At 67.8% G+C, this 42,060-nt stretch carries 40 protein-coding genes, 2 tRNA genes and 1 rRNA gene; 17 read left to right on the forward strand and 26 right to left on the reverse strand.

All coding sequences use genetic code 11. The features are described 5' to 3' along the window. Positions 1-29: 29 nt before the first annotated feature. Together ABIC35_RS20520 and ABIC35_RS20525 are read right to left on the reverse strand one after the other, a co-directional pair. On the reverse strand, positions 30-1,286 hold the full coding sequence (locus ABIC35_RS20520; RefSeq protein WP_183049456.1) for a DNA-packaging protein: 1,257 nt from the start codon (positions 1,284-1,286) through the stop codon (positions 30-32). Between the two features lie 50 nt (positions 1,287-1,336). Then, on the reverse strand, positions 1,337-1,828 hold the full coding sequence (locus tag ABIC35_RS20525; protein ID WP_121071883.1) for a hypothetical protein: 492 nt from the start codon (positions 1,826-1,828) through the stop codon (positions 1,337-1,339). 390 nt (positions 1,829-2,218) lie between these two features. On the opposite strand from ABIC35_RS20525, the gene ABIC35_RS20530 reads away from it, so the two are divergent. The 3 genes from ABIC35_RS20530 to ABIC35_RS20540 all read left to right on the forward strand — a co-directional run bounded on the left by ABIC35_RS20530 (position 2,219) and on the right by ABIC35_RS20540 (position 4,904). Continuing rightward, positions 2,219-3,034, forward strand: a complete 816-nt coding sequence (locus tag ABIC35_RS20530; RefSeq protein WP_354278582.1) for a PEPxxWA-CTERM sorting domain-containing protein — start codon at positions 2,219-2,221, stop codon at positions 3,032-3,034. A gap of 128 nt (positions 3,035-3,162) precedes the next feature. Further along, positions 3,163-3,975, forward strand: coding sequence for a PEPxxWA-CTERM sorting domain-containing protein (locus ABIC35_RS20535; protein WP_121071884.1), 813 nt, complete (start codon positions 3,163-3,165; stop codon positions 3,973-3,975). A gap of 128 nt (positions 3,976-4,103) precedes the next feature. Then, positions 4,104-4,904, forward strand: coding sequence for a PEPxxWA-CTERM sorting domain-containing protein (locus ABIC35_RS20540; RefSeq protein ID WP_147425802.1), 801 nt, complete (start codon positions 4,104-4,106; stop codon positions 4,902-4,904). 27 nt (positions 4,905-4,931) lie between these two features. Here the strand turns inward: ABIC35_RS20540 and dapF are convergent, their stop codons facing one another. Continuing rightward, positions 4,932-5,879, reverse strand: a complete 948-nt coding sequence (gene dapF, locus ABIC35_RS20545) for a diaminopimelate epimerase (RefSeq protein ID WP_183049242.1) — start codon at positions 5,877-5,879, stop codon at positions 4,932-4,934. Between the two features lie 9 nt (positions 5,880-5,888). Continuing rightward, positions 5,889-6,563, reverse strand: coding sequence for a glutathione S-transferase family protein (locus tag ABIC35_RS20550; protein ID WP_121071887.1), 675 nt, complete (start codon positions 6,561-6,563; stop codon positions 5,889-5,891). Positions 6,564-6,663: 100 nt separating this feature from the next. Between ABIC35_RS20550 and ABIC35_RS20555 the strand changes: the two genes are divergently transcribed. Beyond that, complete coding sequence (locus ABIC35_RS20555; RefSeq protein ID WP_121071888.1) at positions 6,664-9,159, forward strand: DUF2339 domain-containing protein; 2,496 nt, start codon at positions 6,664-6,666, stop codon at positions 9,157-9,159. On the opposite strand, the gene ABIC35_RS20560 is transcribed toward ABIC35_RS20555, so the two are convergent. Beyond that, entirely contained in the window at positions 9,152-9,595 is a 444-nt protein-coding gene (locus tag ABIC35_RS20560; protein ID WP_121071889.1) for a DUF6456 domain-containing protein, read from the reverse strand. The genes ABIC35_RS20555 and ABIC35_RS20560 overlap by 8 nt on opposite strands. Before the next feature lie 90 nt (positions 9,596-9,685). On the opposite strand from ABIC35_RS20560, the gene ABIC35_RS20565 reads away from it, so the two are divergent. The 4 genes from ABIC35_RS20565 (at position 9,686) to epsC (ending at position 13,067) form a co-directional block, all read left to right on the forward strand. Then, positions 9,686-10,249 carry a helix-turn-helix domain-containing protein gene (locus ABIC35_RS20565; RefSeq protein ID WP_121071891.1) on the forward strand — a complete coding sequence of 188 codons (564 nt, stop codon included), beginning with the start codon at positions 9,686-9,688 and terminating at the stop codon, positions 10,247-10,249. Between the two features lie 69 nt (positions 10,250-10,318). Next, entirely contained in the window at positions 10,319-10,687 is a 369-nt protein-coding gene (locus ABIC35_RS20570) for a hypothetical protein (protein WP_121071893.1), read from the forward strand. Between the two features lie 126 nt (positions 10,688-10,813). Further along, positions 10,814-12,112 carry a dicarboxylate/amino acid:cation symporter gene (locus ABIC35_RS20575; protein ID WP_121071895.1) on the forward strand — a complete coding sequence of 433 codons (1,299 nt, stop codon included), beginning with the start codon at positions 10,814-10,816 and terminating at the stop codon, positions 12,110-12,112. Continuing rightward, entirely contained in the window at positions 12,096-13,067 is a 972-nt protein-coding gene (epsC, locus tag ABIC35_RS20580) for a serine O-acetyltransferase EpsC (RefSeq protein WP_121071897.1), read from the forward strand. The genes ABIC35_RS20575 and epsC overlap by 17 nt, the downstream gene beginning before the upstream one ends. 481 nt (positions 13,068-13,548) lie before the next feature. Here epsC and ABIC35_RS20585 read toward each other — a convergent pair. The 7 genes from ABIC35_RS20585 to ABIC35_RS20615 form a co-directional block, all read right to left on the reverse strand. Beyond that, positions 13,549-13,624: transfer RNA gene (locus ABIC35_RS20585), tRNA-Val, on the reverse strand. A gap of 61 nt (positions 13,625-13,685) precedes the next feature. Beyond that, complete coding sequence (locus tag ABIC35_RS20590) at positions 13,686-14,636, reverse strand: hypothetical protein (RefSeq protein ID WP_121071899.1); 951 nt, start codon at positions 14,634-14,636, stop codon at positions 13,686-13,688. A gap of 139 nt (positions 14,637-14,775) precedes the next feature. Continuing rightward, positions 14,776-15,651 carry a hypothetical protein gene (locus tag ABIC35_RS20595; protein WP_121071901.1) on the reverse strand — a complete coding sequence of 292 codons (876 nt, stop codon included), beginning with the start codon at positions 15,649-15,651 and terminating at the stop codon, positions 14,776-14,778. Between the two features lie 12 nt (positions 15,652-15,663). Then, a complete protein-coding gene (locus ABIC35_RS20600) occupies positions 15,664-17,139 on the reverse strand; it encodes an NAD(P)(+) transhydrogenase (Re/Si-specific) subunit beta (protein WP_121071903.1) in 1,476 nt (491 codons plus the stop codon). A gap of 2 nt (positions 17,140-17,141) precedes the next feature. Further along, positions 17,142-17,435: a proton-translocating transhydrogenase family protein gene (locus tag ABIC35_RS20605; protein ID WP_121071905.1), complete on the reverse strand. Its 294-nt coding sequence runs from the start codon at positions 17,433-17,435 to the stop codon at positions 17,142-17,144. A 161-nt stretch (positions 17,436-17,596) separates the two neighbouring features. After that, a complete protein-coding gene (locus tag ABIC35_RS20610) occupies positions 17,597-18,718 on the reverse strand; it encodes an NAD(P) transhydrogenase subunit alpha (protein ID WP_121071907.1) in 1,122 nt (373 codons plus the stop codon). 1 nt (position 18,719) lies between these two features. Next, positions 18,720-18,857, reverse strand: coding sequence for an aa3-type cytochrome c oxidase subunit IV (locus tag ABIC35_RS20615; RefSeq protein WP_093297881.1), 138 nt, complete (start codon positions 18,855-18,857; stop codon positions 18,720-18,722). A 160-nt stretch (positions 18,858-19,017) separates the two neighbouring features. On the opposite strand from ABIC35_RS20615, the gene ABIC35_RS20620 reads away from it, so the two are divergent. Then, a complete protein-coding gene (locus ABIC35_RS20620; RefSeq protein WP_121071909.1) occupies positions 19,018-20,445 on the forward strand; it encodes a sigma-54-dependent transcriptional regulator in 1,428 nt (475 codons plus the stop codon). Here the strand turns inward: ABIC35_RS20620 and folP are convergent. The 8 genes from folP to glmM all read right to left on the reverse strand — a co-directional run bounded on the left by folP (position 20,430) and on the right by glmM (position 27,363). After that, positions 20,430-21,527, reverse strand: a complete 1,098-nt coding sequence (gene folP, locus ABIC35_RS20625) for a dihydropteroate synthase (RefSeq protein WP_121071911.1) — start codon at positions 21,525-21,527, stop codon at positions 20,430-20,432. The two genes, ABIC35_RS20620 and folP, sit on opposite strands and share 16 nt — an antisense overlap. A gap of 97 nt (positions 21,528-21,624) precedes the next feature. After that, on the reverse strand, positions 21,625-22,755 hold the full coding sequence (locus ABIC35_RS20630) for a site-specific DNA-methyltransferase (protein ID WP_121071913.1): 1,131 nt from the start codon (positions 22,753-22,755) through the stop codon (positions 21,625-21,627). A 251-nt stretch (positions 22,756-23,006) separates the two neighbouring features. Continuing rightward, complete coding sequence (locus tag ABIC35_RS20635; protein WP_121071915.1) at positions 23,007-23,576, reverse strand: hypothetical protein; 570 nt, start codon at positions 23,574-23,576, stop codon at positions 23,007-23,009. An 80-nt stretch (positions 23,577-23,656) separates the two neighbouring features. Beyond that, positions 23,657-24,283, reverse strand: a complete 627-nt coding sequence (locus tag ABIC35_RS20640; protein WP_121071917.1) for a ribonuclease HII — start codon at positions 24,281-24,283, stop codon at positions 23,657-23,659. Next, a complete protein-coding gene (thiD, locus tag ABIC35_RS20645; RefSeq protein WP_121071919.1) occupies positions 24,276-25,436 on the reverse strand; it encodes a bifunctional hydroxymethylpyrimidine kinase/phosphomethylpyrimidine kinase in 1,161 nt (386 codons plus the stop codon). Before thiD ends, ABIC35_RS20640 begins: the two co-directional genes overlap by 8 nt. 4 nt (positions 25,437-25,440) lie before the next feature. Then, entirely contained in the window at positions 25,441-25,665 is a 225-nt protein-coding gene (locus ABIC35_RS20650; RefSeq protein ID WP_121071921.1) for a DUF1272 domain-containing protein, read from the reverse strand. Between the two features lie 43 nt (positions 25,666-25,708). Next, positions 25,709-25,993 (reverse strand): hypothetical protein, encoded by a 285-nt coding sequence (locus ABIC35_RS20655; RefSeq protein ID WP_121071923.1) that lies wholly within the window; start codon positions 25,991-25,993, stop codon positions 25,709-25,711. Between the two features lie 29 nt (positions 25,994-26,022). Further along, positions 26,023-27,363 (reverse strand): phosphoglucosamine mutase, encoded by a 1,341-nt coding sequence (glmM, locus tag ABIC35_RS20660; RefSeq protein WP_121071925.1) that lies wholly within the window; start codon positions 27,361-27,363, stop codon positions 26,023-26,025. A 71-nt stretch (positions 27,364-27,434) separates the two neighbouring features. On the opposite strand from glmM, the gene ABIC35_RS20665 reads away from it, so the two are divergent. Beyond that, positions 27,435-28,700 (forward strand): dicarboxylate/amino acid:cation symporter, encoded by a 1,266-nt coding sequence (locus ABIC35_RS20665; protein ID WP_121071927.1) that lies wholly within the window; start codon positions 27,435-27,437, stop codon positions 28,698-28,700. Between the two features lie 34 nt (positions 28,701-28,734). On the opposite strand, the gene gorA is transcribed toward ABIC35_RS20665, so the two are convergent. From gorA to pgi, 3 genes are all read right to left on the reverse strand, one after another. After that, complete coding sequence (gene gorA, locus ABIC35_RS20670) at positions 28,735-30,081, reverse strand: glutathione-disulfide reductase (protein ID WP_121071929.1); 1,347 nt, start codon at positions 30,079-30,081, stop codon at positions 28,735-28,737. A gap of 99 nt (positions 30,082-30,180) precedes the next feature. Next, positions 30,181-30,483, reverse strand: a complete 303-nt coding sequence (locus ABIC35_RS20675; RefSeq protein WP_121071931.1) for an alkylphosphonate utilization protein — start codon at positions 30,481-30,483, stop codon at positions 30,181-30,183. Further along, positions 30,480-31,976: a glucose-6-phosphate isomerase gene (gene pgi, locus ABIC35_RS20680; protein ID WP_121078915.1), complete on the reverse strand. Its 1,497-nt coding sequence runs from the start codon at positions 31,974-31,976 to the stop codon at positions 30,480-30,482. The genes ABIC35_RS20675 and pgi overlap by 4 nt, the downstream gene beginning before the upstream one ends. Positions 31,977-32,080: 104 nt before the next feature. Here pgi and lepB point away from each other — a divergent pair, with 104 nt between their 5' ends. From lepB to era, 3 genes are all read left to right on the forward strand, one after another. Further along, positions 32,081-32,944, forward strand: a complete 864-nt coding sequence (gene lepB, locus ABIC35_RS20685) for a signal peptidase I (protein WP_121071933.1) — start codon at positions 32,081-32,083, stop codon at positions 32,942-32,944. Then, complete coding sequence (gene rnc / locus ABIC35_RS20690) at positions 32,917-33,615, forward strand: ribonuclease III (protein ID WP_436286793.1); 699 nt, start codon at positions 32,917-32,919, stop codon at positions 33,613-33,615. The genes lepB and rnc overlap by 28 nt, the downstream gene beginning before the upstream one ends. Positions 33,616-33,777: 162 nt before the next feature. Then, on the forward strand, positions 33,778-34,686 hold the full coding sequence (gene era / locus ABIC35_RS20695; RefSeq protein ID WP_121071935.1) for a GTPase Era: 909 nt from the start codon (positions 33,778-33,780) through the stop codon (positions 34,684-34,686). Positions 34,687-34,732: 46 nt separating this feature from the next. On the opposite strand, the gene ABIC35_RS20700 is transcribed toward era, so the two are convergent. Then, positions 34,733-35,023, reverse strand: coding sequence for a UvrB/UvrC motif-containing protein (locus ABIC35_RS20700; protein ID WP_121071937.1), 291 nt, complete (start codon positions 35,021-35,023; stop codon positions 34,733-34,735). Between the two features lie 408 nt (positions 35,024-35,431). Between ABIC35_RS20700 and ABIC35_RS20705 the strand changes: the two genes are divergently transcribed. The 4 genes from ABIC35_RS20705 to ABIC35_RS20720 all read left to right on the forward strand — a co-directional run bounded on the left by ABIC35_RS20705 (position 35,432) and on the right by ABIC35_RS20720 (position 41,636). Then, complete coding sequence (locus ABIC35_RS20705; RefSeq protein ID WP_121071939.1) at positions 35,432-36,817, forward strand: efflux transporter outer membrane subunit; 1,386 nt, start codon at positions 35,432-35,434, stop codon at positions 36,815-36,817. Positions 36,818-36,978: 161 nt separating this feature from the next. After that, positions 36,979-37,779, forward strand: a complete 801-nt coding sequence (locus tag ABIC35_RS20710) for an acetoacetate decarboxylase family protein (protein WP_121071941.1) — start codon at positions 36,979-36,981, stop codon at positions 37,777-37,779. Positions 37,780-37,816: 37 nt separating this feature from the next. Continuing rightward, positions 37,817-39,538: a ubiquinone-dependent pyruvate dehydrogenase gene (poxB, locus tag ABIC35_RS20715; RefSeq protein WP_121071943.1), complete on the forward strand. Its 1,722-nt coding sequence runs from the start codon at positions 37,817-37,819 to the stop codon at positions 39,536-39,538. 364 nt (positions 39,539-39,902) lie between these two features. Then, positions 39,903-41,636, forward strand: coding sequence for an MFS transporter (locus tag ABIC35_RS20720; protein WP_121071945.1), 1,734 nt, complete (start codon positions 39,903-39,905; stop codon positions 41,634-41,636). Between the two features lie 178 nt (positions 41,637-41,814). On the opposite strand, the gene ABIC35_RS20725 is transcribed toward ABIC35_RS20720, so the two are convergent. After that, positions 41,815-41,891: transfer RNA gene (locus ABIC35_RS20725), tRNA-Met, on the reverse strand. 88 nt (positions 41,892-41,979) lie between these two features. Then, positions 41,980-42,060, reverse strand: a 5S ribosomal RNA gene (gene rrf / locus ABIC35_RS21735); the annotation flags it as partial.

Consider the following 42,060-nt stretch of genomic DNA (forward strand, 5'->3'; position numbering starts at 1 on the left):
CCAAGGAGGAGGGGCTTAGGGACGCGCCCTTACACCACCCGCACCGCCGCCTTGCCGCGCCGGCCGAGCATCAGCTCGGTCAGCGCCCAGACCAGCGCGTCGGCGCGGTCGGGCGAGCGGCCCGGCCCCTGGTAGCCGCCGGCCACCTGCAGCCCGGCAAGCTCGTCCTCCAGCGCGGGAAACACGCCCGCGTGCCACACCACGCCCTTTTCGTAGAGCAGCGCCACCGGCTCGGCGCGTGGCACCTTTCCCTTGCTCGCATGGACCAGCCGCAACGGCAGCCGGTGATCGGCGGCCTTCAGCACGCTCTCCACCATCGCGCCGCCCTGGTTTTTCTCGGCCACGACGCATTCGGCCTCCAAGCGCGCTACGCAGTCCGCCACCGCCGCCGCCCAGCCTTCGGGACTGAGCCCCGCGACGCTGGCATCGGCGAGCACATAGCCGCACCGGTCCTCGCCCAATCCGACCGCGACGATCCCGCACGCATCGCCCTCGGTGCCCGCCGGCGGATCGACCCCGACCACCACCCGCACCAGCGGCACGTCAACCGCGCGGCGCTGCCGCTCGATCAGCGCGCGGGGCCAAAGCGCGCCCGCGACATCGTCGATCATCTCGCCGTCCAGCTCCTGCCGCCCGAGCCGCGTACCGGCATATTCGGCGAACATCGCCTCGACGAAGCTGCGCGGCAGATGGATGTTGTCGCGGGTCCGCCCCCGCGTTTCGTGCAAGGCCGGGCGCGGAATCGCCATCACCCGGCGCATCAGCTTCACCGGGCGCGGCGTCGTCGTCACCACCACCCGCGGCGTGTCGCCGCGGCGCATCCCCATCATCAGATTGTCCCAGGTCGCATCAGCGGTCCCGGCCGACCATTTGGCCAGCTCATCCGCCCAGGCGAAATCATGCTCCGGCCCGCGCAGTTTTTCCGGCGCCTCGGCCGAATAGACCAGCGCGCGGGCGCCCGACGCGAACACCAGCTCGCCCGCCGTCGCCCGCCAGTCGAGCGTCTCCCCCTCCAGCGCCAGCGCGAGCAGCCCGGACGGCCCCTCCACCATCACCCGCCGCGCGTCTTCCAGCGTCGCGCCGACCAGGGCGATGCGCGCGCCGGGCACCTCGCGCGCCATCTGGCTGACCCATTCGGCGCCCGCCCGCGTCTTGCCGAAGCCGCGCCCGGCGCGGATCAGCCACACCCGCCATGCGCCGTCGGGCCAGAACTGGCCTTCATGCGCCCAGCGCTCCCACCATTCGTTGAACACGCGGATTTCGCTGTCGGACATGCGCTCCAGCATCCGATCGCGTTCCTTGCGCGGCAGCAGCGCGAGCCTCTCCAGCGGATCCCTCACTTCCCCTTCTCTGCCTTGAGCCGCTTTTCCAGGGCATCCAGCCGCTTGGACAGCGCCGCCTGCGCCTCTTCGCGGCTGATGCGATGGACCGGCCCGCCGAGGCGCTTGCGCCGGCCCTCCACCGTGGGCCGATGGTTGCGCAGCAGATTGAGCGCCAGCTCGGCGTCGAGCGGTTCCTCCGGAACGTCGCCGGTACCGAATTCGACGTCGTTCACGCCGGCGCCCGCGCGGCGGAGCAGCCGTTCCTCCAGCCGATCATACCCCATCAGCAGTGCGTCGCGCCACAGCGCGGCGAATTCCGGATCGCGCCGACGCAGCGCATACACCCCCGCATTGGACATCCCGGCCTCTGCGCAGGCGAGCCCCACATTGCAGGTCACCGCCAGCATATCGAGGAAGGTCTGCCGTTTCTCGCGCGTCCAGCCGCGATCCGATACGCTTCGGATCTGCCGCCGCCGCTGGTTCCCCGAAGCGATCGTCAGTGCCATCCGCCCTCTCCCGAAAACACAAACGGGCCGAAAGCACCCCGTGCCCGGCCCGTCCCTTCGAGCCGCGCCCGGCGACTCGCACTTCTTCATCGTTCCTGTTTTGTGCCATATCAGCGTGACGATGTCAAGAGTATTTATCCCATTTGGTTATGCCAAAAACGTGGGAGGTTTTGGTGCGGTGGAGACATCCGGCGCGGGTCAGTCTTTCGCATGCTCGATTGGCGTTGCTTTGAAACGAGACAATCAGAACCGTGCGACGAGGGGGTCAAATCGCTCCTCAAGAAAGTTGATATACCTGCAGTAACCAGCGGATATTAAAACGTTAACCATGTTGCCAACCCGCGATTACCCACTAACGTCCCGATCTTCAAAATCGAACAGGTGGGAACCATGGTACGAACTGCGCTGATTGCTGCCGCGCTGCTGCTCGGCACCGCCGCCGAGGCAAAGCCCTACAAGATCACGATGACGGCGGGCCTTTACACCAGCTTCCTTCCCGGTGGCTCGAAACTCGACACCATGACGTTCCAGGCGATCGTCAACGATCCCCAGGTCATCACGACATTCACGCCGGGCGGCGATCCGATCTTCGGTTTCGATATCTTCAAGTCGACGACGAGGATCGCCACCTACTTCGACACCAAGGTGGATGGTGCCTCGGCGACCAAGTCGTTCATGGATCTGACGCTTTCGTGGGACACCGGGAAGACGTACGAGACAGGCGGGCTGAGCATTCACAAGACTCTGAAGGTGGGTCTGAATAACGCGTCGATTCCCGCGATGACCCAAATTGCGACGCCGCCGATCGACGCGCTGTGCCAAACGGCATATCAGCCCGCCGGGAACTGCGCTTCCAAGGAGGTGACATCGACCCTTATGATCGCCCCCTATTCGGAGCTCATCGGCATCGACACCTATCTCGGTAAGGATGACGCTGCGAAGGATGTGCTGAATTTCTCGCTGGGTAACGACAGCAACATCAACCCGTGCTGCGTATATTCCGAGATTGGCTGGCAGGTCACCGCACCGGCAGGCTACGATGGACCGGACCCGGTGCTTCAAGGCATCGGCGTGATCGACTTCAACGTCAGCAACTTCACCATCTCCCCGGTGCCCGAACCGGCGAGCTGGGCGATCCTGATCACCGGCTTCGGCATGGTCGGCGCGGCGATGCGCCGGAAGACGCGGGTTCTCGCGCGCGCCTGAACGAACGCGGCTGGCGGCGCCGATGCGCGCATCCAGCCGCCTCCAGGCAACACAGGCATTTCCACCGGCGCAGCGGGCACGGCGTCGGTCGGAACGATCGACTGCCCGAAATCGAACAGGTGGGAGCCATGATACGAACTGCGCTGATTGCTGCCGCGCTGCTGCTCGGCACCGCCGCCGAGGCAACGCCCTACAAGATCACCATGACCGGCCTATACTATACCAGCTATCTGCCCGGGACAGCAAAGGGCGGCACCATGTCGTTCCAGGCGATCGTCAACGACCCGAAGGTCATCACGAGGATCTTCCCCTTCGAGGGGCCTGATGGCCCCTTGGAAGAATTCAATTCCGAAACCAGAATCGCCACCATGTTCGACACGAAGGTAGACGGCGTCACCGCATCGAAGTCGTTCATGGACTTGAGCCTGTCGTGGCTCACCCTTCCCAACTACGACCAAGGCTATTTCGGCATCCACAAGGTGCTTCGGGTCGATTTCAATAGCCTCTCGATCCCGTCGATGGCGGAGATCGCCAGGCCACAGATCGAGGAGCAATGCCAGACCGCCTACCAGCCTTATGGCGCCTGCACGCTGCAAGGTATTTCGTCTGAGATGATATCCTACTATTCGGATGCGATCGGCATCGACACCAACATCAGCGTGGACGACAAGCGCAAGGACATCCTGGACTTCTCGATCGGCAAGGATGCCAACATCAATACCTGCTGCACCTTCGCACGGATCGATTGGACGGCAGTCCCGCCGGCGGGTTATGACGGCGAGGCCCCCTCGCCCGGCAGCCCCGGTACGATCGACTTCAGCCTCGCGAGCTTCACCATCTCCCCGGTCCCCGAACCGGCGAGCTGGGCGATCCTGATCACCGGGTTCGGCATGGTCGGCGCGGTGACGCGCCGCAAGAAGCGGGCGCTCGCGCACGCCTGAATGGAAGCGGCTGGCGGCGCCGATGCGCGTATCCAGCCTCCTCCAGGCAATACAAGCATCTCCACCGGCGCAGCGGGCACTGCGCCGGTCGGAACGATCGATTGCCCGAAATCGAACAGGTGGGAACCATGATACGAACTGCGCTGATTGCTGCCGCGCTGCTGCTCGGCACGAATGCGGAAGCGACGCCGTACAAGATTACGATGAACGCCTATTACGACACCCTCTACACGCCGGGGACGCCGAAAAGCGGCACCATGTCTTTCCAGGCGATCATCAACGACCCGCAGGTCGTCACCACCACCTCCACGGGGCAATGGGGTCTCGATATCGTCTCCTCCAAGACGCGCTTCGCCGCGATGTTCGACACGAAAGTCGACGGGGTCACCGCTGCGAAGTCCTTCATGGACCTGACCCTGGGCTGGGCCACGATCCCCAGCCTCGAGTTCGGATATCCCAGCGTCGAGGAGGTCCTGCAGGTACGCTACAACGCCCTGTCGCTGCCATCGACAGTGCAGATCGCCAAGCCCACGATCACGGATCTCTGCAACACCGGATATCAACCCTATGGCGCTTGCACGCTCGGGCCGATCACGTCGACGACGCGGACGGATATCGGAGGGGCGCTGTTCCTCGATACCTATGGGCCGCTGGACAGCAGCAAGAACAACATCCTCGATTTCTCGCTCGGCAACGACGGAAGCTATCTCGGCTACAACGAAGACGAGGTGAATTGGCAGGCGACGCCGCCGGCGGGCTATACGGGCGACGATCCCTGGCCCGAGCACAGGATCGTGTACCAGTTCACCCTGGGCAGCTTCACCATCTCCCCGGTACCCGAACCGGCGAGCTGGGCGATCCTGATCACCGGGTTCGGCATGGTCGGCGCGGTGACGCGCCGCAAGAAGCGGGCGCTCGCGCACGCCTGAACGGGTTGGGCTGGGCGCTTCCCGCGCTCAGCCCGCCAGCGCGACGACCATCGCCTCCCAGGCCGCGCGCTCCGCGTCGCGATCGCGCAGCGTCTCCACCGCGCCGAGCGTGCCGGCGTCGAAATCCACCTCCACCGCCTGCTCCGATTCGAACGTTGCGTTGCCGCTGAGCATCACCCGCGTGTCCGGCTCAGCCTGGCCGCGGACCATGCCGCCGCGATTGAACACTTCGATCGGCGTGCCGAAGGGGACGCGGCCGGTGAGCGCGGCGCTGAGTACCGAGGCGGCCATTGCGCTGCCGCAGCTGTCGGTCAGCCCCACGCCGCGCTCGAAGGTGCGGACGAACAGGCGGGTCGGGCCACGGACCTCGACGAACGACACGTTGGCGCGCGCGGGCAATAGTGCCGGGCGGCTCTCGCACCATTCCCCGAGTGCCACAAGTTCGGCTTCGTCGACCTGCTCGACAAAGGTCACCAGATGCGGGTTGGGCATCGCCACCGCGGTGAAGGCACGGGCGTTGGGCAGGCCGGCGATCGGCGCGTCCAGCACCTGCTCGGGCGCGCCGACCAGCCCGACATCGGCGGCGCGGGTCGAGTTCGGCCCCACCAGCGTGCGGATCGTCGCGACGCCCGGGGCGATCTCGGGATCACGCGCGACGCTGGCCGAGCTGGTCTTGAGCTTCACCTGCGCCGCGTCCAGCCCCAACAGGTCGAAGCCCAGCCGCGCGGTGCAGCGCAGGCCGTTGAGGCAGGTCTCGGCCTCGGAGCCGTCCGAATTCCACATCCGCATGCCGAAGGTGTGGGTGTCGTCGCCCGGCACCAGCGCGAGCAGGCCGTCGCCGCCCACCGGCCCGGCGCGATCGGCGAGCAGGCGCGCGAGCATCGCCCACTCGGCTTCGGACAGCGTCATCGCGCGGGCGTCGATCAGCGGGAAGTCGTTGCCCGAGCCGTGGCACTTGGTGAATTCGATACGCATGCCGCCCATTTAGGCGGCGGCGGGCGCCTTGGCTACTGCGCCGCCCATCGCCTCTACCTGCGCCTTGTCGCGGGCGAGGATCGCGGCGAAGCTCGGCCGGGCGTGGATCGCGTCGACATAGGCCGCAGTGCGCGGATAGCGCGCCGCGTCGACGCACACCCCGACGCAGCCCAGCGTCGCGAGCGGGCTGGCGACCGCGATATCGGCCAGGGTCAGCCGATCCTCGACGAGAAAGCCGCTGTCGGGGATGGCCGTCTCCAGATAGGCGAAGATCGGCGGCAGAAGCTCGTTCTCGGCTTGGTCGGCGGCGGCGTGGTCGCACGGCAACTGCATCACCCGGGGCTTCACGAACCGATTGCCGAAGATCGCCGAGCCCGCCGCCATCATGATCGTGTCGGCCAGTTCGTCGAACCAGATCGTCCGGGCGCGCGTCTCGGGTGCCGGCGGGATCAGGTTGGGCTCGGGATATCTCGCCTCGAGATAGGTAACGATCGCGGTCGAATCGGAAATGGTGAAGTCGCCGTCGCGGAAACCCGGCATCTTGCCGAAGGGGCTGATCGCGCGAAACTCGGGGTCCGGGCTGCCCGGCCCGGCGAATTTCAGCTGTAACTCCAAGCCCTTCTCCGCCCCGAACACCATGCATTTGCGGACGTACGGGGACAAGGTCGAACCATAGACGATCATCGGCGTTCCTCTCCTATATGGCCGGCAGCATAGCCGATTTTGCGCCGAGTCGCGCGGCCTGTGCGCGACATCGCCGCGCGAACGTGCGAAGTCGGGCGCGATGACCGGTTATGCCTTCCTGCTGCTCGCCGTCGCCGCCGCGACCGCCTTCGCCGTGCTCAAGCGGCGGATCGACCGGCTGGAGCGCGACCTGCAGACGCTGGAGGTGCGGCTCGCGCGGCTGGACGGCCGCGCGCAGGCGCCGGCGCCACGGCCGGTAGCGAGCCTGCGAACCGCGGTCGAGCCCGAAGCAACAACCGCCCGCGAGGTGGAAGCCGAAGCGCCGCTGGTGTGGGAAGACGCGCCGATCGAGGCGCCCCCCGCACCGCCGAGTCCTGCCTTCACACTGCCCCGCCTGAGCTTCGAGACGCTGGTCGGCGGACGGCTGCCGATCTGGATCGGCGGCGTCGCGCTGGTGCTCGCCGGGTTCTTCCTGGTGCGCTATTCGATCGAGCAGGGCCTGCTCGGCCCCGCCGCGCGCACCGGCATCGCCGCCCTGTTCGGCCTCGCCCTGGTCGCGGCAAGCGAAGCGGTGCGCCGCCTGCCCGCCACCCGCGACGACGCGCAGCTGGGCCAGGTATTCGCCGGCGCGGGCATCGCGAGCCTGTACGGCACGCTCTACATGGCTGCCGCGCTCTACCATCTGATCGCCCCGCTCACCGCGTTCGGCGCGGTCGTGCTGGTGACGCTGGGCGCGATGGGGCTGTCGCTGCGCCACGGCCCGCCGACTGCGATCATGGCGCTGGCCGGCGGCTTCCTCGCGCCACTGGTGGCCGGGTTCAACGCCGCGGGCATCGCCCCGCTGCTCGTCTATCTCGGGCTGTTCGTCGCCGCCTTGTTCGGGCTGGCGGTGCATCGCCGCTGGGGCTGGCTGGCGCTCGCGGCGAGCGTCGCGGGGCTGGGCTGGACCCAGTTCCTGATCGCGGTGCTCGACGGGCGCGTCAACCTCTCCGCCATCGGCCTCTACACCATGCTGCTGGCAGGTGGGGCGAGCGCCGCGCTGCCGGCCGCGGGCCTGCGCAACCGCTGGCTGCGGCTGGCGCCGTTGCTGGTCGGATTGCTGCAGCTGGTGGCGATCGCGCCGGGGCTCGATTTTGGGCCGCTTGCCTGGAGTTTTTACCTCGTCCTCGCCGCCGCGACGCTGGTGCTTGCCTGGCGCGACGCCGTCTATCTCCCCGGCGCGCTCGCCGCGATGGCGCTGCTGCTGGCACTCGAGGCCCTGGGGCTCACCGCCGTCCACCACGGCAGCACGCCGACTGGCGCGCTCATTGCGGCGCTGCTGTTCACCAGCGCCGGCCATGCGCTGGCGGCACGCGGGCGGCAATGGATCGCGCTCGCGCTGCTCGGCGCCGCTGGCCCCGTGCTCGTCGCGCATGTGCTGACCCTGGCGCTGCTGCCCCCGCTCGGCTGGGGCCTGCTCGAACTCGGCGCGGCGCTCGCCTGCGCCCGGCCCGCCTGGATGCTGCGCAGCGACGCCGACGATCCCGCGCTCATCGCCGCGACGCTGGCATCTGCGCTGCTGCTGACCGTGGCGCTGGCCCAGCCGCTGCCGCATGGCTGGCTGTCGGTCCCGCTCGCGCTGGTGCTGGGGGGGCTGGCCGTCTGGGCACGGCAGGTGCGCGCGCCCACCCTGTTCGCGCTACCGATCCTGTGGCTGCTCGCCGCGCTGGTCGCCGCGGGGCCGCCGTTACTCGACGTTGCCTCGGCAATCTTCGTGGCGCTGATCGGTGATCGCCTGCCTTACAAGGAGCTGCCGGTCTTCGCCGATCTGCTGCGCGTCCTCGGGCTGCCGATTGCCGTCGCGTTGGCCTTCCTCTTCGTCGACCCGCGGGCCTTCGGACGCGCCCGGCGTGGCGCCGCGATCCTCGCAGGCACGAGCGCCGTGCTGCTGCTCTACACGCTCGCCAAGCAGCCTCTGGCGATCGCCACGCCCGAGCGCTTCCTGGCCTGGGGCTTTGTCGAGCGTGCGCTGTTCACCCAGGCGGCACTCGCTGCCGGCTGGGCGCTGTTCCGCGCCGGTCGACTGCACGGGCTGGTCAAGACGCTGCTGCTGCTCGGCCTCGCCCGGCTGGTCTGGTTCGACCTGCTCCTGCTCAACCCCGCCTTCGTCGCGCAGCAAGCCGGGCCGCTGCTCGCCGCCCACTTTGCCCTCGCCGCCTTCTGGTGCTGGACGCTGCCGCGCCTGCGCATCCCGGCCGCGCTGCTCAGCATCGCCGCCGCACTCGCCGCGGTGCGATGGGCGGCGCAGGGCACGCTGCTCACCGGACCGATCAGCAGCCTGGAAAATGGCGGCTATTCGGCGGCACTGCTGCTCCTCGCACTCGCCTGGCTGTGGCGCGGCATCGCGGCCGGGCGGCACGACCTGCGGCTGGCCGGGCTCGGCCTGCTGACCCTCACCACCTGCAAGGTGTTCCTGATCGATGCCGCCGCGCTGGACGGGCTGCTGCGCATCCTCTCCTTCCTGGGACTCGGCGTGGCGCTGATCGCGATCGGCTGGGCCTATAGCCGCTTTCTCGCCCGCCCCACCCCCGCGCCGGAGGCACCGCCGCTTACCTGAGCCGATAGTGATCCGCGACGCGGTCGAGGGCGAGGCACAGCACCAGCTTGCCCGCGCGGCTCGGCCAGCCGAGCCCCTTTTCGGCGGCGCTCAGCCCCTCGCCCGCGCAGACCACGCGCCACAGAATGTCGGAGAGCCCGCCGCCCACCGCTGCGATCGCCGAATCGAAGCGGCGCTTGGCGGCGATCTGCGCCAGCGTCGGGTCGAGCGGCTCGGGCGCCGCGCGCCGCCCGCCCTCGCGCGGCGCGGGATCCCACCGCATCGTCACGCTTGGCCCCAGCGAGGCCGTCTCGTAATCGCCGCGCAGTCGCTCCCCCGCCTCATATTGCCGCGCATCGACATGGCCGCGAGCGCGCAGCCAGTCGAGCGGCGACTCGCCCAGATTCACCGTCACGCTGCGGCCCTTGCCCGTTGACCGCTCCACCAGCTCGCGCATGCCGTGATCTCCTTTTGTTCCTAAGCGCCCCTCTTGCCATCGCGGCGCATCTGTAGGAAAGAGGAAAACCGATTTGGTTAGGAGCAGGCCATGATCACCGCGATACGCGAAGTCCGCCGGGCCAAGGGACTGACCCTCGACGACGTCGCCCGCCGCTGCCAGCCGCCCACCACCGCGCAGACGATCGGCCGACTGGAAACCGGCACCCGCACCGTTTCGGTCGCCTGGCTCAACCGGATCGCCGCTGCGCTGGAGGTGGATGCCGCCGATCTGGTCCAGCTTCCCGATCGCCCCGATGTGCCGGTGGCCGCGATACTGGAGGCGGACGGCGCCCATGCCCCGCGCCGCCCCGCAACGCTGGTACCGCCCCGCCCCGAGGCCGGCACCATTGCCATCGCCGTCGAGGCAAGCATCGGCGACTATCGCAGCGGCGACGCGATCTGGTGCGAGCGGCTCGCCCCCGCCGAGTTCGGGCGTGCGCTCAACCGCGACGTGCTGGTGCCGCGCCCCGCCGGCCGCTTCCTGTTCGGGCGGCTGATCGGGCGCGACGGAACCCGGCTGCAGCTGCTCCCCCCCGGCGCGGGCGGCCGCCAGCAGGTGGTGACGGACCCCGCTTGGATCGCCGTCGCGGTGCGCCTGGTACGCACGCTATAGGCATTGTTACGCCCTTGCTCGCTGCACCTGTTGGGCGCAACATGCTGCGCAACAGGAGGGAAGAAGACCATGAAGAAACTGGCTCTCATTGCATCCGCAGCGTTCCTCGCCGCGGCCGGCCCTGCGCTGGCCGACGACTGGGATTTCATGCTCACCAACGCCACCGGCAAGCTGATCACCAAGATCGAAGTCGCCGCCGCCGGCAGCGGCAGCTGGGTCGACAACAAGGTCGATGCCGAGCTCAACAAGGACGGCAAGGTCAAGCCGGGCGGCAAGACCACGGTGCATTTCGAAAAGGCGGCAACCGCCTGCAAGTTCGACGTGCGCGCCACCTTCGAGGACAAGACCAATGCGGTCTGGTCGAACATCAACCTGTGCGACAACAGCTATGTCATCGTCGCCTTCACCGGCGACAAGCCGACGTTCAAGGCGAACTGATCGGCGCGCCGGGCGGCCCGTTGCGGTCGCCCGGCCCCCAAGCCCGCCGCGCCGGGCTGATAGCAAATCTTTGTTCTCCTACTTGGTGAGTAGGATATCGTGGCACTCCGAAAGGAGCCGCCACGCATGGCCAACGCCGTCCCCGCCCGTATCCGCCCCAATTTCGCCCTTCAGGTGCTGCTCGGCATGGCCGCCGGCCTGGCGCTGGGCTTCGCCGTCCGCGCGACCGGGCAGGCCGGGCTCGGCGAGGCGCTCCACACCACCGGGCAGATCTTCGTCCAGCTGCTCAAGGCGCTGGTGCCGCTTTTGGTGTTCACCGCGATCATCGCCTCGATCGCGGCGCTGCGCGACCTCGACAATGCCGCGCGGCTGGTCGCCCGCACCTTGTTCTGGTTCGCCGCCACCGCGCTGATAGCGGTGCTGATCGGCATCGCGCTGGGCCTGCTGCTCCAGCCGGGCCTGCATGCCGGTGTCGCAGCGAGCGCGGCCAAGGCGCCGTCGAGCACCGGTTCGTGGCTCGACTTCCTGAAAGGTGTCGTCCCCGCCAATTTCCTCGGCCTCACCGCCGCCACCACATTAAAGGACGGCACGGCCACCACCGGTCTGTCGTTCAACGTGCTCCAGATCATCGTCGCGGCGATCGCGATCGGTGCGGCGGCGGTGCGCGTTGGCGAGGCGGGCAGCGCCTTCCTCCAGTTCAACGCCTCGGCGCTCGCCATCTTCCGCCGGCTGCTGCGCTGGGTGATCGCGCTGACGCCGATCGGCACCGCCGCGCTGATCGGCGACGCAGTGGTGCGCTATGGCTGGGACGCGCTGTCGGCGCTCGGCGCCTTCGCGGCGGCAGTCTATATCGGCCTCGCGCTGGTGCTGCTGGTCGTCTACCCGGCGCTGCTCGTTGCCAACGGCCTGAACCCGCTGCGCTTCTTCGCCACCGCCTGGCCGGCGATCCAGCTCGGCTTCGTCTCGCGCTCCTCGGTCGGCACGCTGCCGGTGACCGAGGAGGTGGTCGAGCGGCTGGGCGTACCCTCGGCCTATGCCGCCTTCGCGGTGCCGCTGGGCGCGACCACCAAGATGGACGGCTGCGCGGCAATCTACCCCGCCGTCTCGGCGATATTCGTCGCGCAATTCTTCGGCGTGCCGCTGCACCTGGCCGACTATGGCCTGATCGCCTTCGTCGCGGTGGTCGGCTCGGCGGCGACGGCGGGACTTACCGGCGCGACGGTGATGCTCACCCTCACTTTGTCGACGCTCGGCCTGCCGCTGGAGGGCGCGGGGCTGCTGCTGGCGATCGATCCGATCCTCGACATGGGCCGCACCGCGGTGAACGTCGCTGGCCAGGCGCTGGTGCCGACGATCGTCGCCCGCCAGAGCGGCCTGCTCGCCCCGGACGCGCTCGGCACCCCGGCCCATGCCGCCACGGCCTGACGCGATGGTGTCCGGACACGCCTTCGCGGGCGAAATCGCCGATGCGGTATCGGCGCTCAACACCGTCCGCTCGGCCTGGCGCGAGCGCCGCGCCGAGCATCGCGGCCTCCCCCGCTTCCCCGCGCCGGCCGAGCTCGCCCGCTTCGTCGAGCATGTCGCCGCGGCGCTGTTCCCCACCCGGCTCGGCGGCTTTCGCGGCGGCATCGCACGCGAGGATGATTTCGTCGCCGAGCAACTGTCCCATGCCTTCGCGATCCTTCGCGAACAGCTCGCCGCCGAGTTCGACTATTGGCAGCGCCACAGCGCCACCCCGTTCGACAGCGACCAGCCCGACCTGCTCGTCCGCCTGTTCGCTGCCGCGCTGCCCGAGATCCGCACCCTGCTCGACGCCGATGTCGACGCGGCGTTCGTCGGCGATCCCGCCGCGCGCAGCGTCGACGAGATCCTGATCAGCTATCCCGGCGCGCTGGCGATCCTCCATTATCGCATCGCCCACCAGCTGCACGGGCTGGGCGCGGTGATCGTCGCGCGGATCCTCTCCGAGCTCGCCAATGCCCGCACCGGCATCGACATCCACCCGGCGGCGATGATCGGGCCGAGCTTCTTCATCGACCATGGCACCGGCGTGGTGATCGGCGAGACGACGATCATCGGGCGCAACGTGCGGCTGTACCAGCATGTCACGCTCGGCGCGCGCAGCCCGCTGGGGCTGGCCCCGGCGGGCCCGCGCAGCCGCTATGCCCGCCACCCGATCCTCGAGGACGACGTGATCATCTATGCGGGTGCGACGATCCTCGGCCGGGTGACGATCGGCCGCGGCAGCACGATCGGCGGCAATGTCTGGCTGCTCGACGATGTGCCGCCCCACAGCGTGCTGGTGCAGCCCGCTGCGGTGCCGCTGTACGGCGATGCGCAGAGCAACCTGACGGCGCGGCTGGCGGAGCATCGGGACTAGGTGGGGATGCAGGCTCAACCGTTCTCGTTACTCGCTGTAAGCGGCCGGGACTGGTGAGAAGCAGATATGCGAGGGCCGCTTCGTTAAATGCAATCACCGAAAGCACAGGACACAAACAATCCTACGAACGTCAGCAGCCACAGCATCCCCACCACGTACACACTCACAACCGCGGCTCTCGCGAGTGGCCACCAAGGTGCAAAAGTAAAGAGGATCGCGCCGAACAGAGTTGGCAGACCTGCGACAACGAAGACGACGAACCCAGAAGGCCTCCATGGCACGCCATAGACGGAGCAGACGTATAAAACCATGACGACAACAGGCACAGCGAGGGCTAGCGCCGAGCGTGATGCGACGTTCATCGAACGAAGGCGAGCGGTCCTCATCGAACTAGCCTACAAGGCCGATGCGCGGATGCAATACGAACGCCCGCTATTGGCCGAAAGCCGCCACCCTGCTTCCTGATTCAGCCGAAGGAAAATGGTGGGCGGTGACGGGCTCGAACCGCCGACCCTCTCGGTGTAAACGAGATGCTCTACCAACTGAGCTAACCGCCCGCGCGCGCCAATGGCGTCTGCGTTAGACGCCGATGCCAAAGCTGCGCGCGAAGGGCAAGCCTCAAACGAGCGAAAGTCCCGCCCGCTTCACCGCCGCGATATAGCGCTCCATGCCGCGCCGGGCCAATTCGCTCAGCGCAATGTACGCCCGGCGGCGGTCGGTGGTGTCGGCCTTGCGGTCGAACAGACCGGCTTCGTTGAGCGTGCCGATCCAGCGCAGCGCGGTCGTCGGCGGCACCGCCGCGGCGATGCACAGGCTGGAGACCGAGATCTGGCGATGCTCGAGTTCCGCCGCATAAAGATCGAGCAGCATGTCCCAGGCGGGATCGGCGAACAGATCGCCCTCGAAATAGTCCGCCCGCATCCGCCGCGCCCGGATCACCCGCCGGATTTCCGCGGCGTCGGTCTCGACGGTCTCGCTGCCGCCGTCCATGCGGAACGCCATGGACTCGTTGCGAACAGTCGCGCTGCGCTCGGGCAACTCGCTGCGGGTGAGGCGCGACAGCGAGTCGGCGATGCGTGCCACTTCCTCGTGGAAACGCCGCATGCGCATCGTCTCCTGGTCGCGCATGCCGTCGTGCAGCCGCGCTATCGGCTCCCTGCGAAGCGACAGAATCGCCCCAAGCCGATCGACATCGCTCGGGGCACATTGCACCATCGCCGAGTGCGGCAGCAGGCCGATCGCGGCGTCGATCTGCTCGGGTGTCACCGTGGCGAGCAGCGGAATGCCGCGTGCCTCCGCCATCGCGCCAAGGCGGATCAGCAGCGGCTCGAGCAGATCCGGCGGCACGCCTTCAGCCTCGAGCAACAACAGCTGTACGCCGTCGAACAGCGTCTCGGCATGCAATGCGCTCGCGGCGTCCAGAGGCTGGCGGGCCCGAAGACCGGCCGCCGCGACGATCCGCTCCGCCGCCGCCGCGCCCCCCGGCGACCCCGCGACGATCTGCGCGACATCGGCCGCGATGTCGTAGGAAATGCTTTCGAGCCCCCCGGCCCCAATTGCCTCGTACATGTCCGCCCCCATGGTTCGACATCTGTTCCCCAACAAATGCCGTATGGCTCCGAAATGGCGGAGTCTGTTCTACTCCAAATCGGAGCGATTTGGCAGACCGTTTAGATGGCCTCTCCAAAGTGGAGCAAAGAAGTTGGAACTAACCGCGTTTGCGGCGCAAATCCTCGACCTGCCCCTCCTGCAATCCAAGCATGGTCCGTGCGGCACTGGCGAGAGTCGCGGTCATCAGAACAAAGCCCAGGGCAGTGAGCGCGAGGATGCCCGACACCAGCACGACTTGCGACGCGGCCGGCAGGTTCTTGGCCGCGAGCACGATCATTAGCAACGTTTCCATCAATGCCTGCGCGTTGGCGCCGGTCTGCACCAGCGTGGCGAGGATCGGCAGGAAGAAGAAGGCGAGCAGCGCCAGCCCCGCTGCCGCGATCAGCATTGCCAGCACGGCGAACGCGCCGAAGATCGACCAGAAATGCCCGCGCGATTGCGCCCAGGCCTCATCGACCGTGATCGTCTCGTAGAGATAGGTGAGCGGCAGCGCGATCGAGAGGCGCACCTGGACGAAGATCAGCCCGGCCAGCTCCACCAGCAGCAGCGCGACACCCAGCCAGCCGGTCGCGGCCCCAGGCACCAGCCAGGCGAGCAGCCCGAGCAGGAAGCCGTTGGCGAGCGTCAGCAGGAAGGTCGCAACCAAGGTGGCGATCGTCAGCAGCACCAGCAGCGCGAACACCCGCAGCTCGTTGGCGCCCAGCCGCAGATAGCAGGCCCCGCGCTTGTACGGGTGCAGCGTCGCGCGCGTCGCCGCGGTGATCAGCACCGCGACAAGCGCCAGCGCCAACCCTTGGCTGAGCAGCGCCGCGCCAAGGCCCCCCGCGACAGTATCCGGATCGGCAGGTGCGATCAGGATCCGCAGCAGCCCGATCGCGAAGATGCCGACCAGGTAGAGGATCGCCCAGACGAGCACCGCCAGCGAATGCTGCCGCAACAGGCGGAACGCACCGCCCAGGATCGATCCGACCACCCCATCCCCCGCTCAGTCCAGCGACTTGACGATTTCTTCCACCATCTTCTTAGCATCGGCGAGCAGCATCATCGTGTTGTCGCGGTAGAAAAGCTCGTTGTCGACGCCGGCATAACCGACGCCGCCCATGCTACGCTTGATGAACAGCACGGTCTTGGCCTTCTCCACGTCGAGCACCGGCATGCCGTAGATCGGCGAGGACTTGTCGGTCTTGGCAGCGGGGTTGGTCACGTCGTTGGCGCCGATGACGAAGGCGACGTCGGTCTGGGCGAATTCGGAGTTGATGTCCTCCAGCTCGAACACCTCGTCATAGGGGACGTTCGCCTCGGCGAGCAGCACGTTCATGTGCCCCGGCATGCGGCCCGCGACCGGGTGGATCGCATATTTCACCCGCACGCCGTGCGCCTTGAGCTTGTCGGCCATCTCGCGCAGCACATGCTGGGCCTGCGCCACCGCCATGCCATAGCCGGGGACGATGATCACCTGCTCGGCCTGGGACATGAGGAACGCAGCATCCTCGGCGCTGCCGCGCTTCCACGGCCGGTCGACCGCCGCCGCCCCGCTGGCCCCGCCTCCGGCATCGCCGCCGAAGCCGCCCGCGATCACGCTGAGGAAGCTGCGATTCATCGCCCGGCACATGATGTAGCTGAGGATCGCGCCCGAGCTGCCGACCAGCGCGCCGGTGATGATCATCGCGGAGTTGTGCAGCGTGAAGCCCATCGCCGCCGCCGCCCAGCCCGAATAGCTGTTGAGCATCGACACCACCACCGGCATGTCCGCCCCGCCGATGGGGATGATCAGCAGGAAGCCGATGGCGAAGCTGAGCCCGGTGACCGTCCAGAAGATCCAGGGGCTCTGGTCCTGGGTGAAATAGGCGATCAGGCCCAGGATCGCGACGAGCACGCCCAGGTTGAGCACATGGCGGCCCGGCAGCAGGATCGGCTTGCCGCCCATATTGCCGTTGAGCTTGAGGAAGGCGATCACCGATCCGGAGAAGGTGATCGCGCCGATCGCGACGCCCAGCCCCATTTCGATGCGGCTCTGGAGGAAGATCACGCCGTCATTGGCAATGCCGAACGCGCCGGGATTGAGGAAGGCCGCGCCCGCGACCAGCACCGCGGCCAAGCCGACCAGCGAGTGGAAGGCGGCGACGAGCTGGGGCATCGCGGTCATTGCGATCCGCCGCGCGGTGACGATGCCGATCGCGGCACCAATGCCGATCGCGGCGAGCAGTTCGACCAGCGTCAGCGTGTCGAGCACCGGGGTGCCGTAATTCTCGCAGATCGCGCCCGTGGGACACGGCGGTGCGATGCGGGGGACATGGGTGACGAGCGTGGTCACCACCGCGATCGTCATGCCGATCATGCCGGCGCGGTTGCCGCGCTGGCTGGTGGCGGGACTCGACAGCCCGCGCAGCGCGAGGATGAAGCAGACGCCCGCGACGAGGTAGGCGAGTGCCGCCCAGGGATTTTGCGCGATGCTCTCCATGCTCAGCGAACCTTCTTCTTGTACATGGCGAGCATCCGCGCGGTCACCGCGAACCCTCCGAAGATGTTGATGCTGGCCAGCACCACCGCGACCAGCCCGAGCCATTTCGAGGTCTCGCCCGCGCCCCCCAGGCTACCGGCCGCGGCCGCGATCAGCGCGCCGACGATGATCACCGAGGAAATGGCGTTGGTCACCGCCATCAGCGGCGTGTGCAGCGCCGGCGTGACCGACCAGACGACATAATAGCCGACGAAGCAGGCCAGCACGAAAACCGAGAGGATCGAGATGAAGTCCATGATCTACTCCTGATCCGCGCGCAGCGGCGCGGAAAGATCCTCCCCGACGGGGAGGGGACCAGCCGCAGGCTGGTGGAGGGGTGTCCCTGCCTCAATCGAAGGGCTACGCGCCTCCGTCGCGCTGGCGCGCGCGACCTCCCCTTCCAGGGGAGGATCGTTGCTCACGACAACAGCCTCTCGTGCACCACCTTGCCGCCCTGGGTCACCCGCACGGCGTTGCCGATCTCCTCGTCGAGCACGGGACGGCCCGCCTCCTTGTCCCAGAAGGCCGAGAGGAAGTTGAACAGGTTGCGCGCGAACAGCGCCGAGCTGTCCGCCGCCAGCCGGCTGGGCACGTTGCGATGGCCGACGATCTTCACGCCGTGGCGCTCGACGATCTCGCCCACCACCGAGCCCTCGACATTACCGCCCTGCTCCACCGCCAGATCGACGATCACGCTGCCCGGACGCATCGTCGCGACCTGGGTGTCGCTGATCAGCCTCGGCGCCGCGCGGCCGGGGATCAGCGCGGTGGTGATCACGATGTCCTGCTTGGCGATGTGTGCCGAGACCAGCTCGGCCTGTGCGGCCTTGTAGGCGTCGCTCATCTCGGTGGCATAGCCGCCGGAGCCCTCGCCCTCGATCCCGGCGACATTCTCGACGAAGATCGGCTTGCCGCCGAGCGACAGGATCTGCTCCTTGGTCGCCGAGCGCACGTCGGTGGCGGAGACCTGCGCGCCCAGCCGCCGCGCCGTGGCGATCGCCTGGAGGCCGGCAACGCCGACGCCCATCACGAACACCTTGGCGGCGCTCACCGTGCCCGCGGCGGTCATCATCATCGGAAAGGCGCGGTCATATTCGGCGGCGGCATCCAGCACCGCCTTGTAACCCGCGAGGTTCGACTGGGACGAAAGAATGTCCATCGATTGCGCGCGAGTGATTCGCGGCATGAACTCCATCGCCAGCGCCTCGAGGCCGAGGGATGCATAGCGATCGATCCGCCCGCGATCGTCGAATGGATTGAGACCGGCGACCAGCCACGCACCCTGCTTCAGCCCGGCAAGGCTGTCTGGGTCCGGCCCCTGCACCGCCAACACGATATCGGCGTCGGCCAGCACCTCCGCGCGCGTGCCGGTGGTAGCGCCCGCCGCGCTAAATGCGGCGTCGTCGTAGGAGGCGGCAAGTCCCGCCGAGGACTCGACCGCTACCGAAGCCTTCAAATTAATGAATTTCTTGACGGTTTCGGGCGTAGCCGCGACACGTCGTTCGGCAATCGCCGCTTCCTTGAGTACTGCGATCTTCACGTCAGCGGGCGATCAGGAAAACGACGAAAGCAGCGATGAGGAAAACCGCCACCGTGCCCCACTTCATCAAAGCCGTGAAACCGTTGAAGGTTTCGACATGCGATTGGATCTCGCCGGCGTTTTCACCTGTTTCAGCCATTGATGCGCTCCTCTCCTAGGTGCTCGATGTCTTACACCGCTGGTCCGGCTTGCCTCAACCCCGCCCTACAAAGAACTGTTTCGGCCCTGCTTAAGCCGAACTTTACGCATCTGGTCTAACCGATGCGGCTCGAAACGGGACATTTGGGACTGGAGTCGGCATGACGCGCAACGGGCAACGTCTTCTGTTGCTGATCGATTCGGAACCGGCGCAGCGGCGTCTGGTGGCCGCGATCGCTTCGCGCCGTGGCTGGCGGACGATTTTCGCCGACGATGCGGAGAGCGCACTGGCAACGCTCGGCACGCCCGACGGCTTGGCGGTCGATGCGATCCTGCTCGACCACCCCGCCTCGGATGCCGATGCCGCGATCCTGATCGCCGAGCTGCGCGCGCGCCGGCCGCACATGCCGATCCTGGTGCTCGCCGCTAACGGCTCGGTCGCCGCAGCCGTGGGCGCGATGCGCGCCGGAGCCAGCGACTTCCTGGTCAAGCCGATCGCTTCGGAACGCCTGCTCGCCGCGCTGGAGAGCGCGATGGGCGGCAGCAGCGCCGGCGAACTCCGCCCGCTCACCGAGAAGCTCACCGCCAATCTCGGATTCGCCGAAATCGTCGGCTCGGCCCCGCAATTCCGCGCCGCGCTGGCGGTCGCCGCCAAGGCCGCCCGTGCTCGCGTACCGGTGCTGATCGAGGGCGAGAGCGGCGTGGGCAAGCATGTCGTCGCGGAAGCGATCCACGGCGCGTCGCCGCGCGCGCGAAAGGAACTCATCTGCGTCAATTGCGGCTCGATCCCCGCCAACCAGGTCGAATCGGAACTGTTCGGCCATGAGGAAGGCGCCTTTACCGGCGCGTTCGAGCGCAAAGTCGGCCGCCTCCAGGATGCCGACGGCAGCACCATCTTCCTCGACGAAGTGAGCGAGATGCCGCTTGAGGCGCAGGTCAAGTTGCTGCGCATGCTGCAGACCGGCGAGATCCAGCCGCTCGGCGCGCGCCACCCGCGAGAGGTCGATGTCCGCGTCGTGGCCGCCAGCAACGTGCCGCTGCTTGCCGAAGTGGAAGCCGGCCGCTTCCGCGAGGACCTCTATTACCGGCTCAACGTCGTCCAGGTGACGATCCCGCCGCTGCGTGAACGCGCCGGCGACATCCCGGCGCTCGTCCGCCACCTGCTCGCGCGGATCGCCGAGCAGCCGGGCCTGCGCCAGCTCGGTATCAGCGAGGACGCGCTGCAGCTGCTCACCGCCTATGACTGGCCGGGCAATGTCCGCCAGCTGCAGAACGCGCTGTTCCGCGCCGCGGTGCTCTGCGACGAGGAAGGGCTGACCCGCGACGACTTCCCGCAGATCGCCCAGATCGCGCTCGGCAAGCCGATGACGTCCGGGCCGGTGGTGAACAACTCGGGCATGGGCGGCATCACGCTGTTCCGCCCGGACGGTAACCTGCGCCCGCTCGACGAGATCGAGGCGGACGTGATCCGGCTGGCGATCGGCCATTATCGCGGCCGGATGACCGAAGTCGCCCGCCGGCTCGGCATCGGTCGGTCGACGCTCTACCGCAAGCTCGGCGAACTGGGGATCGATCAGACCGCAGCGTGAGGCGCGGTGAGCGCGGCGTCCTGCATGCCGCGCCACACGCGCAATGCCTGGACGCTTTCGAACACGTCGTGGACGCGCAGCAGCTGTACCCCCAGCGCGGCCCCCTTCAGCGCCAGAGCCAGCGATCCCGCCAGCCGCTGTTCGGCCGGGGCCTCGTTGGCGAGCGCACCCACGACGCGCTTGCGGCTGGCCCCTAGCAGGATCGGGCAGCCGAGGCCGTGGAACAGCGCCAAGCCGTTCATCAGCGCGAGATTGTCGGCCAGCGTCTTGCCGAAGCCGATGCCGGGATCCACGACGATGCGCGACCGATCGACACCTGCGGCGACCGCGGCGTCCACGCGGGCCTCCAGCCAGTCATACACTTCGAGCAGCACGTCGGCGTAGGCGCCCTTCCCCTTGGCGCCATGCTTGGGGTCGGCGGCATGCATCAGCACGACCGGGCAGCCCGCGCGCGCCACCACCTCCAGCGCGCGATCGTCGTAGAGCAAGGCCGACACGTCATTGACGATATGCGCGCCCGCCGCGAGCGCCGCCTCCATGACCGCTGCCTTGCGCGTGTCGATCGAGATCGCCGCGCCACTTGCCGCCAGCTTTTCGATCACCGGCACGACGCGGGCGATTTCGTCGCCTTCCCATACCGTCTCCGCGCCGGGGCGGGTGGACTCGCCGCCGACGTCGAGGATCGCCGCACCGGCAATGCTCATATCGACGCCCGACTGCGCGGCCGCCGCAGGGTCACCGAGATGCTTGCCGCCGTCGGAGAAGCTGTCCGGCGTCATGTTGAGGATCGCCATCACCTGCGGCTGGTCGAAGCGCAGCGTGCGCGGCCCGAGGGTCAGCGGCGGACGGGTGGCGGTAATTCGCGCTGCCATGGGCGCAAGGCGGGGATCGGCTTCGGCCTCAGCGATGGAGAGGACGCGCTGGAGGACCCGCTTGCCCTTCTCCACCGCGATCAATTCATAGGCGGAGAACCACAACAGCCCGCCGGCCAGCCGCGCGACCTCGCCGTCGCGGCCCACGGGCGTGTCGACGAACTGGATCGGGCGGAGGTACGGGCGCGCGGCGGGGGGAAGGTCTAGCATTCGCTCGTGCTACCGGCGCGACGCTTGCAATAAAAGCGCAACCCTCCCAACCTTCGCGCCCCTCCCGCAAGCGGGAGGGGGACTTGAAGAGAGAGACTTACGGCTGCGTCGCGAGCAGATAGGTCTGGCGCAGCGCGTCGATCGGCTTGAGCCCGCCCTCGTCCTCGTAATGCCAGAAGGTCCAGCCGTTGCAGCTCGGCGCGCCCTGCAGCGTCGCACCCAGCTTGTGGATCGAGCCCGCCTGCCCGTCGCAGCTGAGCGACCCATCCGCGCCCACCGTCGCCCGCCAGCGCGACTTGTGGTCGCTGAGCACGGTGCCCGGCGCCAAATAGCCATTCTCGACCAGCTGGCCGAACGCCACGCGCGGCGCGGCCTTGGGGGCCTGCATCGTCTGCAGCGCGCTTTCGTCGAGCGGCAGGGCCGCTGCGATGCGCTCCAGCGCCGCCTCGACATAAACGCCCTCGCGATCGATGCCGATCCAGCGCCGGCCGAGGCGCTTGGCCACCGCACCCGTGGTGCCGGTGCCGAAGAACGGATCGAGCACCACGTCGCCCGGCTTGGTGCAGGACAGCAGCACGCGGTACAGCAGCGCCTCGGGCTTCTGCGTCGGGTGGACCTTGGTGCCGTTCTTCTTCAGCCGCTCCTGCCCGCTGCAGATCGGGAATTCCCAGTCGCTGCGCATCTGCAGTTCGTCGTTGAGCGTCTTCATCGAGCGATAGTTGAAGGTGTAGCGCGACTTCTCGCCCTTCGACGCCCAGATCAGCGTCTCGTGCGCGTTGGTGAACCGCGTACCCTTGAAGTTGGGCATCGGGTTGGCCTTGCGCCAGATGATGTCGTTGAGGATCCAGAAACCCAGATCCTGGATCGCCGAGCCCACCTTGAAGATGTTGTGATAGCTGCCGATCACCCAGATCGTGCCATCGTCCTTCAGGATGCGGCGCGCCTGCGCCAGCCACTCGCGGGTGAACTTGTCATAGGCCGCGAGGCTGTCGAACTTGTCCCACTCGTCGGTCACCGCGTCGACATGGCTGCCGTCGGGACGGTTGAGGTCGCCGCCCAGCTGCAGATTGTACGGCGGATCGGCGAAGATCATGTCGATCGACTTGTCGGGCAGCCCGCGCATCGCCTCGATGCAATCCTGGCGCAGGATCGTGTCCAGCGGCAGCACGGCCGGCGCCTGCTTCGCGACGCGCACACCCGCCCGTTTGACCTTCTCCAGCACGCCCATGAATCATTGCCCCTTCGCTCAAAAGGCACCCCTATTCGGGGCCGAGCGACTCCTCCGTCAAGAGGGGGGAACGCACGGTAGTGGTCCGAAGCAGGTGCTTGGCGCGGCGGAACATTTCGGCACCCGCCATATCTTGAGTCAAGAAGTTATCCACAGGCCCAAGCGCTGGTAGGTGTGGCGCGAAAGACTCAGTTTCAGACCTGTGAAAATTTTCCCGGCCTGTGGATAAGCTGGAACGTTCCGCAAACGATTCAGCCGATCGCAATGGCCTCGCCGCCGCCCGCAACGCTCGCCGCGAGCCGCGCGCGGGCCTGGGTGAACAGCCCCATTTCGTACAGCGCCTGCGCCTCGCGGCCGAACCATTCGGCCTCGCCGCCGAATCGGATGCGGGCGGCAACGCACAGCGCCACGCGAACCTCCCACGAGGTCCCCTGCGCCAGAATCGCAGCCCGGACCGCCTTGCGACTGGCGCGCGTGCCAAGCATGTCGGAGGGCAGCCGCACCGCCAGCGCACGCGCGCGCCACGGCGTGATCTCGCCGAGATCGGCATAGTCGCTGGCCAGCACGGGATCGCGCAGCGTCTCCAGAAAGGCGACGTGCAGCGGATGGGTAGGGTCGGTCAGCGCGGCATCGTCGTCGAAGCGGAAGCGGATGGCGCCGAGCCCGCGCGATTCGGCGTAGCGCACCATCGCGGCCATCTCGTGGAAGCTCGCCGGGCCGATGATCGCCTCGCGGAGCAGCTCGGCCAGCACCGGGTCATAGCGCGTTGCCGGCTGAAACCCGCCGGCCGTCCCCCGTATCAAGCTGCCCATATACGCCATGCCCGCTTTCCTCCCGCTGCTATCCCAACATCATAGGACAGCGGCGGGGCCTGCGGGCGCACTAGGCAAAATTTGCCGGGTTATTCGGCGGCGATCGGCCCGACGTCGAGATGCGCCTGCGCGACCGGCGCGAAGCTGCGGCGATGGTGCGGCGTCGGTCCGAGCGCGCGCAGCGCCTCCTGGTGCGCCTTACCGCCATAGCCCTTGTTGGACGCCCAGCCATAGCCGGGGAACTGCGCATCGAGTTCCACCATCATGCAGTCGCGGCGATGCTTGGCGACAATCGAGGCCGCCGCGATCGACAGGCACAGCGCATCGCCGCTGACCACCGCCTCGCTGCGATGCTCCCATTTCGGGCAGCGATTGCCGTCGACCAGCACGAAGGCGGGCGGAAAGCCGAGGGACTCCACCGCGCGCGTCATCGCCAGCATCGTCGCCCAGAGGATGTTGAGCCGGTCGATCTCCTCGACGCTGGCGACCCCCACCCCCACCTTGGCGCAGGCGAGCAGTTCCTCGCACAGCCGCGCACGCTTGGCGGCGGTCAGCGCCTTGGAATCGTTGATGCCTTCGGGGATGCAGTCCGGGTCCAACACGACGGCGGCGGCAACCACCGGCCCCGCCAGCGGACCGCGCCCGGCCTCGTCCACCCCGGCGACCGGGCCGAAGTGGAGCTGGAAGTAACGGGTCTCGTAGGAAAAGTCAGGCATCGTCCTCGAGCCGCCATGGCGGAAAGCGGCGCATCTCGCCAGCCTGATAGAGACGAACCGCATTGCCGGCGGGATCGCGCAACCGTGCCTCGCGCCAGCCCCATTTCTCGTCCCTGGGCTCCTGCTCGAAGCGGAAGCCCTGCTGCTGCAGATAGGCGACCGTCACGTCCAGATCGCCGCATTCGAAATAGACCACCGGCGCGGTGTACGCTTCGTCGGTCGCGATCGAGAAGGTGGCGCCGCCCTCGGTCTCGAACCGGGCATAGCGGGGGGAAGCCCGCACCACCTGCCGCAGGCCGAGCAGCCGGTAGAAGCGCTCGCTGGCGGCCAGGTCCTTGGCCGGCACCGTCACCTGGTTCAGCATCGGCTCGAAGAAGCTCATGTTGAGGTCGAGCCGCACCGCCTGCTGCGCCATCGGCCCATGTCCCCGCCCCAGCCCCTCGGCCTCGCGCATCGCGATCCGCACGAAGCGCCGCGCGCGGCTCACCGCCTCGGGCAGATCCCATTCGCAGGCGAGGCCGCAGGCGATGGCGGAGGCGAGCGTGCAGCCGGTGCCATGGTCGTTCTCGGTATCGATCTTGGGATCGCGCCATTCGATCTGCGGCGGATCCTCAGGATCGGCCGAATAGAGCGTATCGACCACCTCGGGCCCGGTACCGTGGCCGCCCTTGACCAGCACCGCACAGCGATGCGCCGCAACGATCTCCTGCGGGTCGCGGCCCAGCGCCTCCAGCTCGGGCAGATTGGGCGTGATCACCGTCGCGCGGTCCATCAGCCGCTCGAACGCGGCGACGGTCGCTTCATCGGCCAGACGCGCACCGCTGGTGGCGACCATCACCGGATCGAACACCACCGGCACGCCCGGCAGCTCGGCCAGCCGCTCGGCCACCGCGAGCGCCGTGCGGGCGGAGCCGATCATGCCGATCTTCACCGCATCGACGCCGATGTCGCGCACCACCGAATCGATCTGCGCGATCACCATGTCGGTCGGCACCGGGTGCACCGCCTGCACGCCCGCCGTGTTCTGCGCGGTAATCGCGGTGATCGCGGTCATGGCATGGCCGCCGAGCATGGTGACGGTCTTGATGTCCGCCTGGATCCCGGCGCCGCCGCCGGAATCCGAGCCTGCGATGATCAGCACGCGTGCGCCCATGGCCTTATCCCTTGTGCTTGCGCTCGGTGGATGCCGGATGTCGCTTCAGCGCGTCGCCGACGCGGGCAGGACGATCGAGCAGTTCGCCGCCGCAATTGGGGCAGCGCTCGTCCATGTCGTCGGCGCATTCGGCGCAGAAGGTGCATTCGAACGAGCAGATGAACGCGCCGCCGGCATCGGCGGGGAGGTCGACGCCGCAGCGTTCGCAATCAGGCCGCATTTCCAGCATCGGGCAATCTTCTAGTCTCCTTGCCGCGGGAGGCAAGCACCGCTCAGTGCGGCGGGTTGAAGGCGACGATCAGCACCGCGATCAGCAGCGCGCCCAGCCCGCACAGAAAGGCTTTGTCGGCAATGTCTTCCGTCCGCGTCGCCTCGGGCGAACGGATCGCGAGATAGGAGAGCAGGCAGCTGATGGCGAAGAACAGGCACGCGCCCATGGCGACCTCGTCCGCGATCGTCTGATCGGCGACCTTGGTCAGCTTGAGGCCCGTGATGATGAGCAGCGCGATGCCGAGCAGGTTCGACGCGGCGCCCAAAATGTGGGGAGAGCGATCCATGAAGCTACGCTTCAGCAATGCCTGGCCGATCACCCCGCCGCAACGCGCACCGCGTCACACACACGGTCGACCACCGCTTCCACCTGCGCCTTGTCGTCGCCCTCGGCCATGACGCGGATCACCGGCTCGGTGCCTGAGGCGCGGATCACCAGCCGGCCGCGGCCCTTGAGCTCGGCCTCGGCGGCAGCGATCACGTCCTGGACGCGTGCGTCGTCCAGCGGCTTGCCGCCGGCGAAGCGGACATTCTTGAGCAGCTGCGGCAGCGGCTCAAAGCGATGCAGCACTTCGCTCGCCGGCGCGCCGGCGCGGACGATCTCGGCCAGCACCTGCAGCGCCGCGACCAGCCCGTCGCCGGTGGTGGCATAGTCGGAGAGGATGATGTGCCCGCTCTGCTCGCCGCCGACATTGTAGCCGGAGCCGCGCATCTTCTCGAGCACATAGCGGTCGCCCACCTTGGTGCGCACCAGCCCGAGCCCCTGCGCGGACAGATGCCGCTCCAGTCCGAGGTTCGACATGACGGTGGCGACCAGCCCGCCGCCTGCGAGCTTGCCCTGCCGCGCCCAGCCGGTGGCGATCAGCGCCATCAGCTGGTCGCCGTCGATCACCGTGCCGGTCTCGTCGACCACGATCAGCCGGTCCGCATCGCCGTCGAGCGCGATGCCCAGCGCCGCGCCCGAGCCGACCACCGTCTCGCTCAGCACCTGCGGCGCGGTCGAGCCGACGCCATCGTTGATGTTCTTGCCATTGGGGCTGACGCCGATCGAAACGACCTCCGCCCCCAGTTCCCACAGCGCCGAAGGCGCTACCTGGTACGCTGCACCATTGGCGCAATCGACCACGACCTTGAGGCCATCGAGCGTCAGATCCGAGGGGAAAGTCGATTTGGCGAAGTGGATATAGCGGCCGCGCGCGTCTTCGACGCGGCGGGCTCGGCCGATATCCGCCGAGGCGGCCAGCGGCACGTCGCCGTCGATCAGCGCCTCGATCGCCTCTTCATCGGCGTCGGAAAGCTTGAACCCGTCCGGACCGAACAGCTTGATGCCGTTGTCGGCGTACGGATTGTGGCTTGCCGAGATCATCACGCCCAGGTCGGCGCGCATCGAATGGGTGAGCATCGCCACCGCCGGGGTCGGCATCGGGCCGACCAGCACCACGTCCATGCCGACGCTGGTGAAGCCGGCAACCATCGCATTTTCCAGCATATAGCCGGAGAGACGGGTGTCCTTGCCGATCACCACCCGGTGGCGATGGTCGCCCCGGCGGAAGTGGGCGCCGGCGGCCATGCCGACCTTCATCGCCATCGCCGCCGTCATCGGTGCGAGGTTGGTGGCGCCGCGAATGCCGTCCGTGCCGAAATATTTTCTTGCCATGCGTCTCGTTCTCGCGCCCTTGTGGCGTTGTGTGCGTGCTGTGATAGCGGCGAAAATCTCAAAGGGCGAGCATGTCGCAACCTACCCGTATTCTTCTTTCCTTGTTGATTGGGCTGGCGATCGGGGCCGCGCTGGCGGCCACTTCACCGCAGCTGGGCCTTACCGTCGCCGGCTGGGCGCAGCCGGTCGGCCAGGCATGGCTCAACGGCCTGCAGATGACGATCGTGCCGCTGGTCGTGGCACTGCTGATCACCGGCGTGACCGCGACGGCCGAAGCCGCCGCTGCCGGTCGGCTCGCCGGCCGGGCGATCGCGCTTTACGTCGTGCTGCTGTTCTGCTCGGCACTGCTCGCCGCGCTGCTGACCCCGCTGTTCCTCAAGATCGCGCCGCTGCCGCAGGAATCCGCTGCCAGCCTGCGCGCGGCGCTGACCGGCGCCGAAAAGATCGGCCCGGTGCCGCCGCTGGGCGAGTTCCTCGCTGCGATCATTCCCGCGAACATCGTCAAGGCGGCAGCCGAAAACGCCTTCCTGTCGCTGATCATCTTCTCGCTGGTCTTCGCCTTCGCGATCACCCGGGTCGCGGCGGAATCGCGCGCGCTGCTCACCAACTTCTTCGTCGCGGTGCGCGACGTGATGCTGGTGGTGATCGACTGGGTGCTGTGGATCGGCCCCGTCGGCGTGTTCGCACTGGCGCTGGTCGTCGGCGCCAAGGCGGGTACCGGCGCGTTCGGCGCGCTGCTCCACTATATCCTGATCGTCTCGGCGGTGGGGCTGGTGATCACGCTATTCGCCTATCCGGCCGCCGTGCTTGGTGGCCGGATAGGCCTCGGCCGCATGTTCCGCGCGGCATTGCCCAGCCAGGCGGTGGCGCTCAGCACCCAGTCGTCGCTGGCAACGCTGCCGGTGATGATCGAGGGCGCCGAGGAGGTCGGCGTACCGGTTGCGGTCTCGGGCGTCACCATGCCGCTGGCGGTGGCGATCTTCCGCTCGACGGGTCCGGCGATGAACTTCGCCGTGGCCATCTACGTCGCCGAGTGGTTCGGCGTGCCGCTCCACCCGACGACGCTGCTCGTCGGTGCGGTCGTCGCGATGCTGACCTCGCTGGGTTCGGTCAGCCTGCCCGGCACGGTTAGCTATGTCAGCGCGATCTCGCCGGTCGCTGCGACGATCGGTGCGCCGATAACGCCGCTGGGGCTGCTCGTCGCCGTCGAGACGCTGCCGGACATCATGCGCACCGTCGGCAACGTCACCTGGGACCTTGCGACGACGATCTGGCTGTCGCGCAAGGCAGGCGCGCAGCAGGTCTCGGGCGACGCGATCCTGCGCCACGAGGCCTGAGGGAAGCGCCTCCCCTTGGGGAGGCGCGCATCCCTTACTTCAGCAGCACCAGTTCCTCGGCCATGGTCGGGTGCAGCGCGACCGTGGCGTCGAACGCGTCCTTGGTCAGCCCCGCCTTCACCGCCACCGCGGCGGCCTGCAGGATCTCGGGCGCGTCCGGGCCGATCATGTGCAGGCCGACGACCTTGCCGGTGACGCCGTCACAGATCATCTTGTACAGTGCGCGTTCGTGGCGCCCGGCGAGGACGTTCTTCATCGCGCGGAAGTCGGAGGTGTAGACCTTCACCGAGCCCAGCTTGTTGCGCGCCTCGCCCTCGGTCATCCCCACCGAGGCGATCGGCGGGTGGCTGAACACCGCGCTCGGGATGCAGTGATAATCGACCTGGTGCGGCTTGCCGCCGAACAGCGTGTCGGCAAAGGCTTGGCCCTCGCGGATCGCCACCGGCGTCAGCTGCACACGATCGGTCACGTCGCCCACGGCATAGATGCTCTCGACCGTGCTGCGATTGTCCGCATCGACCTTCACCGCGCCGCGCTCGTTGAGCTCGACGCCCACCGTCTCGAGGCCCAGCCCCCTGGTGTTGGGCACGCGGCCCGTGGCGAACAGCACGCAATCCACCTCGATCGGATCATGCCCGCTCATCGAGACGAGCAGGCTGCCGTCCGCCTGCTTCTCGATCTTCTCGAACTCGGCGAAGAAGCGGAACTCGATGCCCTTGGTCATCGAGATCTGGAGCAGCCGGTCGCGGACCTGCGCATCATAGCCGCGCAGGATCACGTCGGTGCGGTTGACCAGCGTCACCTTCGAGCCGAACTCGTTGAAGATGCCGGCGAACTCGTTGGCAATATAGCCGCCGCCGGCGATCAGTACACGCTTGGGCAGCGTCTCCAGATGGAAGACCTCGTTGGAGGTGATGCCGTGCTCGCTGCCGGGGAAGCTCGGCACGTGCGGATGCGCGCCAGTGGCGATCAGGATCGTCTTGGCGCTGACCACCTTGCCGCTCGCCAGCGTGACTTCGTTCGGGCCGGTGATGGTGGCGCGCTCGTGGAAGATCTCGACGCCGTTATTCTCCAGCCCCTGGGTATAGAGGCCGTTGAGCCGGTCGACATCGGCGAGGACGTTGTCGCGCAGCGTCGGCCAGTGGAAGTGGCAGTCGGGCACGTCCCAGCCGAAGCGCCGCGCGTCCTTCAAATCCTCGGCAAAATGCGCGCCGAAGATCAGCAGCTTCTTGGGCACGCAGCCGCGGATCACGCAGGTGCCGCCCACGCGATACTCCTCCGCCACCGCAACCTTCGCGCCGTACGCCGCCGACATGCGCGAGGCGCGGGTGCCGCCGGAGCCTGCGCCGATCACGAACAGGTCGAAGTCATAGTCGGACATGGGTCACTCCGGAGATGCGCCGGCACGGAAGGCCGGGAGAAGGGGTCGAGGCAAAGATAGGGTGCGGCGCCCGAAAACAAGGGCCGCCGCCTCCAGCCCTCACCGCTTGCGGACGAACTCCGCGCGCAGGACCAGGCCCTTGATGCCATCGAACTTGCAGTCGATTTCCTGCGCGTCGCCGGTCAGGCGGATCGACTTGATCAGCGTGCCGCGCTTAAGCGTCTGGCCCGCGCCCTTGACGGTGAGGTCCTTGATCAGCGTCACCTGGTCGCCGTCCTGCAGCAGGTTGCCGACCGAGTCGCGCACTTCCACCGTGTCGGCGGCCGCTGCCTTGGCAGCAGCCTCGGCGGCGGGGATCCACTCCCCGCTCGCCTCGTCAAACACATACTCGTCATCGCTCATGCGCCAAATGCCCTTTGGATCAGATCGTTGGTGGAGGGGTCGAAATCGAGCCCGCCCTTGTCGGCCGCCTTGGCCATTTCCTTGCCCAGCTCTACGCCAAACTGGTCGAACGGGTTGATGCCGAGCAGTACTGCATTCACGAACACGCGGTGCTCGTAGAAGGCGATCAGCGCGCCCAGCGTGCGCGGGTCGACGGCGTCGAGCAGCAGCGTCGACGACGGACGATCGCCCGGATAGCTGCGCGCGGGGTCTTCATGCCCCTTGCCGGCCATCAGCGCCGCGCCCTGGGCGAACATGTTGAGCAGCAGCTGGCGGTGATGCTCGGGCGCGAGCGCGTCGCCTGCCTCGATCACGCCGACGAATTCGAGCGGCACCAGATGCGTACCCTGGTGGAGCAGCTGGAACACCGCATGCTGCGCATCGGTGCCGACGCCGCCCCAGGTGATCGCCGAGGTCGGGTAGGTCACCACCTCGCCCTGCGCCGTGACGCGCTTGCCGTTCGATTCCATCTCCAGCTGCTGGAGATAGCTCGGCAGCAGCTTCAGCCGCTCGTCATAGGCAAAGGTCGCGCGGGTCTCGCAGCCGCGCGCCTGGCTGTAGTAGAGGTCGGCGAACGCCGCGAGCGCGGGGGCGTTCTGCGAGAGATCGGTCAGGCGGAAGTGGCGATCCATTTCGGCCGCGCCTTCGAGCAGTTCCGCGAACGCGTCCCAGCCTAGCGCCAGCGCCGCCGGGAAGCCGATCGAAGACCACAGCGAATAGCGCCCGCCGACGCTCTCGAAGAAGGGCAGCACGCGCGTCTCATCGACGCCCCACTCCACCGCCTTGTCGGGCGAAGCGGTCAGCGCCACCACCTGGCCATAGGGATCCTCGACGCCGCCCTCGGCCATCCAAGCCAGCGCGCTCTGGGCGTTGAGCATGGTCTCGGTCGTGGTGAAGGTCTTGCTGGCGATCACCAGCAGCGTCGCCTGCGGATCAAAGGCGTCCATCGCGTCTTCCAGCGCCACGCCGTCGACATTGGAGACGATCGCCACGTCGTAGCGGTCCATGTCTCGGCCCAGCGCGTCGACCAGCAGGTCCGGCCCCAGCGCCGAGCCGCCGATTCCGATATGAAGGATGTGGCGGATCGGCCCCAGCGCCTCGGCCTCGATCGCGTCGATCAGCGCGCGCATCCGCTCGTGCTGCGAACGCGCACGGGCGACGCTTTCGGGGGCGCCTTCATAGCGCTCGGCGGTATGCTCGGCGGCGCGGCCTTCGGTGACGTTGACCACCTCGCCCGCGAACAGCGCGTCACGCTTGGCGGCGAAATCCATCTGCTGCGCCAGCGCGGCGAAGGCCGACACGGCCTCGGGCGTCAGGTGCGTCTTGGACCAGTCGAAATGGATGCCGGCGACATCGACGCTCAGCCGCGACAGCCGATCGGCGTCGGCAGCGAACAGGTCGGTCAGCTTCGTGGTGGGAAGGGCTTGGATCGGCGTCCAGTCGGGCAAGGCCATGTTCATCTCCTTGGTGGCAGGGCTCCCCTATCGTCCCGCACCGGCCCATTCCAGCCTCATTCCGCCGCTTGACCTCCCCGCCGCGCCCTAGCAGAGCAGTGCCCATGGAAACGCCCGCCTCCACCGAACCCGTCGCCTCGCGCCCCGAAAACGGGCAAGCACCTGTCGCAAAGCCGGAAAAGCCGAAGTCGGAGTGGCGGGACCTCGCCACCTTCCTGCTCAAGCTGGCGCTGATCGTGTTCATCGTGCGCAGCTTCATCTTCTCGCCGTTCAGCATTCCGAGCGAGTCGATGCTGCCGCGGCTGCTGATCGGCGACTATCTGTTCATCACCAAGTGGAACTATGGCTATTCCAAGCACTCGCTGCCGTGGAGCCTGCCGCTGATCCCGGGCCGCATCCTGCCGCGCGATCCCGCCCGCGGCGACGTGGTGGTGTTCAAGGCGCCGAACCATGGAGGCGAGGACTGGATCAAGCGCGTCATCGGCCTGCCGGGCGACACGATCGAGATGGTCAACGGCCAGGTGATCCTGAACGGCAAGCCGGTGCCCAAGCAGCGCATCGCCGATTTCGTGCTGCCGATCACCCCGAACTTCACCCACTGCCCGACCCAGTTCCAGACCGCCGACGCCAAGGGTGCGCCGATCTGCCGCATCCCGCAGTTCCGCGAGACGCTGCCCAACGGCAAGCAGTATAACGTGCTCGACCAGGACAATCTGCCGCAGGACAACACCCAGGTGTACACCGTCCCCGCCGGCCATGTGTTCCTGATGGGCGACAATCGCGACAATTCCACCGACAGCCGCTTCCAGCAGCCGCCCTATGGCTCGGGCATCGGCTTCGTGCCGATCGAGAATATCGAGGGCAAGGCGGTGGTGAACTTCTGGTCCACGGATGGCGGCGCCAACTGGCTGCTGCCCTGGACCTGGTTCACCGCGGCGCGGTGGAGCCGGATCGGAGAAGGCTTCTGAGCGTCCCCGATCTGGGCGGCTGGGTCGCAAAGACCTTCGGCCGCCCCGCCAAAGATCTGCCCAGCTTTCAGCGCGCGCTGACCCATGGCAGCCAGGCCGCCGGCAATTACCAGCGGCTCGAATTTCTCGGCGACCGGGTGCTCGGGCTGATCGTCGCCGAATGGCTGTTCGAGCGGTTTCCGGAGGAGCCGGAGGGCGCGCTTTCGCGTCGGTTGAACTCGCTGGTCACCGGCCCGGTCTGCGCCGATGTCGCGCGCGAACTGGGCGTTGTGCCGCACCTCCGCCTCGGAAAGCAGGCACGCGACGACGGCGCGGCAGACAGCGACAATGTGCTGGGCGACGTGATGGAGGCGCTGATCGGCGCTTATTATCGCGAATCCGGGCTCGATGCCGCGCGGAAGTTCGTCCGCGGCGCCTGGGGCGAGCGCATCGACGAACATGCCAAGGCGCCCAAGCACCCCAAGTCGGCGCTCCAGGAATGGGCGGCGGCACGCAATCGTCGCCCGCCCGAATATGAGATCGTCGACCGCTCCGGCCCGAACCACGCACCGCGCTTCACGGTAAAGGTGTCGATCGGCAAGCTGGCCGAAGCCAGCGCCGAGGGCAGCAACAAGCAGGAAGCCGAAACCGCTGCGGCCGCAGCGCTGCTGGCGAAGCTGGGCTCTTCTTAAGCCCCTCCCCTTCAGGGGAGCGGTTTGGGGTGGGGCAGGGTCTCACCGAGACCACGCTACGTTCTGGAATCCCTCCACCCCCAACCCCTCCTCCCAGGAGGAGGGGCTTAAGTAGGGCTTCCCCCTCGCCCCACACCCCATTCCCTAGTACAACCGGAACCCATGACCGAATTCACCACCACCCAATCCTGCGGCGTCGTCGCGATCCTCGGCGCGCCCAACGCCGGCAAGTCGACGCTGGTCAATGCCCTGGTCGGCCAGAAGGTCGCCATCGTCAGCCCCAAGGCGCAGACCACCCGCGCCCGCGTGATGGGCATCGCCATCGAGGGCGACACCCAGATCATCTTGGTCGACACGCCAGGCATCTTCGAGCCCGAGCGTCGGCTCGATCGCGCGATGGTCGCCGCCGCCTGGGACGGCACCGACGGCGCCGACCTCGTCGCGCTGGTGGTCGACGGCAAGGGCGGCATCGGCGCCAAGGTCCATGCCGTGATCGACAGCCTGCGCGGCCGCAAGGGGCGCAAGATCCTGATCCTCAACAAGGTCGACATCGCGGACAAGCCGCGCCTGCTTGGCCACGCCGCCAAGCTCAACGAGGCGCTGGCGTTCGACGAGACCTATTTCGTCTCCGCCCAGACCGGCGATGGCGTCCCCGGCCTCAAGGCGGCGCTCGCCGGCGCGATGCCCCAGGGCGAATGGCATTTCCCCGAGGACCAAGTCTCCGACGCGACCGATCGCATGCTCGCCGCCGAAGTGACCCGCGAGCAGCTCTACCTCCAGCTCCATGCCGAGCTGCCCTATGCCAGCGCGGTCGAGACCGAGAAATATAGCGAGCGCGAGGACGGCTCGGTCGAGATCCACCAGCAGATCCTCGTCGCGCGCGATACCCAGCGCGCGATCGTGCTGGGCAAGGGGGGCCAGCGGCTCAAGGAAATCGGCAGCCGTGCGCGCGCCGAGCTCGCAAAGCTGCTCGGCGTGCCGGTGCACCTCTACCTGCACGTCAAGGTCAATCCGAAATGGGAAGAGGATCGCGGCCTCTACCGCGAGATCGGGCTCGACTGGGTCGATTGACGCAAAGAGCGGGGCGGCCGCAGTCGCCCTGCTGCGGCAGGTCGGTTCAAGATTTGGACGCGCGGCCGCGTCTTGAGCGACCTGCGGTCATAGTGTCCGGCTTGGGCGGGGCGCGCCAACCTGCTGGCGGAGTCAGCTTCTGCTGGCTCGTTCCAAGGCCCATCGCGCCCGGCGCCTGACGCGTCAGTCCAGCGAAATTGGCCGCTTCCGCCTCTGCAGCAGTCGCGCCGCCGCGCATGGCGTTGATCATGTCGCGGCACCGTCCGGCCGTCTCGAAATCCAGCGCGGCTACGGCCTCGTCCATCTGCTGCTGCAGGATTTCTATCGTCACTTCCATCAAGCCTGAACGCGCGAGACCCGCTTCAGGGGCCATGCGCCGAGCCCTTGCGCCTCAACGTCTGCGGTAACTTGCAGTATCGGGACATGCGCACATCGCCCCTTGTTGACGACCCCAGGCACATTCGAGAGTGGCGCCGCGGTGCGCGTCCGCGCTGGGAGTGAGCTGAGGGTCGGGCACGCCGGGCTTACGGTCCTGACCGTGCACGGTCGGTGAGCCCCTGGTACGAGTGCTTGCCCGTTCGAAGGAGATCGAAAGTCCGGCGGCTACCTTCGTGGAGGTGGCTCCAGTTCCCGCAGCACCGACCACCAATGGACGAAACCTCCGTATGATAGTCGATGGCGGGCAGGCGCTGGCGGCGCGGCTGCGGCCCGGCATGTCGGTCGAGACGGGCGTGGAGACCCGCCGGTGAAGCGTTGGCCGCTGCTGCTCGCCCTTGCCGCGGGGGCCTGTGCAGGGCCGCGCCCGCAGCCGCCCCAGGCCGCCGCCATCGCCGCACCGGCTGGCTGGCGCGACGGTATCGCGACCGCGGCGGACCAGGTCGATCCCGCATGGTGGAGCGGCTTCGGCGATCCGGTGCTCAGCGACATTGTCCGCCAGGCGCTGGCCAACAATACCGATGTCGCGATTGCGGCGGTGCGGGTGGAGGAAGCGCGTGCGCGGCTCCAGCTCGCCACGTCGCAGCAGTTGCCGAATGTCGCGCTGGCCGGTGGCGGCATGCGCGAGCGCTATGTCAATCCGTTCGGCCATGCCGTCCAGGCCTGGGCCGGCCAGGGCGTGGTGAGCATCGCCTATGATCTCGACCTGTTCGGGCGGCTGCGCGCCAGCTCCGGCACCGCGCGCGCGGCGTTGCTCGCCAGCGAAGATGCCCGGGAGTCGGTGCGGCTCGCCGTCGCGGCGGCCGCGGCGTCGGGCTATATCCAGCTACGCGCGCTCGATGCCCGGCTGCGCGTGCTCCAGGCGACGCTCGTCGCCCGCGAGGACGCGCTGCGCCTCGCTCGGCGCCGCAGCGATGCCGGCTATTCGACCGCGCTCGAGCTCCGCCAGGCCGAGGCCCAGCGCGACGAAACCGCCCAGCTCATCCCCGCCACCGAGCTGGCGATCCGCCAGCAGGAGGACGGCCTGTCACTGCTGCTCGGGACTGCGCCCGGGGCCATCCCGCGCGGCGCGGCACTGGAGGCACTCCAGCTGCCGGGCCCCGCGCCGGTGCTCCCGGCGGCACTGCTGCGCCGACGGCCGGACGTTGCCGCCGCCGAGCAGCAACTCGTCGCCGCAGATCGCTCGCTCGATGCGGCCCGCGCGGCGTTCCTGCCCAGCGTCAAGCTGAACGGCGACGGCGGCTATGTCGCCTCGTCGCTGCTGCTCGACAATCCGATCAGCGTGTTCTCGCTCGGCGGCTCGGTGTTCCAGCAGCTGGTCGACGGCGGGCGGCTGCGCGCGCAGCAGAGCGGCGCCGCCGCACAGCGCGACGAGGCCGCCTTCGCCTATCGCGCCGCCGCGCTGAAGGCCTTCCGCGAAGTCGAAGACGCGCTGGCCGCGATCGACAAGACCGGCAGCCAGGAACAGCTGGTGCTGCGCGAGCGCATCTCCACCCAGGCGCTGCTCACGCTCGCGACCAAGCGCTACCGCGAGGGCTACGCCCCCTATCTCGACCAGATCGATGCCGAACGCACGCTGCTCGGCACCGACCTGTCCGTGGTCCAGCTGCGCGCCCAGCGGCTGGCCGCGGCGGTGTCGCTCTACCAGGCGCTCGGCGGCGGGTGGTCGGAGAACGCGACGGCCCTGCCCCGCTAACCTCCCGCTCGGCCGACCACATACAGAAGTGTGATTCAGCACGGGCTCGGCCCGAGCTAGATCTCCCGGGGTCGGCTGGAGGGGACGCGGCGCGCATCAGGAATGCGGCCGTACATATTGTCTTCAACGCCCAAATGGCTCTGCAAGGAAAGGTATTCCCGATGCTGAAAGGCTTCACGGTTCCGCTGACGCCCACCGGAAAGTCGTCGCTCGTCACCGCGCCGCCCTGGTATTATTCCAGCGACTGCATGGCCGTCGAATATTGGGGCGACACCGCCGCCATGGCCGAATTCCTGCCGGACGGTGTCGAGCTCGATGCGGAATCGAACGGCCGTGCGATGTTCTGCTTCCTCGACTGGCAGTTCACCGGCTCCAACGACGAGATCACCGATCCCGCGCGCTACCAGTATCGCGAAGCCTTCCTGCTGATCGAAGCGCGCTTCGAAGGCATGGCCATCAACTACTGCCCCTTCATCTTCGTCGACAATGACTCGGCGATCGCCCGCGGCTGGACCCAGGGCTTCCCCAAGCGGCTCGCCTCGGTGTTCCAGACCCGCACCTTCGCCGCCCCCAGCCCGGCCGCCGCGCCGCTGGCGCCCGGCAGCCGCTTCGGCGCCAGCATCTCGGCGCATGGCGAGCGGCTCGGCACCGCGCGCGTCCAGCTGGAGGCGCCGATCGCGGATCCCCGCGAGGTGTTCAACCGCCCGACGGTGATGCGCCGCTATTTCCCGCAGCTCGCCGGCGCCCCGGACGTCAAGCCGCCGGTCAACGAACTCGTCCTGTCGGTGACCGACGATGCCTCGATCGTCCAGCTCTGGGCCGGCTCGGCCGAGCTCTCGATCCCGGAAGTCGCCGGCGAGGAAATGCACCGCCTGGCGCCGCTGCGCGTCGGCCGCGGCTTCCGTTTCGGCATGGCCTATACGGTCACCGACCTCAAGATCCTGCGGGACTACAACGCCTGAACGCGTTCCGCACCAAACTCTCAGGAAAGGATCGCACATGGGCAAGACGGCGGCGGACTATATGACGGACGTGCTCACCCAGGCAGGGGTGAAGCGCATCTACGGCGTGGTCGGGGACAGCCTCAACGGCTTCACCGACTCGCTGCGGCGGCAAGGCACGATCGAGTGGGTGCATGTCCGCAACGAGGAAGGCGGCGCCTTTTCCGCCGCTGCCGAAGCCCAGCTGACCGGGGAGCTCGCGGTGTGCGCTGGCAGCTGCGGCCCGGGCAATCTCCACCTGATCAACGGCCTGTTCGACGCGCATCGCAGCGGTGCGCCGGTACTCGCCATCGCCGCGCACATCCCGAGCAGCGAGATCGGCACCGACTATTTCCAGGAAACCCACCCGCAGACCCTGTTCAAGGACTGCAGCCATTATGTCGAGCTGGTCTCGCACCCGTCGCAGCTGCCCCAGGTGCTGCTGCGCGCGATCCGGGTAGCGGTTGCCAAGCGCGGCGTCGCGGTCGTCGTGCTGCCCGGCGACATCGCGCTGCAGGCGCTGAATCAGGACGTGCCGGGGATGCTGGTGCCGCCCAAGCCGATCGTCCACCCCGCCGACGCCGATCTCCAGCGGCTCGCCGATCTGCTCAACGGCGGCCGCCGGGTGACGATGCTGTGCGGTGCCGGCTGCGAGGGCGCGCATGACGAGGTGGTCGCGCTCGCGCGCAAGCTGCAGGCGCCGATCGTCCATACGCTGCGCGGCAAGACCTTCATCGAATATGACAACCCCTATGATGTCGGGATGACCGGGCTGATCGGCTTCGCCTCGGGCTACAAGGCGATGCTGTCGTGCGACACGCTGCTGCTGCTCGGCACCGATTTCCCGTACCGCCAATTCTACCCAAAAGACGCGCGCATCCTCCAGGTCGATTTGCGACCCGAGGCGCTGGGCAACCGCGCACCGGTCGAACTGGGCGTGATCGGCACGGTGAAGGACACGCTGGACGCGCTGCTGCCGCAGATCACGGAAAAGACCGATTCTGCCCACCTCGACGCGGCGCTTGCCGATTATCGCAAGGCGCGCGCGCAGCTGGATGCGCTGGCCGAAAGCGGACCCGATACCCCCAAGATCCACCCGCAATATCTCGCCCGCGTGCTGAGCGAGGAAGCCGCGGACGACGCCATCTTCACCTGCGACGTCGGCACGCCGGTCGCCTGGTCGGCGCGCTATCTGGCGATGAACGGCAAGCGGCGGCTGATCGGCTCGTTCAACCATGGCTCGATGGCCAACGCGATGCCGCAGGCGATCGGCGCGCAGGCGACCTATCCCGGGCGGCAGGTCATCTCCTTCTCCGGCGATGGCGGCTTTGCGATGATGATGGGCGAGTTCGTCACGCTGATCCAGACCGGGCTGCCGGTGAAGGTGGTGGTGCTGAACAACGGCACGCTCGGCTTTGTCGAGCTCGAGATGCGCGCCCAGGGCTTTCTGCCCGAGGGCGTCGGTCTCACCAACCCGAGCTTCGCCGCGATGGCGGAGGCGATGGGGGTGGAGGGCATCCGCGTCGAACGCCCGCAGGAACTGCGCGAGGCGGTGCAGGCGCTGCTTGCGCATGAGGGCCCCGCGCTGCTCGACGTGGTCAGCGCCCGCCAGGAGCTGATCATGCCGCCGACGATCACGCTGGAAGAGGTACACAAGTTCGGGCTGTTCACGCTGCGCGCGGTGCTCGACGGCCGCGCCGGCGAACTGGTCGACCTTGCTCGGACCAACCTGCGGCTCTGACTCGCTGCTGCTGAAGACGTTCTCAGGGGGCGGCGCTTGCGCCGCCCCCTGGGGCGTCAGGACGCCCAGCGCATCCTCAGACGCACATTCTCTGTGACGCCGCACCTAGCGCGCGAAGCTGGTCGGCCCCTTCCAACGAGTCGGCTATGCAAGCGTGCTGCCGCTTGCCAGTATCGCCGTGAACGATCAGCGTGCCGCAGGTTGCTGTGAGCCTGCGCCCTCTACCGGTCAAGAATGTCGATCGCGCATCGGATTCGAGCCCGGCGAAGGCTAGCGGGTTTCGGATGCGCCGCGGAATACGGGTTCTGAATCGAACCGTCCGAACAACGGGCGGCACGGAACCGCCGAACGAGGAGAGAATGCAATGGCCACCCGCCATGACGATGCCTTGCCACGGCATCACGAGGCGACCCGAAGCGAGAAACTGGTGATCACCGCAAGTTCGCTCGGCACCGTCTTCGAATGGTATGACTTCTATCTCTACGGGCTACTGACGACGATCATCGCCGCGCAGTTCCTCACCGGGCTCAACCCCACCACCTCGTTCATCATGGCGCTGCTTGTGTTCGCGGCCGGCTTCATCGTGCGACCGTTCGGCGCGCTGGTCTTCGGGCGGATCGGCGACATGGTCGGGCGGCGCTACACCTTCATCATCACCCTGCTGGTGATGGGCCTCTCCACCTTCCTGGTCGGCTGCCTGCCCACCTACAAGACGGCCGGCGTCGCGGCGCCGATCCTGCTGGTGGTGCTCCGCATGTTCCAGGGCCTCGCGCTGGGCGGCGAATATGGCGGCGCCGCGACCTATGTCGCCGAGCACGCGCCGGAAGGGAAGCGCGGCTTCTACACCAGCTGGATCCAGATCACCGCCACCGCGGGCCTCGCCATGGCGCTGCTGATCGTCATCACCGTCCGCTCACCGGTCACCGGCGTGGGCGAGGAAGCGTTCAAGGCCTGGGGCTGGCGTGTGCCCTATCTCCTCTCCGGCCTGTTCCTCGCCCTAGGCCTGTGGCTGCGGCTGAAGCTGCACGAATCCCCGGTGTTCAAGAAGATGAAGGCCGAAGGCACCGCCTCCAAGGCCCCGCTCACCGAAGCCTTCGGCCAGTGGAAGAACCTGCGGATCGTGCTCATCGCCTTTTTCGGCGCGATCGCCGGCCAGGCAGTGATCTGGTACACCGGCCAGCTCTACGCGTTGTTCTTCCTCGAAAAGATGCTCAAGGTCGACGGCCTCACCGCCAACATGCTCGCGATCACCGCGCTCGTGCTGGCGACCCCCTTCTTCCTGTTCTTCGGCTGGCTGTCCGACAAGATCGGCCGCAAGCCGATCATCCTCACCGGCTGCGCGCTCGCGACGCTCACCCTGTTCCCGGTGTTCCACGCGCTCACCAACGCCGCCAATCCGGCGCTGGCCCGCGCGCTGGCCTCGGCCCCCGTGACCGTCACCGCCGATCCGGGCGAATGCTCGTCGCAGTTCGATCCGGTCGGCCAGAACAAGTTCGACACTACGAGCTGCGACATCGTCAAGAACGCGCTCGCCAAGGCCGGCGTGAACTATGAGAATGTGAAGGCCGCCCCGGGCACGCTCGCCACCATCACCATCGGCGGCAAGCATTTCCCCGCCCCCGATCCGCGTAAGGTGACCGGCGATGCGCGGAAAAAGGCGATCGCCGCCTTCACTGCCCAGGTGGTCGGCGCGCCGGCCGTGCCCGCCAAGGGCAGCGATCCGGCAAAGCCCGCCGTCACCGGCGAGCTCGCCAAGGTCGGCTATCCAGCCAAGGCCGATCCGGCGGCGATGAACAAGCCGCTGGTGGTGGCGCTGCTCTTCTACCTCGTGCTGCTGGTCACCATGGTCTATGGCCCGATCGCAGCGATGCTGGTGGAGCTGTTCCCCAGCCGCATCCGCTACACCTCGATGTCGCTGCCCTATCATATCGGCAATGGCTGGCTGGGCGGGCTGCTGCCGGCGATCGGCTTCGCAATGGTCGCGGCCAACGGCAACATCTATCACGGCTTCTGGTATCCCGTGGTAGTGGCCGCCGCGACCTTGGTCTTCGGGTTGATCTTCCTGCCCGAAACCTTCCGGCGCAACGTCGACGGCTGATCCGCCTCCCGGTCCAGACCAAGGCTCCCGGGGATCCGCTTCTCGGGGGCCTTTCTGTTGCGCCCGCCGCCGGCCACCGTCTCCTCCCCAGGCGCAGAACGATTGGTGAGGCATGGGTTCGCGGCAGCACCAAAAAACCGCCCCAGGATGTCCTGAAGCGGTTTGGTATATGTGTGATTGGTTGCGGGGGCAGGATTTGAACCTGCGGCCTTCAGGTTATGAGCCTGACGAGCTACCGGGCTGCTCCACCCCGCGCCAAAGCTTGTTGCCTCGCGAGGAGGCAGAACGGGGGACATGTGAATGGGTTTTTCCTGTTTCCGCAGCGACACACACCGGCTTCAATGCCTGGCGGCGACCTACTCTTCCATTGCTTGAGCAATAGTACCATCGGCGCTGTCTGGTTTCACGGCCGAGTTCGGGATGG

The sequence above is a fragment of the Sphingomonas trueperi genome, from assembly GCF_040545965.1.
In the GTDB taxonomy this organism is placed as follows: domain Bacteria; phylum Pseudomonadota; class Alphaproteobacteria; order Sphingomonadales; family Sphingomonadaceae; genus Sphingomonas; species Sphingomonas trueperi_C.

What these genes read in the sequence shown, in the direction of transcription:
- ABIC35_RS20520 (WP_183049456.1), bottom strand. Translation starts at nt 1,286, where the DNA reads ATGCTGGAGCGCATGTCCGACAGCGAAATCCGCGTGTTCAACGAATGG.
- ABIC35_RS20525 (WP_121071883.1), bottom strand. Translation starts at nt 1,828, where the DNA reads ATGGCACTGACGATCGCTTCGGGGAACCAGCGGCGGCGGCAGATCCGA.
- ABIC35_RS20530 (WP_354278582.1), top strand. Translation starts at nt 2,219, where the DNA reads ATGGTACGAACTGCGCTGATTGCTGCCGCGCTGCTGCTCGGCACCGCC.
- ABIC35_RS20535 (WP_121071884.1), top strand. Translation starts at nt 3,163, where the DNA reads ATGATACGAACTGCGCTGATTGCTGCCGCGCTGCTGCTCGGCACCGCC.
- ABIC35_RS20540 (WP_147425802.1), top strand. Translation starts at nt 4,104, where the DNA reads ATGATACGAACTGCGCTGATTGCTGCCGCGCTGCTGCTCGGCACGAAT.
- dapF (WP_183049242.1), bottom strand. Translation starts at nt 5,879, where the DNA reads ATGCGTATCGAATTCACCAAGTGCCACGGCTCGGGCAACGACTTCCCG.
- ABIC35_RS20550 (WP_121071887.1), bottom strand. Translation starts at nt 6,563, where the DNA reads ATGATCGTCTATGGTTCGACCTTGTCCCCGTACGTCCGCAAATGCATG.
- ABIC35_RS20555 (WP_121071888.1), top strand. Translation starts at nt 6,664, where the DNA reads ATGACCGGTTATGCCTTCCTGCTGCTCGCCGTCGCCGCCGCGACCGCC.
- ABIC35_RS20560 (WP_121071889.1), bottom strand. Translation starts at nt 9,595, where the DNA reads ATGCGCGAGCTGGTGGAGCGGTCAACGGGCAAGGGCCGCAGCGTGACG.
- ABIC35_RS20565 (WP_121071891.1), top strand. Translation starts at nt 9,686, where the DNA reads ATGATCACCGCGATACGCGAAGTCCGCCGGGCCAAGGGACTGACCCTC.
- ABIC35_RS20570 (WP_121071893.1), top strand. Translation starts at nt 10,319, where the DNA reads ATGAAGAAACTGGCTCTCATTGCATCCGCAGCGTTCCTCGCCGCGGCC.
- ABIC35_RS20575 (WP_121071895.1), top strand. Translation starts at nt 10,814, where the DNA reads ATGGCCAACGCCGTCCCCGCCCGTATCCGCCCCAATTTCGCCCTTCAG.
- epsC (WP_121071897.1), top strand. Translation starts at nt 12,096, where the DNA reads ATGCCGCCACGGCCTGACGCGATGGTGTCCGGACACGCCTTCGCGGGC.
- ABIC35_RS20590 (WP_121071899.1), bottom strand. Translation starts at nt 14,636, where the DNA reads ATGTACGAGGCAATTGGGGCCGGGGGGCTCGAAAGCATTTCCTACGAC.
- ABIC35_RS20600 (WP_121071903.1), bottom strand. Translation starts at nt 17,139, where the DNA reads ATGGAGAGCATCGCGCAAAATCCCTGGGCGGCACTCGCCTACCTCGTC.
- ABIC35_RS20605 (WP_121071905.1), bottom strand. Translation starts at nt 17,435, where the DNA reads ATGGACTTCATCTCGATCCTCTCGGTTTTCGTGCTGGCCTGCTTCGTC.
- ABIC35_RS20615 (WP_093297881.1), bottom strand. Translation starts at nt 18,857, where the DNA reads ATGGCTGAAACAGGTGAAAACGCCGGCGAGATCCAATCGCATGTCGAA.
- ABIC35_RS20620 (WP_121071909.1), top strand. Translation starts at nt 19,018, where the DNA reads ATGACGCGCAACGGGCAACGTCTTCTGTTGCTGATCGATTCGGAACCG.
- folP (WP_121071911.1), bottom strand. Translation starts at nt 21,527, where the DNA reads ATGCTAGACCTTCCCCCCGCCGCGCGCCCGTACCTCCGCCCGATCCAG.
- ABIC35_RS20630 (WP_121071913.1), bottom strand. Translation starts at nt 22,755, where the DNA reads ATGGGCGTGCTGGAGAAGGTCAAACGGGCGGGTGTGCGCGTCGCGAAG.
- ABIC35_RS20635 (WP_121071915.1), bottom strand. Translation starts at nt 23,576, where the DNA reads ATGGCGTATATGGGCAGCTTGATACGGGGGACGGCCGGCGGGTTTCAG.
- ABIC35_RS20640 (WP_121071917.1), bottom strand. Translation starts at nt 24,283, where the DNA reads ATGCCTGACTTTTCCTACGAGACCCGTTACTTCCAGCTCCACTTCGGC.
- thiD (WP_121071919.1), bottom strand. Translation starts at nt 25,436, where the DNA reads ATGGGCGCACGCGTGCTGATCATCGCAGGCTCGGATTCCGGCGGCGGC.
- ABIC35_RS20650 (WP_121071921.1), bottom strand. Translation starts at nt 25,665, where the DNA reads ATGCTGGAAATGCGGCCTGATTGCGAACGCTGCGGCGTCGACCTCCCC.
- ABIC35_RS20655 (WP_121071923.1), bottom strand. Translation starts at nt 25,993, where the DNA reads ATGGATCGCTCTCCCCACATTTTGGGCGCCGCGTCGAACCTGCTCGGC.
- glmM (WP_121071925.1), bottom strand. Translation starts at nt 27,363, where the DNA reads ATGGCAAGAAAATATTTCGGCACGGACGGCATTCGCGGCGCCACCAAC.
- ABIC35_RS20665 (WP_121071927.1), top strand. Translation starts at nt 27,435, where the DNA reads ATGTCGCAACCTACCCGTATTCTTCTTTCCTTGTTGATTGGGCTGGCG.
- gorA (WP_121071929.1), bottom strand. Translation starts at nt 30,081, where the DNA reads ATGTCCGACTATGACTTCGACCTGTTCGTGATCGGCGCAGGCTCCGGC.
- ABIC35_RS20675 (WP_121071931.1), bottom strand. Translation starts at nt 30,483, where the DNA reads ATGAGCGATGACGAGTATGTGTTTGACGAGGCGAGCGGGGAGTGGATC.
- pgi (WP_121078915.1), bottom strand. Translation starts at nt 31,976, where the DNA reads ATGGCCTTGCCCGACTGGACGCCGATCCAAGCCCTTCCCACCACGAAG.
- lepB (WP_121071933.1), top strand. Translation starts at nt 32,081, where the DNA reads ATGGAAACGCCCGCCTCCACCGAACCCGTCGCCTCGCGCCCCGAAAAC.
- era (WP_121071935.1), top strand. Translation starts at nt 33,778, where the DNA reads ATGACCGAATTCACCACCACCCAATCCTGCGGCGTCGTCGCGATCCTC.
- ABIC35_RS20700 (WP_121071937.1), bottom strand. Translation starts at nt 35,023, where the DNA reads ATGGAAGTGACGATAGAAATCCTGCAGCAGCAGATGGACGAGGCCGTA.
- ABIC35_RS20710 (WP_121071941.1), top strand. Translation starts at nt 36,979, where the DNA reads ATGCTGAAAGGCTTCACGGTTCCGCTGACGCCCACCGGAAAGTCGTCG.
- poxB (WP_121071943.1), top strand. Translation starts at nt 37,817, where the DNA reads ATGGGCAAGACGGCGGCGGACTATATGACGGACGTGCTCACCCAGGCA.
- ABIC35_RS20720 (WP_121071945.1), top strand. Translation starts at nt 39,903, where the DNA reads ATGGCCACCCGCCATGACGATGCCTTGCCACGGCATCACGAGGCGACC.